This is a genomic window from Telluria sp. AIW5, from assembly GCF_056680575.1.
This window is the reverse complement of sequence record NZ_CM155289.1, coordinates 1769918-1827588: the sequence shown is the minus strand read 5'-3', so window position 1 is coordinate 1827588 and position 57671 is coordinate 1769918. Positions and strand designations below refer to the sequence as shown.

Genomic DNA, 57671 nt, shown 5'->3' with positions numbered 1-57671 from the left:
ATAGATAAATGCTTAGGGAAAATTTGGAATGGGTCCCAACGCCGCGTTGCAAAATAGAAACCCGCTTTAGGTAATATGCGAGTGAGCTCAGTCATCGGCTGATTTTGCATAAGCGCTATTGCCCTCGTCAGGGTGCAATGCGCAGCCAATCGTTCGGCAGCGGGCTACTCAGGGAATCGTCCTAGGGCGGGACGGTTTCTATACTAGTGCTCCATCCTTTACTGGTCTCGGCCTATCTTCTTGGTCTTTGAGGTGCTTATATATGCAGCCCGAACCGATCGCTCTGGCGTGTGGACCTACCATGAAGCGACACCGGTCGCCTGTCTTAGGTGCGCCCGAGCCACACTCGAAACCCGCAAAGCTGTAGACCTTCGACAGAAAGGCGCCTATGGCGCAGCTTACAAGGCACTGGGGAAAGTCAGAAGCTAGCTCGCTGGATTCGCGAGAATGGACAAACGATGGTTGAGTAGGCTTTTGCTGTTCTGGCAGAGCATCCAGCTGAGTTGGCTTTGGTCAGTTCATGAAGTCGTATTTTTCGGATGCTATGTCCGCTCTGGGTCGTAAGCGGACCTTAGCGAACGTCCGAATCGGTTGCCGACGTTCCAGCCAGCGGGAACCCCATCAGAACGAACGGCGGGACAAAATGGTGAAAATGATTCGCCCGAACGAGTTGTCCGCCGGTTAAAAGCGACGAGCGGCAGCCTGGAAGAAACCAACTCCCTTCACCGGCGCCAGAAGCCGGCCCCACGCAAAGTTCGGACGACGCTGGTCGACACGATTGATCGTCCCGAATGACTGAATAACGGGGGCACCCGTTTGACGGTTTGGAAGGCGCCTACTCGTCCGCAGTCGGCCAGTGATCCGGATCCTGCAGCAGCTGGTACATGACGTAGGCATCGACATACCCTAGCCGCTTGTGGCGAAACGCCTTCGGCAGCGTCCCGACAATCGAAAACCCCAGCTTCTTCCACAGCATGACGGCCGCCGCATTGGTGCTGACGACGTAATTGAACTGCATCGCCAGGTAGCCCTGTCCGCGCGCTTCGACCAGGCTGTGCTCGCCGAGCAGGCGTCCTACGCCCACGCCCTGCGCCGCCGGGCTGACCATGTAGGAGGCGTTGGCGACGTGGCGTCCGCGTCCGAGCTGGTTCGGCACCACGCGGTACATGCCGAGCACGCGCTCGCCGAGCGTGGCCACGCGGCTGGTCACGCCGTTACCGAGCCAGTAGACCTGCGCAACTTCGCGCGTGACCTCGGGACCGAACGGGTAGGTCTCGCCAGCCGTCACGTGGGCGCTGAAGATATGCCACATCGCGTCGAAGTCGGCGCTTGTGGCGGGGCGGATGTGGATGTCTTTCACGGCTCGGCAATACTTGGTATTTACTAAATGAACGGGCGATTCTAGCACCGGCCTGATGGATGTCAGCGCCTGATTCGGAAATCGACCTGGGCCGGCCGTCCAGCCAGCTGCAGGGTCGAGGCCGCACGCGGGGCTTCGGCGACGATCGCCCCGCGGCGCACGACGGCGCGGCGCGCGGCGCGCAGCCGGATCGCCTCGACGGGATTTGCTGCGTCGAGCAGCACGAAGTCGGCGTGGCAGCCGGGCGCAATCCCGTAGCCCTCCAGCCCGAGGATGCGCGCCGGCGTCTCGGTGACGGCGAGGAAGCACTGGCGCATGGCCGCCTGTCCCGTCATCTGGGCCACGTGCAGGCCCATGTGCGCCACTTCCAGCATGTCGCCCGAACCGAGCCCGTACCACGGATCCATCACGCAGTCGTGGCCGAAGGCGACGTCGATGCCGGCCGCCAGCAGCTCGGGCACGCGCGTCATGCCGCGCCGCTTCGGGTAGCTGTCGTGGCGGCCCTGCAGGGTGATGTTGATGAGCGGGTTCGCGATCGCCGCGACGCCGGACTCCTTCATCAAGGGCAGCAGTTTGCTCACATAATAATTGTCCATCGAGTGCATCGAGGTGAGATGGGAGCCGGTCACCCTGCCCTGCAGCCCGAGGCGCCAGGTTTCATGGGCCAGGGTCTCGATGTGGCGCGACAGCGGGTCGTCGGTCTCGTCGCAATGCATGTCCACGCGCAGGCCCTTGTCGGCCGCGAATTCGCACAGCAGGCGCACCGACTCGGCGCCTTGCGCCATCGTGCGTTCGAAATGCGGGATGCCGCCGACCACGTCCACGCCCATGGCGATCGCCCGCTTCAGGTTGTCGAAGGCGGTGGGACTGCGCAGCAGGCCGTCCTGCGGGAAGGCGACCAGCTGCAGGTCGATATACGGCGCCACCCGCCGCTTCACTTCAAGTAAAGCCTCCACCGCCAGCAGGCGGTCGTCGCAGATGTCGACGTGGGTGCGGATCGCCAGCAGGCCGCGCGCCACGGCCCAGTCGCAATAATGCAACGCCCGTTCGACCAGCGCTTCCTGCTCCAGTTGCGGTTTCAACTCACCCCAGAGTGCGATGCCTTCGAGCAAGGTTCCGGATTCGTTGACGCGCGGCAGGCCGTAGCTGAGCGTCGCATCCATGTGGAAATGGGCGTCGACAAAGGGCGGCGTGACCAGGTCGCCGGCCGCATCGATTTCGCGTACGCCCTGTACTGACAGGCCCGGTTCGACGGCGGCGATGCGCGTGCCGAGCACGCCGATATCGAGCCCGCTGCGGCCGTCGGCCAGGGTGGCATTGCGGATGACTAGGTCCATGGACGCTCCTGTTCAGATGGGAAGATTGTAGCGATTTCCCATCGCTTTCGACGGATTTCCGGTGAGTGATCGTAACGATGCTGCGCTGCAAGATTGCACCCATGACACAGTGACAAATTTCGCTTTGCGTCGTTCAGCATCGAGGCTACACTAGTTATGTTGCAGTGCGCCATAACCGACTCATATGCCGAACGATCAGCCGAACGATAAGGGAAACACGATGACTTCACTTCCAGAACAGTTCTCCGCAGCTCGCCTCACCCAGCTCGACAATGGATTCAACCTGGTGCGCAATTTCAGCGACCAGGCACTCGACCGTACCAGCCGCGTCCTCGCGCTCCAGCTCGACGCTTCGCGCACCGCCATCGAACAGTCGACGGCCGCCCTGCGCCAGTTGCTGGAAGTGCGCGACCCGCGCGACCTGCTCGCCTTCGGTGCGCAGTCCCAGCAGCAACTGAAAACGATGTTCGACTTCGGCCGCGAGTTCTTCAGCATCGCCGCCGGCGCCAGCTTCACGCCGCTGCGCCGCTACAGCGCCGACGCCCTGAATGCGATCACGACGGCAAGTACCGCTGCGACGCAGCAAACGGTGCAGGCGACCGCCGCGGCGTTCACGCCGGCGCCGGTCCAGGAAGCCGCGCCTGAAGCGGAAGCCGAGGCCAAGGCCGAGGCCAAGGCCAAGAGCATCACCATCGTCACATCGAGCGTCGAGCCGAGCGTGGAGCCGACTGCCATCGCCAGGGCCGCCAGCGAAGTGCTCGACGTGCCGGTCGCGCCGCCGCACCCGGTCGCCGCCAGCGTGCCGGTCGAGGTTGCGGTCGAGATCGAGCTGCCGAAAGTCGAGCCGGTCGATGCCACCCCGCCGGTGGTGATTCCTGCGACGACCAAGGTCACGGAAATCCGCGGCAGCAAGGGCCGCCGGAAGCAGAACTGATCCGGGTGCACAAGGCGGGCAACGCCCGACGATTAAAGAAAGTAAACTAGCGGGCTTCGGCCCGCTTTTCTTTTTGGGGCTGCGTCCGTGCATTCGTGCATTCGTGTGTTTACGGCCGCGGCCCGATTGCGTCACGCGGGCGCCAACGCAAGGAATGTCATGAGTTTAGCGAGCCTGGTAGGCGGCTTCGTGCTGCGCCACTGGAAAGCCTATGCCTCGTCGGGGGTGATGCTGGCCGGCGTCGCCGTGTGCACGGTCTGGGTGCCGCGCAAGGTCGGCTTCATGATCGACGGCCTGGCCGCGCACCGTTTATCCAGCCACGACCTCACGCTGCAGATCATGCAGCTGCTGGCCCTCGGCGTGGCCATCTACGTGCTGCGCGTGAGCTGGCGCATCCGCCTGTACGGCGCCGCCTACCGCCTCGGCGTCGAACTGCGCACGCGCCTGTACGCGCGCCTGTCGAACCAGGGCCCGGCCTTTTATCAAAAGCAGCGCACCGGCGACCTGATGGCGCTGGCGACGAACGACATCGACGCCATCGAGATGGCCGCGGGAGAGGCGATGCTGGCCGGCTTCGACGGCACCCTTACCCTGGTGATGGTGCTGGGCGTGATGCTGCTCGGCGTCGACTGGCGCCTTGCGCTGATCGCGCTGCTGCCCTTCCCCCTCATGGGCCTCGCCTTCTGGTACATCTCGCGCCACATCCACGCGGCCGAAACGGATTCTTTAAAACGCTTCTCGGCGCTGAACGACCATGTGCAGGAGTCGCTCTCGGGCGTGCGCACCGTGCGTGCCCTCGGCCTGGAAGCGCGCAGCAGCCAGCAGTTCTCTGAACTGGCCCGCCAGGCCTCCGCCGCCAGCCTGAGCGCCAAGAAATGGGAAGCGGCCTACGAGCCGGCGGTCGGCCTGACGCTCACCGCAGCGAGCACGCTGACGCTCGGCCTGGGCGGCTACCTGGTCTGGAACAACCAATTGACCATCGGCGCGCTGACCAGTTTCACGATGTATCTCGGGCAGCTGATCTGGCCGATGTTCGCCGCCGGCTGGGTGCTGTCCCTGATCGAACGGGGACGCGCGGGCCTGGCGCGCCTGCAGCCGATGCTCGATGCGCCGCTCACCGTGGAAGACGAAGGCGATCTGACACGCATCGCGGACGGACCGCTGGCCCTGCGCGAGGTGCGTTTCACGTATGGCGGAGCCGAGCATCCGGCGCTTGATGGCGTCTCGGTCGCGCTGCAGCCGGGCATGACGCTCGGCCTGGTCGGCCCGACCGGTGCCGGCAAGTCGACGCTGCTGCGCGTGCTGCTGCGCCAGGCCACGCCGCAGGCGGGATTGGTGAGCTGGGGCGGCCATCCCCTAAGCAGCTACAAGCTCGACGCCTTGCGCGCGGCGACCAGCTGGGTGCCGCAGGAATCCTTCCTGTTATCGGCCAGCATCGCCGAGAACATCGCCCTCGCCCGCCCCGGCGCCAGCCGCGCCGAGATCGAGCGGGCGGCCGACATGGCGGCCATCCACGACGACATCCTGCGCTTCCCGCAGGGTTACGACACGCCGGTCGGCGAAAAGGGCATCACGCTCTCGGGCGGCCAGCGCCAGCGCGTGGCGATCGCGCGTTCGCTGCTGGCGCAAAGCTCGCTGCTGCTGCTGGACGACGCCCTGTCGGCGGTCGATACGGGCACCGAGACGCGCATCCTCGAGCACCTGGCCGAGCTGCGCGCGGCGCGGCCCGAACTGACCGCGATCATCGCCAGCCACCGCCTGTCGGCCGTCGTGAACGCCGACCTGATCGTGGTGCTGAAGGAGGGCCGCATCGTCGAATCGGGCGACCACGAGACCCTGCTTGCGCTGGACGGCTGGTACGCCAGCCAGTGGCGCTACCAACAACTGGAGGCCAGCCTTGACGCAGCCTGACAAGATCGACAAAGCCGGCCGCGCCCAACTGGCGCAGGCGGCATCGCTGCTGCGCCGCGCAGCCTGGCCGGACCGGCGCCACCTGATGCTGGCGACGCTGTGGCTGATGCTGTCGGCCGGCCTGGAAGTAATCGGCCCGATCCTGGGTAAAGCCCTGATCGACGACCACCTGCTGCCGCGCCACGCGGACTGGCCGCGCATGGCGCTGCTGCTGGGCGGCATGCTGCTCTCCGGCTGGGCCGCATCCTGGCTGCGCTTCCTGCAGCTGATCCGCCTGTCGGGCATGGCGATGCGCTCGGTGCAGCGCCTGCGCGAATGGGTGTACGGCCACGTGATGCGCCTGCCGATGGCCTTCTTCGACCGCGCCATCACCGGCCAGCTGGTGAGCCGCGTGACGAACGACACCGAGGCCGTCAAAACCCTGTACATCCAGGTGCTGTTCGTGCTGCTCGATTCGAGCATCGTCCTGGTCGGCACCATGATCGCGATGGCCTGGCTCGACTGGCGCCTGATGCTGATCGTCCTCGCCTTGCTGCCGGCGGTGCTGGTCATCGTCTGGCTGTACCAGCGCTTGTCGGCACCGGCGGTGACGCGCGCGCGCAGCCTGAGGAGCGACATCAACGGCCAGATGGCCGAATCGATCGGCGGCATGACGGTGCTCCAGTCGAGCAATGCGGCAAGCCGTTTCGGCGAACGCTTCGCCCTCACCAACGACCGCCACTACCACGCGCGCCTGGCCGAACTGAAGGCCAACGCCTTCCTGCTGCGCCCCGCGCTCGACCTGCTCAACGTGATCCTGCTGGCGGTGGTCATCTTCAGCTTCGGCCAGAGGGAGATCGGCGCCGTCGAAGTCGGCGTCCTGTACGCCTTCATCAGCTACATCGCGCGCGTGGTCGAGCCGCTCATCCAGATCACGATGCAGTTCAGCGGCCTGCAGCAGGCGGTCGTCGCGACCGCGCGCGTGGCCAGCCTGCTGGACGAAGCCGGCGCCGCCGAACACGCAGTGGGCCGCGCCGCCGGCTCGCGCCTCGAAGCCCAGCCCGACGCGCCGGCCGTGCGCGTGCGCGACCTGAGTTTCGCCTACGTGCCGGGCCAGAACGTCCTGCACGACATCACGCTCGACATCCCGCAGGGCGCCTTCTTCGGCATCGTCGGCCATACCGGCAGCGGCAAGTCGACCTTGCTGTCGCTGCTGCTGCGCTACTACCCGGCCGAGAACGGCCGCATCGAGATCTGCGGCGAGCCGATCGCCGGCATCGACAACGAACGCTTCCGCAACGAAGTTGGCCTGGTGCCGCAGGACCCGTTCATCCTGGCGGCGTCCGCGCGCGAGAACATCGACATGGGGCGCGGGCTGTCCTTCGACCGTATCGAGGCGGCGGCACGCGCGGCACACGCGCACGACTTCATCGCGGCGCTGGAACAGGGTTACGACACCTCGCTCGGCGAAGGCGGCTCGCGCCTGTCCTCGGGCCAGAAGCAGCTGATCGCGATCGCCCGCGCGCTGGCGGGCGAGCCGCGCATCCTGCTGCTCGACGAAGCTACGTCGCGCATCGACAGCGCGACCGAGCAGATCGTGCAGGAAGCGCTGGACGAGCTGCGCGGGCATGTGACGATCATCGCGATTGCGCACCGGCTGTCGACGATCCGCGATGCGGACCGGATCGTGGTGCTTAATCACGGGCGCATCACGGAGGCGGGTGCGCACGAGGAGCTGATGCGGATCGAGGGTGGCTTGTATCAGCGGCTGTATTTGCTGCAGCAGCTGGCGGTGTGAGCGTGCCGCACAAACCGGTTGTCCGGCTTCAGGCAGGTTCTCCGCATCGATAAAATCTAGTATACGGGAAATATAAATCCTATATACTGGACGAATGGATATCAACGAGCTGATCGCTTCACGCTTGCGTGAACTGCGCGCTGTGCAAGGCATGACCCTGGCTGCCCTGGCCGAGCGGAGCGGTGTCAGCCGCTCGAACATTTCGCTCATCGAGCGTGGCGAAAGCAGCGCGACCGCGACGGTGCTCGACAAGCTGAGCGCCGCCCTTGGCGTCACGCTGGCGTCGCTGTTCGAGCAGCCGGCGCCGCCGGAACCGCCGCCCCCCGTCTCGCGGCGCGGCGACCAGCCGGTGTGGACCGATCCGGATTCCGGCTACGTGCGCCGCAACCTGTCGCCGCCCGCCTATTCGCCGATCCAGCTGGTGGAAGTCGATTTCCCCGCACAGGGCCGCGTGGCCTACGAAACGGCCGCGCGCAACGTCGACATTTATCAGCAGGTATGGATGATCGACGGGACGATGGACCTGACCGTGGGCGCGACCTGCTGGCGCCTTGCGGCCGGCGACTGTCTCGGCATGCGGCTGGACCAGCCCATTACTTACCATAACCCGGCCGACAAGCCGGCGCGCTACCTGGTTGCGCTGGTCTCGCAAGCCCACAAGCCACCCAGGAGAGAAGAATGACGAACCCCTATCCGGTGCGCCGGCTGGACGCTGGCCAGGCGGCCGCCGCGACGGCGCAACTGGCCGACGTGCTGCTCGACTGTGTCGAGGGCGGCGCATCCGTGAGCTTCATGCTGCCGCTGGCGCGCGAGCGCGCCGAGCGCTTCTGGCAGGACGTGGCCGATCGCGTCGCGCGCGGCGAGCGCACGCTGCTCGTGGCCGAGGACGAGCACGGCATCGCCGGCACCGTCCAGCTGATCACCTGCATGCCCGACAACCAGCCGCACCGCGCCGACGTCGCCAAGCTGCTGGTCCATCGGCGCGCGCGCAATGCCGGTATCGGCCTGCGCCTGATGCAGGCGGTGGAAGATGCCGCACGCGAGCAGCGCAGGAACCTGCTGGTGCTCGACACGGCGAATGCGGGCGCCGAGCGCCTGTACGAACGCCTCGGCTGGCAGCGCGTCGGTGTGGTGCCGAACTACGCATTGATGCCTGACGGCGAGTTGTGCGGGACGACCTTCTTCTACAAGCAGGTCTGAAAAACCTGGGGTCAGGTCTGACATTCCCCCTGTGTCACGCTAGTTGTCGCCTCACATTTAGGAGACAACATGAGCAAACTGTATTCCGACGCCTTCATCGAACAAGCCTTGGTGAAGGTGTATTCTCGCGGCAAGCGCACCATACAGGACGTTGCCGACGACCTGCACGTCAATGTGTACACGGTCAAGAACTGGATTCGCAGAAAGAATTTATATATGTTGAAAGCGTCCTCTGACAGGGAAAAGCGGCCGCAGGACTGGAGCCGAAGCGAGCAGCTGGTGGCGCTGCACGAAACGCACGCCCTGGATGAGGAAGCGCTGCAGGCCTGGTGCCGCGAGCGTGGGCTGTTCGTGCACCATCTTGAAGCCTGGCGTACCGGGTTCTGCCTGGATGCAAAGCCGACCGCCCCCGTCGATACACGCGAGATGCGCAGCCTGCAGCAAGAGATAGACAAATTGCGCCGGGATTTGGATCGTAAAGATAAAGCACTCGCGGAGGCCGCAGCGCTGCTCTTATTGCAAAAAAAGTTCAATGCGCTGTGGGAGGACGAGGTCAAATGACCTTGCCCGCAGCGCGGGCCGATATCGTCGCGATGGTCGCCCAAGCCGTTTCCTCGGGAGCGCGCCATACCAAAGCATGTGAAATCATCGGCTTGAGCTTGCGCACATTGCAGCGCTGGAAGCTAGTCGGTGCTGCGCCCGATGGGCGTACGACGCGCGTCCAACAACCAGTTCATGCGTTGACGGCGCGAGAGCGTGAAGAGATTCTCGCTATCGCCAACTCGGCCGAGTTTGGCCAGATGCCGCCTAGCCAGATCGTGCCGCGCCTGGCCGACCAGGGCACTTACCTGGCCTCCGAATCGACGTTCTATCGGGTGTTGCGAAGCGCTGGCCTGGTCAAGCATCGGCAGGCGGCGCGGCCGGTTCAAGAGCGCAGCAAACCGCGCGCCATCTGTGCCACGGCGCCTAACCAGCTCTACAGTTGGGACATTACCTATTTGCCGAGCGGGGTAAAGGGAATCTATTTTTACCTGTACATGTTCATCGATATCTACAGCCGAAAGGTCGTTGGCTGGCAGGTTTATCGGGACGAGCATAGCAACCTTGCGGCCGAGGTCATGCGCGACATCTGTGCACGTGAAAAAATCCAGCCCAACCAGGTGATTCTACATTCCGACAATGGCAGCCCGATGAAGGGCGCGACCATGCTGGCGACCTTGCAGGCACTGGGCGTGATGCCTTCGTTCAGCCGGCCGGCCGTCAGCAATGACAACCCATATTCGGAATCCTTGTTCAAGACCTTGAAGTACCGCCCCGACTATCCCGGTAAAGCATTTACGGACCTCGCACACGCACGCAACTGGGTGGCCAGATTCGTGCGCTGGTATAACAACGAGCACCGTCACAGCACCATCAACTTCGTGACGCCGACCCAACGTCACGCGGGCCTCCACCACGTGTTGCTGGCAGCCCGCACAGCCGTCTACAACGCCGCACGTGAGGCCAATCCGCTGCGTTGGACCGGGTCCATACGCAACTGGTCGCCGATCAGGGAAGTGCATCTCAACCCCGACCACGCGATCAGCGAAACCACAGCGCCGGCGACCAATATGCCGGCTTTTAGAAGAACAGCTTAACGGCTGCTCACGCGACAACTAGCTTGACAACCACCGCATTTAGACACGACCTCGACTGTTCGATTGTCGCGAGGCCTGGTCTGACAATCAGGTCACGTTGCCTTTGAGAAGGCGAGGGCTAGGGACTACGGTAGAGGCCGTGTCCAAATGTCAGACCTGACCCCGGCAGTACAGCGTGGACGGCTGCGCAATCTCAGCGCCAACGAGCAGTCATACAGTACCGTTACCGGTATGACCCGACCACTTCGACTTGAATTTCCCGGCGCCCTCTACCACGTCACTTCGCGCGGCAACCGGCGTAACCCGATCTACCGGGACGATGCCGATCGCCGTGCCTGGCTGAAGGTACTTGGGCTGGTGTGCGAACGCCACCGCTTCGTCATCCATAGTTTTTGCCAGATGACCAATCACTACCATCTGCTGATCGAGACCGCGGAGGCGAATCTTTCGAGCGGCATGCGCCAACTCAACGGGCAGTACACCCAGCATTTCAATTGGCGACACAGTCTCGTCGGGCATCTGTTTCAAGGACGCTTGAATCGCCACGACTATCGTAGACACTCCTGAGCCATAATGTCGAGCACAAGGAGAAGGTATGAGTGGAAAGCGGTACACAGATGAATTCAAGATTGCAGCGGTCAAGCAGGTGGCGCAGGGCGGCCACCCGGCGAGCGAAGTAGCGGCACGGCTCGGGATAAGCATCCACAGTCTGTACGCCTGGACGAAGCGCTATGGCGTACCCGAGGCGGAGCGCAAGGTCGTCGATGCCCAGTCCGACGAGATGCGGCGCCTGAAGGCCGAGCTCAAGCGCGTCACGGAGGAGCGTGACATCTTGAAAAAGGCCGCGGTGTACTTTGCCAAGACGTCCGGGTAAGGTACACCTTAATTGCTCAGTTACAGGACCAATTCCCGGTGCGCCGGCTGTGCAAAGTGCTCGAGGTGCACCCAAGCGGCTACTATGCCTGGCGCCTGAACCCCGAAAGCAAGCGCGCCAAGGAAGACAAGCGCCTTCTGGTTCCCATCAAGGAATCGTGGCTCGAAAGCGGCAGCGTCTACGGCTACCGCAAGGTCAGCGACGATCTGCGCGAGCTCGGTGAACAATGCGGTATCAATCGCGTCCATCGTCTTATGAGGTCGGCCGGAATTCGCTCGCAAACCGGCTACGCCAAGCGGAAATATAAACGCGGCGGTGCCCCTTCGCTGGTGGCGCCTAATCATCTGCAGCGCCAATTCGACGTGCAGGAACCGAATCGGGTCTGGGTGACGGACATCACGTACATTCGCACTTACGAAGGCTGGCTTTATCTGGCCGTTGTACTGGATCTGTTTTCGCGTCAGGTGGTCGGCTGGTCGATGAGTTCTCGAATCGATCGCGAGCTAGCGATGAATGCGCTCTTGATGGCCGTCTGGCGTCGGCAACCCAAGAATACGGTGATGGTGCATTCTGATCAAGGCAGTCAGTTCAGCAGCTACGACTGGCGCGACTTCCTGGACCAGCACAATCTGCAGCAAAGCATGAGCCGACGAGGAAACTGCCACGATAACGCCGTGGCCGAGAGCTTCTTCCAGCTCCTGAAACGGGAACGGATCCGACGCAAGACCTACGGCACTCGGGAACAAGCAAGGCAGGATGTCTTCGATTACATCGAGATGTTTTACAATCCAAAGCGCCGGCACAGCTTCAGCAATGACTTGTCGCCGGTCGAATATGAAAAGCAGTATTTCCAGCGGCTCGCGAGTGTCTAGAAAACTCGTGGCGATTCAGCTACAAAGCCATCTTGGTGCAGAAAGAAAGTTATCTTTTAGAATTATCCCGCTACATTATCCTGAATCCATTACGCGCGAAAATCGTGTCTTCCCTGGATGATTGGAAATGGAGTAGCCATCGTTATTTTGTCTCCCAGGACCTCCCGCCGAGCTGGCTCGAGCGCGATTGGCTACTGAACCGGTTCGGCAATAACCCGACGGCGGCCGTGCCTGGGTATCGGGCGTTTGTCCTGGCAGGCGTTAACGAAGCCAGTCCGCTCACCGCTACCCGTCACCAACTCCTCCTGGGCGACGACGCATTTGTGTCGGAGCACCAGCAGTTGCAAGGCGCCGACGGACTGGCAGAAAATTCCAGGGAAGAGCGACGTGCCGTGGCGCTGCCCCTGACCGAATATCGAATTCGGTATGCCGACAGAGATGAAGCGATGGCGCGCGCTTACCTGTCGACTGCTTTCACCATGCCGCGGATAGCAACTGCCTTCGGCGTATCGACCAAGACAGTCAGCCGGGCGGTGGCTGTTTTCGAGGAGGCGAAGCTGGGGGCTAAGGAAGAGCTCGCGCCAAGGCGGGAGTCCAAATGTCAGACCTGACCCCAGCTCTTGTCCGGTAGCCGGACCGCAAACGTCGCGCCCTGCCCCCGCCCCGCGCTGCTGACGCTCAGCGTCCCGCCGTGCAGTTCGACGATGCGGCGCGCGATGTACAGGCCCAGTCCCAATCCCGTTGCGTTGTCATGCTGCTGCAGCGTGAAGGCGCCGAACACGTGCGGCAGGTCCTCGGGCTCGATGCCCTGGCCGGAGTCGGCGATGTCGATCGACACCATGCTTTCGCTGCGCCCGATCGTAATGCGGATCACGCCGCCCTCCGGCGTAAACTTGGTCGCGTTGGTCAGCAGGTTCCAGAACACCTGCTGCAAACGGCCGCCGTCCGCGTCGAGGCGGATACCGTCGCCGTAATCGGCGGGGGTGACGCGCAGCGAGATGTCCTTGGTGTGTGCGAAGGTTTCCACGGTCGAGATGGCGTCGCGCAGCACCTGCCCGAGCACGATCGGGACCCGCGTGACCGACATCTGGCCGGTCAGCGTGCGCGCGGCGTCGATCAGGTCGTCGACCATGCCGGCCTCCTGGCGCACGTGCATGCGCATCGATTCGAGTCCGGTAATGGCTTTCGGCGGCAGGTCGGGAATCGTGCGCAGCATCAGTTCGATGCGCATCGACAGGGCCGACAGCGGCGTGCGCATTTCATGCGATACGGTCGCCAGGAACAGTTCGCGCGTGCGGTTCACGCGCGTCAGGTCGTCGATCGTTTCGCGCTGGCGATCGAGCGTGCTTGCCAGCGTGCCGAGCAGCGCTGCATAAGTGCCCATGCGCTGTTCGGACACGGGCGCATCGAGCCGCACCTCGTTCCACAGCACATGGCCGGGCAGGCCGATCTGGCGGGCGATGCGCTCGCACCCGAGGGCCGAACTGAAGTCGGCGAAGCGCCAGCCGAACACCAGTACGCCGTACACCTCGCCATGCAGCACCAGCGGCAGCGAACACACGCGCAAGCCCTCGAACTGCGCCGATGCAGGCTGCCCCTCGGCGCAGCTTGCGTCCACCAGCGTGCGCTCGAGCTTTGTACCGGGGCCGTCGCCGGCCCACAGGCTGGACCGCTCGAGCAAGCGTCCCAGGCGCGAAGCGGTCTTGGGCCCGATGCGGCGCACGCCGCTCGTATCGAAGGCGGACGTCACCAGGCCCGTCGCCTCCGCAAACTGCGTCAGCGGGGTATCCCAGTCGTCCCAGTCGACTGGCGCACTGCCCGGCAGGCCGACCGTGATCACCGCGGCTTTTCGATCGGCAGGTCCGACGATTCGGGCAGCGGCGCGCCCTTGGCGACGGCTTCCTCGATCAGCGGACTCTGGCGCGACGGTGAGCGCGACAGCAAGCCGTAATACGAGGAGAACGGCAATTGCGGCACGGCGCCGGATTCGCTGTCGCTCTCGTCGATCAAGAGCAGGCCGCCGATGCCGATCGTGTACTCGCGCGTGATTTGCAGGTTGCGGCTGCCGCGCACTTTCGGCACCGCGATCGCGCGGCGCAGGACGGTGGAGACTTCGACGTAGTTCAGCAGGATGATGTTGTCGACCAGGTGCGAGCCCTTGAGCTCTTCGCTGATCTGCGACACGCCCAGCAGTTCCGGGCTCTCGTAGTTGAACAGGGTCGTGGCCAGGCGGTTCTTGAAGAAGGTCGCCAGCGCGTACAGGTAATCGGCCACCTCGCTGCGGCTGGTCATCTCGTACACCGCGATCGAATCGAAGACCACGCAGTCGATCCCGTGCGCGTCGACCAGCTTGACGATGCGGTCGAAGTGGACATCGAGTTCCAGTTCCAGCGGCGACTCGTAGTAGATGAACATGTCGCCTGCATCGACCATCGCCTGCAGGTCGAAGCCGAGCGACCTGGCGTTGCGCATCAGCTGGGCCGGGTGCTCGTCCAGGCTCACCAGCAAGGTCTTGTGGCCAGCCTTGATCGCGTTGGCCAGGAACTGGACGCTCAGGACCGTCTTGCCGGTGCCGGAAATGCCGCCCACCAGCGTGACGGAACCTTTATACAGGCCGCCGTCCATCATCTTGTCGATGGCCGGCGAACCGGTCGACAGGCGCTCTTCCGAGGTCGGCTGCTCCACCGCGCCAAGCGGGCGTGACTGCGCGCGCCGGTACACGTGCACGCCCCTGCCCGCCTCGATGCGCATCGTATGGCTGCCGCCGATGAAGTCCTGGCCGCGCGATTTCACGACCGCCAGGCGGCGGTGCACGCGGCGCCGGGTTTCTTCGCGCGTGAGCGAGATGATGGTATCGAACACGAAGCGCTCGTGCGCGAACACGCCGCCCGGCGACTCGTCCCTTTCGGCGGTGACCATGGTGGTCACGCCCAGGCGCGCCAGGCCTTCGACCAGCAGGTGCACGTCCTGGCGGAACGGCATGTCGTTCGCCTCCGCATGCAGGCGCAGCGGCGTCAGGCCGTCGATCAGGAGGCGCTTCGCACCCATGTCCTTCAGCGAGGCCGCAAAGGCGCCGTCTTCGCTGCGGAATTCGCTCAGCAGCACGGCGGGACTGGTCTGGATGATCCTGATTTTGCCCTGGTCGACCAGGCCTTGCAGGTCCCAGTCGAAGCCGGCCGCGTCGCGCAGCAGCTTGGCCGGGTCGAGTTCGAACGAGACGATGGCGCCCGGCTCGTCGTCGTCGCGCGCGCCGTGGTAGATGAAGCCCAGGCCCAGCGTGGTCTTGCCCGAGCCCGGAGGGCCCTCGACCACCAGGTTGTTATTGCGCGGAATACCGCCGTGCAGTATGTCGTCGAGGCCGGTAACCCCGGTCTTCACCAATCCAGTCATTGCCTTGCCCTTTTTGTATGGACACTCAGCTTAACACGCGGGGAGGCAGCGGTTGGGGGAGCCTCGGGGAGGAGCTACCGAGGAATAATTGAACGCCAACATTGCCCTTTCTGCGTCGCTTTTTTGACATAGGTCGGCAAAAAAAAACGACGTTTCTGTCTTGCAACAAGAATATAATGACAGATGGGCGCGCGAGAATTTGCGATACCGACCATCCCATCGAGAGATCATCTATGCCGGCAGCACGCAAGTCCAGACAGCCACGCCGTCGCTCCGCGACGCTGCTGGTTTCGTTATTGCTGGCCTCGTCTTTTGCATCCTCCTGCGCCTGGGGCCAGGCCGCCGCGCCGCTGGCCGCGCGCCTTGCCGAGATCCGCGAAATCAACCGTTTTACGCCCGAACGCGCCTTGCCGATGCTGCTCGCGATCGAGCCCGAGGCGCGCGCTGCGTCGGTCGAGGAGACCGGCGAAATGCTGGCGCAGTTGTGCGTGGCCTACCAGAAGGTGGGCAAGCAGGTGCTGGCACTGGCGACCTGCGACGAACTGATCGCATTCGGCCGCGCGCGCCGGGACAACGGCGCCCTCGCCAAAGGCCTGGTACGCAAGGGCTATATCAAATATGCCCAGAACGAGCTGGCGACTTCGCATGAACTGATCTGGGAGGCCGAGCGCCTGGCGAACACGACGAACGATGTCGAACTGCGTGTGCGCGTCGGCGTGTCGGCCGCCGAGTCCTTCGCCGAGGACGGCAATTTTCCGCGTGCGCTGGAAAAAATGCAGGTGACGCTGGCCTATACGCGCCAGTATGGCGGTCCGGTGCACCTGGTGATCGTACTCAATTCGCTGGCGTGGCTGTACCGCCAGATGCACGAGTACGACAAGGGTTTCGAGGCGCTGGCCGAGGCCATGCTTGCGGCCGCAAAGACCAACTCCCCGGGTCGCGTGGCGACCCTGAAAGCGACCGAATACGCCCTTGCGATCGACTCGGGGCAATACCCCCGCGCGCTGAAGGCGCAGATGGCGGGGCTGGCGATCGAGCGCCAGATCGGCGCGCATTCGATGGCAGTGAACTCGCTGGTGAACCTGTCCGATTGCTACCTGAAGATGCGCGACTACGCGCATGCAGTGGCGTACGCGAACCAGGCGATCACGGCTGCAACGGCAGTCCATGACGAAAACAGCGTGGCCACCGCCCGCATCAACCTGGGCCAGGCCTACCTGGCCACGGGCCGCCTGGCCGAGGGCAAGCGCAACTTCGAAGCGGGCCTTGCCTCCTACGAAAAAGCCGGCAACAAGCCCGAACTGCAGACCGTGCTGTCCGAATACGGTCAGGCGCTGGAACGCGCGGACGACTATGCCGGCGCGGTCCAGGCGTATCACCGCGAACGCACGCTGTCGAACGAATTGTTCGAGAAGCGCCGCCAGAAGGCCATGCTCGAGCTGCAGGAAAAATACGACGCCGACAAGAAGCAGCGGCAAATCGAGCTGCTCGAGCGCGAGAACCAGGTCAAGTCGGTCGAGATCGACAACCGCCGCCTGCAGCAGCGCGTCTGGTGGCTGCTGGCCGTTGTCTTCGCGCTGGCCTCGGTCGTGGTCGGCCTCCTGTACCGCAAGGTGCGCCACGCGAATGCGCAGCTGTACCTGAAGAACCAGGAACTGAAGCAGCAGAGCGTGCGCGATCCGCTCACGGGCCTGTACAACCGCCGCCACTTCCAGGACTTCATGCGCGGTCACCGCGCCGATGAAAAACGCGGCGCCGGGACGTCGGGCGAAGAGATGGTCAGCGCGCTGTTCCTGATGGACGTCGACCACTTCAAGCACATCAACGATACCTGGGGCCATGGCGCCGGCGACGCGGTGCTGATCAGGCTTGCCGAGAGCCTGCGCGAGATCCTGCGCGAGACCGACATGATCGTGCGCTGGGGCGGCGAGGAATTCCTCGCCTTCCTGCCGGCGATCCCGCTGAGCGGCCTGGACGAAGTGGCGCGCCGCCTGCTGAACGGCATCAGCGCGACCAGCATCGAATTCCAGGGCACGGCGCTTTCCGTGAACGTGTCGATCGGCTACGCGCCCTACCCGCTGGCGCCGGGCGGCACGCCGCTGCCGTGGGAGCGCGCCGTCAACCTGGTCGACATGGCGCTGTACATGGCCAAGGGCCATGGGCGCAACCGCGCGTATGGCGTGCTCGGGTTTGCGAATTTTGGGCGGACTTCGATGGAAGAGGTCGAGCAGAACCTGGAGCAGGCCTGGCGCGCGGGATTCGTGGATATGGCGATCGTGACGGGTGGGTATCCGGATTTAAGGGCGAGCGCGTAAGCTTGTTTCGCGGTCGTCCGTGCCTTTAGCCGTAGGGTGGGCGCCCCGTGCCCACGCGGACCGTTGCGTCAACGGATCATCACGTCATCCGCCGGTGATTTAATATCGCGCAGGCGCTGCGGCTCGCCCTTCCACGCCACGACGGCCATGAACAGCGCGGCCAGCAGGCAGCTGTAGCCGACGCTGACAAGTTCGCCGAAGGGCGCCAGCCGCACCAGGCCGCCGATGAGGGCGGCGAAGAAGACAGCGTAGGTCGCCCAGCCCTGCCAGACGAGGGGCAGTCCCCAGCCCCATCCGCGCGAGGCGGGGCGCACGGGGAACCAGTACTTTTGTGGCGTCATTGCGCGCTCCCTCCTGAAAAGTCCGCAGTCTTCAGCGTGCCGCGTCCTGCATCTTTTCGCCGGCCTGCTCGACCTTTTCGCCGACCTTGCCGGTCGCCTTCTGCAGTCCACGCCCGGCTTGCGCCGTCGCGTCCTTGATCTTCTCGCGCGCTTCGCCGGTGCGTTCGGCGATCTGGCGCCGCTCTTCCTCGGCGCGCTCGGCCAGCTGCTTCGCCGCCTCGTTCGCCTTTTCGAGCGGTGCGCGCAGTTCGCGCGCGACCTTGTCGCCGGCTTCGTCGACCGCCTTGCCGGCCTTTTGCGCCGGGCCCATCGCGTCGTCGTGGCGCGAGCAGCCGGCAGCCATGGCCAGGACCAGCAATGCACCCAACATGGTCGTCGTCTTCATGCTTCGCTCCTGTGATCGTGTTTCCGAAAGCATACACCAGCGCGTCCTCGCGGGCGTATTACCTTCCGCCTTCTACCTCGTCGGCGCGCCGGTGTTCCGGCTCGCGGGCGTCGATCTCCTCCTTCATCGCACGGGTGGCGTCATCCTCGCCCCAGCGTTTGGTAAAGGCGCGCAGGCGCTGGCGGGCGCGGTCGACCATGGATGCGGACAGCGCCGACTCGACCCCGGTCTTCGCCTCGCGCCAGGCCTTGTCGCGCTGGCGCTTGCGGGTGCAATTCGCGCTCGCCTCGTTGAGCGCCTTCTGCACGCGCTGCAGCTGTTCGGGCGTCGCTTTCGTGCCGCGCAGCGCGATCAGTTCGCTCTGGGCCTCGCGCGGCTTGCAGTCGGTGGCGAGCGCGATCGCCTTGTCCATCTGCGCTTCGATACGCCGGCTCGAGGGTTTCGCGATCAGCCAGATCGCCCACAGGGCCGCCAGCGCCAGCAACCACCAGCGCAGCCGTACCGGTTCGCGCCTTGGCGGCAGGGCCCCGGCCGCAGGGGCGCCACGCGGCGATGGCGGGGGCGAGCCCGGCGCTGCGGGCGGCAGGCGCGGGCCGGCGGCCGATGGCGGCGGCACGGCCGCTGGCCGGGCTGGCGTCTGTGCGCTAGCAGCCGGCGCCGCGGTTTCCGCACGCGCGGCGGGCGCGGCATCCGGCCTGGCCGCATGCACGTCGGGCGCGGCGGCCGGCGCGTTCGCACGGTTCGCCGCAGCGGCCGCAGCGGCCGCTTCGGCCCGCAGCGGCCTGTCCAGCACCACGCGGTATGCCTGCCCCGTCCCTGCGACCGGCTGGCCAGGCGCCGCAACCGGATGCACCCGCGCGGGCCCGGCCTCCCCTTGTGCGGTCCCGCAATACGGACAAAAATTCACGCGCCGAGGCAGCGCATGCCCGCATGCGGCCTGGATACAGCGGACCATCGAATCGTCTTGCACAACCCTCCCCTGTCATTGCGGATCCGGGACGCCGTCGTCCGGATCGGGAATAGCGGGCGCAGCGTGCGCGAGGCCGGGAATGTCCGCCACCGTCTGCCATTTGCCGGACTTCGGGTCCTGCGCCATGTTCCAGGCGCGCGTGCCGGGGTCGATCTCGCCGCGCGCCAGCTGCTGCGCCACTTCGTCGAGCGCGAACGGCCCGCGCTGCGCACCCGCCACGAACAGTTTATAACGCGCGCCGTGCAGCGAAGGCACGGGCGCCGGGTCGGGAATCGGCGCGGCCGCCAGCCCTGGGCTTGAACCCAGCCCCCGCACTTCCAGCGCCGCCGCGGCGCGCGCTTCGCTGGCCAGGATCTCTGGCTTGATCACGCGCTTGTCGATCGGGCGTTCGACTTCCCAGCTGTAGGCATCCAGCGCGGAATCGGGGACGGGTTCGGTCCAGGCGGCGATCGCGGCGAGTGCCGCATCCACTGCGGCGTTCGACAGCGTCGGCTCCGCCGCCAGCGCGCGCCGCAGCCAGGCCTCGTACAACCGGCGCGCCGTGATGTTCGGTAGCGACGGCGACGGCAGCTGGGCACCAGTTTCGTCGACCTCGAGGCGCGGCTCGTACACGCGCAGCTGGTAGTGGCGCATCAGGGTGGCCAGCAGCAGCAACTGGTGCGGCCCGAGACCGGCCTGGCGGTTGCGTACGGCCGCGATCACCTGCTCGCGGTAATACGGCGGCAAACCGTTCGAGCGGATCGCGTACTCGTTCCCGATTTGCAGCCATTCGCCGGAGCCCGGCTCGACTTCGAACAGGTACTGCCCGCGCGGCTGGAAGGCCGCTTCGCGGTCGCCCGCGTCCAGCTTGCGCCGCACGACGCCCAGCGCGATCGCCTGCAGGAACCACTCGAAATCGTCCGCCAGGCGATTCAGTTCATCCATCGAGGGCGAGATCGGATGGCGGAAGCGCGTCGAATCGAAGTGCAGGTGGGTCGGGATCTTCGGGTTCTCGATCTGGTACGAAGCGCGCCAGGTGGGCAGGCCGCGCAGGATCGTCATCGGGAAGCCCGACAGCTCGATATAGCAGACCGCGCGCCCCGGGATGCCGGTATTCACGACCGAGACCAGGTCGCCATGAAAATACCCGGTCGGCACCGCGGCGCGGATCTCCGCTTCCATCTTGCGCCAGGCGGCCACGTCGCCGACTCCGATAAAACATTTGAATTGGTCCGAATTCGGAGTGAACTCGGCGGAGAAGCGCGCGTTCACCCAGGGCATGGCGCTGCGTATCCATTCGGCGAAGACGCGCTGGCGTTCCTGCGGCGTCATCGCATTCAAGCGTTCCAGCAGCGGATCGACCGGTTCCTCCAGCAGCTCGCCGGTTGAGAGCTGGGTCTGCGCGCGGCGGAACAATTTGAGCAGCAAATCCGCCCGGGTGCGCTCGTCGCCCAGCTGCGGGAACAGCCTGGCGGAGCCGCCGAATTCGAGCAGCACCTCTTCGCTCCAGGCGCTTACGTCCCCGGTCAGGCGCACCGGCGCAGGCATCACGTCACCGGCCAGCTTGATATAGGTGGCGTGCTCCTGGCGCGCGTCCGCGCGCAGCTGGCGGATGCGGCCATCGACCGCGCCCAGGATGTCCTGCACGTGGCGGCGTCCCTCCTGGAATTCGCCGGCGATGCCGCTCCACTGCGCATGGCCCTGCTCGTCCGTCGACTGCGGCTCGCCCAGCCAGGCCGACATGCCGCGCATGACCTCGATCGACTGGCCGGCCGCCACCGCCAGCAGGTGGAAGCGCAGGTAGTCGGCAATGTCGCGTTTTAAATGCGCCATCACTTCGCGCGCCTGGGCGTCCTTGCCGAACAGGCGGCCGGCCGCCTGCGACAGGTTGTTCAGCGACTCCTCGACCTGGCGCGTGCGCAGCGCGTCGCGGATGTCGCGGTAGCGGCGGCCATTGCGCTCGGCGTTCGCCAGGTCGCGCTGCAGCAGGCGCGCTTTCACCTGCTCCAGCAGCGACAGCACGAATTCCAATCCACCCTGCTTGCGGTCGTCGAGCAACGCGTACAGGCGCTCGCGCACCCGCGTTTTCAGGCGCCCGGTCAGTTCGATCGTGTGGCGCTTGATGCGGTCTTCGCTGGTCTCGGCGCTGGCGCCGGCTTCGCGGATGGCGTCGCGTTCGAGGTTCGGCAAGAGCTCGGCCACGCGTTCGCGCCACTGCGGCACGTCGAAGGCGGCCATGATGCGGTCCATCTCGAGCTGCACCTTGCTCTCGACGCGCTCGAGCAGCGAGCGCCCTTCCTTGTCGCGCAACAGCAAGCCGGTGAGCGCGTATTCCTGGAATGGCGTGACATCGACGGTTCCCTTTTTAAAATCAGGGAATTCGTCGAAGGGGAGCTCGCGCATGTCCATGTGCTCGCGCATGAAGCCGTCGCGCTCCTGGTCCCCCGCGCGCCGTGCCAGCGCACCGTCGCGCCCGACCAGGCCGAAGAATTCCTTGACCATCAGCGCCGCCAGCTCATAGGCGCGGATATCCTCGCGCAGGCTTTGCTGGGTGTCGAGCACCGACTGCCCGAAGGCCGAATACACTTTGGAATACGACAGGCGCATGTCGCCAAAACGCGCTTCCGGCACGCGCGGGTTATACGGCCCGAGCTTGTGCTGCTGCTGGTTGACCGCGACCGAGCGCTTGCGGTTGGCGAAATCGGCCGAGGCGAAATCCTCGAACAGGGTATCGGCCACCATCTGGTACACGTCCTTCACGTCCTGGGTCGCCTTGTTGGCCAGGTTCGCGGTGTCGACGAAATACACGTCGTCGAAGGGAGCGCCACGGCCGGTGATGCTGTCCGGGTCCATCCACTTTACCTGCGCGTTCATGTCGCGCATCGTGGTCTCGAGTTCCATCATCGTCGCGTAGGCATTCGCCTCGGTGCGCTCCTTGTTCGCCTTGGCGAAACCCGAAGGCATGAACATGACGAGATCGACCTGGCTGTCGGCCACTTCCTGGCGCGCGATCGCTTTCGCCATCCAGCCGAGATCGATCGCGCTGCCGGCGCCGGTGCCGCCCGCGTTCGAGGCGATGACGACGATGCGGAATTTCGAGGTGTCGACCTGCAGGCCGAGCCGCTGGTAATTCTCCTTGCGCTCGATGCCGGCGTTGCTGCCCAGGTAGTTCAGCGCGCCCTTGATGCGGCCGCGCAGCTTCGGGTATTTGTCGAATAAGTACAGCCGTGCCACGGCGCGGATCTGGCCCGCCCCTTTCGACGGGTCGATGCCGAGCGAGCGCAGTTTTTTCGGGCGCAGCGGCATCCACTTTTCGATCAGGGGGAAGCGCGCCAGGCTGTCGTCGGACTCGTGATACTGGGGAAGATCGAGCGGCTCTACCAGCCGTTCTTCGTCGGTCAGCTTGACCAGCTCATACCAGGGATCGGTGCGCTGCGACTTGCCTTCGTCGATGACCGCATTCGAATCGAGGTCGAAGTGCAGGAAGCGCGCGACCGGGAAGTCCGCAATCGATTCGACGCGGGTCGGATTGTGGCGGTTCCAGACGGCCGACAGGATGCGCCGCCGGATGCGCATCATGACTTCCATGCCGGTGCCGCCGGCGCCGATGAACAGCGTCGGGCGCAGGTCGACCTTCAGTTCGGACTTGCGCTTGACCTGGGCCTGGGTGGGGATATCTGCCATGGTGTTCTTCCTTCCTTTAGCGGCGGCCGATGACGAGCGCCGCGATCAGCGCGACGAGGCCCACCACCACCAAGGGCGCGGTGACGCCGAAGCTCAGGTATTTGCTCGCATTGACGATCGCCAGCACCACCGCCGCCGACAGGAAGGCCAGGCCGACGAACAGCATCCAGCCGGCGCTGCCCGCGGTCGATGGCGCCACGCGGCGCACGACCATGTGGTGCACATAGGCGTTGCGGACGAAGAAGTACACGACCAGCAGCACGATAAAAATGGCGCCGCCGATGGCGACGTCGCGGGTGGAGGTGTCGGTCAGCGGCGCCTTTGCGCCGGGCACCACTTCCACCGGAGCGGTCGCGGTGTCGGGCATGGTTTTGGCCTGCGGATCGTCGGGTTTGGTCTTGTCGGCGGGGAGCTTGAAGCCGGGGTCGCTCTGGTTGTTCTGGGCTTGCATCTTTTTTTCCTTAGGGGTCAGCGGCCAAGACGAACCTGGGCGCCTTCGCGCAGGTCAATCAACTGGTGGCCGAACAGGGTGGTCTTCAGGCGCGCGACTTCGTTGCCCGCCTTGTCGTAAATCGGTTGTATCGTGCCGGTGCGCGCATGCATGCTGCGCTGCTCGTCGTCGACGGTGACGAGCGCGCGGCGCGGGCGCATCCAGCCATAGGCCGCGGCGGCGGCCGCCGCCAATAAGGCGAGCAAGCCGCCGCCCGCGGCCAGCAGCGGAGCGCTGCCGTAATGGACGCGCACTTCGATCGGCAACACGGCGGTCGATGCCTGTACCTGGGCCGGCGGCGTAAAAATGTCGGGCAGCGGGTCGCCCGGGAACAGCTCCGTCATGCGTTCCCTGAAACCCGTCGACAAGGCCAGCTTCTGGTCCGCCAAATGGACTTCGATGGTCCCCGGCAGCACATAGGCCGAGCCGGCGGATTTAAAAGCCGCCATCGACCATTTGCCCGGCAGTTGCGCCACCGGCAGCTGCAAAGTCGAACCCAGCGGCTGCGGCTTGCCCGGCGCCAGTGCGGCGACGCGGGTGCTGCCGAGGGTGACGGCGCGGTCCTCGCCGCCCAGCTTCGAGCGCGCGCTCAGGGTGGCGCTGACGATGGTGTACGGGTACATCGTGTTCTCGAGGTGCCAGGCGATCTTCGCGTTGGGCGCGGTCGCATCCGGCGCCACATCGGCGCGCAGCACGCCGTCCTGGCCCATGGCGAAGCTGACGCCGGGCGCATTTTCCACCTTGCGCGGCACCAGGCGCACGGTGCCGCGGTCGAGCGGTTTCAGGCGCGCCGGCGGCTCGGTGATGATATTGCGGATCGCGCCGCTTGCTATCAGGCCGTCGAGCGCACGCGCTCCGCCTTCGCCGATGGCGAACGCGTACACCATCAGCCCGTTGGCGGTGTAGTGCGCGCCCTTGACCGGCATGCGCAGCGGGAAAGCGAGCGCCGTGCGGATCTTGCCGCCCTGGTGAATGAGCTGGTAGAACTCGCGGTTGCGCTGGGCAGTGGCCTGGTCGTTGTTCGGGCTGTTGCGGTTATTCGTGACGAGCCAGACGATGCCATCCCTGCCGCCCAGCGCCTGCGTCAAGGCCGCGCCCACCGCTTCGCCGAGATCGGTGTCGGCCAGCGCGCCGCCGGCTTTATGGGCCGTGTCCAGCCCTGCCAGTGCACGCGTGACGGCCCCGCGCGTGCCCTTGTCGACCGTCGTGGACAGCAGCGCGCGCGGCGACGGCGCGTTCGGCTGCGATTGATTGAAGGCGGCCAGCACCAGCGCATCGCCCGGCTGCGCGACGGCCAGCGCCAGCTCGGTCACCAGCGGCTTGAAAGGCGATGCAGGATCGCTGTAGAACGGCTCCATCCATCCCGAGTTCTGCACCAAAACGACGTGCGGCGTGGCCCATGCCGACCCAGCGCCGCACAGCAGGGCGAGGATGGTCAGAACGCGCATGAAGGCCGCCCTCACGACAGGGCTTCCAGGCGCCAGCCGCGCACCGTGTTCCAGTCCGGGTGGTGCAGCCACAGCGCGCCGGCATACACGAAGGGCACGCAGTCGAGCGGGCGCGCCATGCGCGCCACCTCGTCGAGGATCAGGTTGCGCTTGCCGATCCATTCGATGGTCGTGCGCGCGATCGTGCGGCCGGCCAGCGCTTCCTCGGCGCGGCCGGTATAGGTGTGAAAGCGCAGCACCAGGCCGCTCGGCTGGCTGCGGTTGTTATTAAAGCTGCGCAGCAGCGGCAGCACGAGCGAGTCGTCCTGCCCCACGTCTTCGATGTGCTCGGCCGACCAGGGTTGATCCAGCACCGGATGGCCGCGCCGGAACAGGAAGTTGGCGAAGCCGAGGCGCGCGCCGTCGATCGGTTCGACCTGGGGATTTTCGGCACCCAGTTCGAGGAAGGAATAAGCCTGGCCATCGTGCCCGATGTGCCACAGGCGGCCGTCGCGGCTTTGGGTCGGGCCGCCGAAATCGAGCTTCGGGGTCCAGCCGCGCGGCCACGGCGTCCAGCGCGGCTCCTCGCCCGGACGCCAGACCAACTGGCCCTGGGCGTGCAGCCAGAACAGGCGGTTGTCGTAGCCGATCGGACGCATCCAGCCGGAGGTGGGCGCACCTGCGCAGTCCCAGGTGGTGCCGTTCACGAAATCGGCATTCGCATCGAGCAGCTGCAGCACGCCGTCCTCGACGAACAGGCAGCCGACCTGGCGCCGCATGAGGCCGGGACTCGACACCAGGCGTCCGGCGAACAGCACTTCCAGGCGATAGCTCTCGTTGACCGGATTGATCCACAGGCGAGAGAGGCCCGTATCGAGCGGCACGATGCCGACTTCTCCGCGTGCGGGATTGAGGCTCGGGAGCCAGTTGTAGACGCCCACCGAGCCTCCCGCGGAAAAGCGCAGCTCGCTGCCGGCCTCCTCGGCGCCCATCACATGCCACAGCTGCGCCAGCGGATCCCAGTACTGCAGCACGCCGCGCGCCGGGGCCAGCGCCAGCAGGCGCTGCTCGGGGAAACCGTAGCTGCCCGCGATGAAGACGCAATGCGCGTTCGGCGGCGCCGGCATCGCCAGTTCGGCGCGATTGATGATGGGCGCCGCGGGCCGCCCTTCGAGGCGGTCGCCCAGCGCCAGCGAGGTGACCGGCAAGCCGTGCGGAACGTGGCGCGGCAAGGCCTGGTCGCTGGGCGCACCCCACCAGTCGGGCTGGTGCTGCACCTGGCCCGCCAGGCGCTCGAGCGGCGCGCCGCAGGTCGGGCAGAATGAGAAACCTTCAGGGTAGATGCCCGCGCAGGCGCAGGCCGTCGGCAGCGAGGCGCCGAGCAGATGGGCGACGTCCGGCAGCCGGCCGCGCGCATGCGCCTGCCAGTCGACCGGCCCCAGGCCAGCGCTGGCCTGCAGCGCGAACTGTCCGCTCGTCTCGTCTTCCAGCCAGGTGCTGGTTGGCGTGTCCCATCGTATTGCCATTGTTCTGCGCCGTTCCCGAATGAATAAGATATGCATGCCACCGCTGTGATGCGCATGGTCATTGCTGTCTAAATCATAACTGCCCCGGCCCTTGCACGGCGCGCCGTTCGCCCGGTAGCGCCCGGCGGCACCTTGAGGCCCGGAATACGCGCCGTCGCAGGGAAATTCGTATAATGCCGGGTCCATCCGCGCCCTCTCCTGCCATGACCGTTCCCGCCCTCGCATCTGCCCTCGCCCCCACGCCCGACCTGCCTGCGCACGCCGTCGATGCCGCCGCCGCGCACCTTCATGCAGTCCTCGAGATCGCGATCGAACATGGCCCGGCCCAGCGCGCGCTGGTCGTCCACGACACGCGCACCGGCCTGGCGCGCGCCCTGGTCGAGGCTTACCGGCGCAATTTGCCGCAGGCCGAGTTCCTCGACTTCGACAGCGTGGACCCGGCCGAGGTGCTGGCGCGCTTCCGCCAGCTGGCGCCGAAAGACCTGGTGGTGCTGGTGCAGTCGACCAATTTTCGCCTGGAGGCTTTCCGGATTCGCGTCGAACTGTTCAAACTCGGGCTGAAAGTGGTCGAGCACGTGCACCTGTCGCGCATGCCGGGTGTGCAGGGCGAGCACTACATCGAAGCGCTGGCCTACGATCCGGCCTATTTCCGCGGCGTGGGCCGGGAGCTCAAGGCGCGCATCGATGCAGCGCCGGACGCGCGCGTCTGCGGCGGCGGCGAAGAACTGGTGTTCGGATCGAAGCTGGAGCCGGCCAAGCTGAATATCGGCGACTACAGCGAGATGCACAACGTCGGCGGCCAGTTCCCGATCGGCGAAGTGTTTACGGAAGCCCTCGACCTGGAAGCGGTGAACGGGCGCGCGCAGATCCACGTGTTCGGCGATACCTCCTACCTGTCGAACCGGCCGGCGACGCCGGTGACGATCATCGTCGAGCGCGGGCGCGTGGTCGGCACCGAGAATGCGACGCCGGAGTTCCAGCGCGTGCTCGACATCATCCGTGCCGACGAAGGCGAAGTCTGGGTGCGCGAACTGGGCTTCGGCATGAACCGCGCCTTTACCCGCGAGCGCCGCGTCGACGACATCGGCACCTATGAACGCATGTGCGGCATCCACCTGTCGCTCGGCGCAAAACACGGCGTGTATCCGAAACCGGGCTTCAAGAGGAAGGATGCGCGCTACCACATCGACGTGTTCGCGGTGACGGATGCCGTGTATCTCGGCGAAGACAAAATCTATGCGGACGGCGCCTGGCGGGTGTGATTTACTGAATTTGACGACTAAAACTGGTAACATTGCACTATTAGCTGTCAAAACTATAGAAATTTGTCGGGAACGGGATGAAAGAGGAGCTCTCCAAACGCGTAGCCGAGATCCAGGCAATCAGCGCGGTGCCGAAGATCCTGGAAACGGTGGCGGCGATGACGGGCCTGCGCTTCGTCTGCATCGCCCACGTCACCGACGATTCCTGGACCGCCTGCGCCGTACTCGACGGACTCGACTTCGGCCTCGCGCCCGGCGGCCAGCTCGATGTGACGACGACCCTGTGCGAGGAAGTGCGCGACAGCGGACGCGCCGTCATCATCGACAGCGTCGCCGCCAGCGACCAGTACCGCGCGCACCACACGCCGCGCATGTACGGCTTCCAGAGCTATTTTTCGATCCCGATCTTCCGCGCTGACGGCTGCTATTTCGGCACCCTGTGCGGCCTCGATCCGGAGCCCGCGCGCCTGACCGGCAGCGTCACCGTCTCGACGCTGCACCTGTTCGCCGAGCTGGTCTCGAAACAGCTCGAGGCCGGCAAGGAGCTGGTCGCCGCGCGCGCTGACCTGCTGAGCGAACGCGAAACGGCCGAATTGCGCGAGCAGTTCATCGCCGTCCTCGGCCACGACCTGCGCACCCCGCTCGGCTCGATCCTGCTGGGCACTGAAGTACTCAGCCTGAAGCATCCCGATCCCGCGTCCAGACCCGTGGTCGAGCGCATCCGCCGCAGCGCCGTGCGCATGGCCGCGCTGGTGGACGACGTCGTCGATTTCACGCGCGGGCGCATGGGCAGCGGCATGACGATGAAGCTGCGCGACGCCCCCATCGGCGCCACGCTCGAACAGGTGGTCGACGAAATGCGCGGCCTCTACCCGCTGCGCGCGATCACGGCCACAATATCTCCCGGCCTGCGCCTGCGCTGCGACCCCGAACGCATCGCCCAGCTGCTGTCGAATTTGCTGAAGAACGCGTTGGTGCATGGCAGCGAACAGGCGCCGGTGGCCGTCGGCGCAGGACTCGACGGCGATGAATTCGTACTGTCGGTCGCCAACCTCGGCCGCGAACTGTCTCAGTCAGTGATCGACAGCCTGTTCAAGCCCTACTGGCGCGCGGCCTCGCGCCCCGGCAGCGAAGGCCTGGGGCTGGGCCTGTACATCGTCGACCAGATCGCGCGCGCCCATGGCGGCACGATCGAGGTCAGCTCGCGCGGGGGCGCCACGGCCTTCGTGTTCCGCCTGCCTGGCGCGGCCCTGGCGGCCGATCCTTCGACGGCCTGGCTGGCGCACGCCGACTGCTGAACAGCGTCATCGGGTTTGATTGAACGGTCGTTGCCGGCTGTGGAGCGCGTGGACCCTGTGCTATACAAGGACTCCACCCTGGATGCATCGTCCGAATTCCGTGCCCCTCAGGCAAACCCGAACTGCGCCAGCGCCCGCGTCAAATCCGTCTGAAAAACCGAGTAATCGATCGCCTTCTCCACGAAGTCGCCCGCGCCCAGCATGCGCGTGCGCACGCGGTCCGCTTCGTTGCGCGAGCTCGAGAGCACGATCACGGGCAGGTCGGACAGGAAGGGTTTCGAGGAGATTTCTTTGAGCACCTCGAAGCCGTCGACCTTCGGCAGCTTCAGGTCGAGCAGGACGATATCGAAGTTCGGCTCCCTGTTCAGCTCGCGCAGCGCTTCTTCGCCGTCGGACACCACGACGACTTCATGCTGTGCGCAGCAGCTGCGCAAGACGCGGCGCGTCAGTTCCACGTCGAAGGGCAAGTCATCGACAATCAGGGCTTTTTTTACCATCGCCCCATCCTACAGCACATACATTGTGTCGCGACTTAACATTGTGAAAATTTGTGACCGGCAGTGTGCTCGCCGCCCTTTTCCTCGGCTACCACTCACTTAAATCAGCCTGACCCAGGCCCCCTTGTAGAGCACCGGCCCGCTCGGCCCGTCCGGATTGCGCGAGCCGCCTTTCGGCTCGAGGCTGACCGCCAGCACGGCCACGTCGGCGCCGATGGCATTGGCCGGCAGCGGCAGGGTCAGTTCGCGGTTCGCACCAAGCACGCCCAGCGAACGCGGTTTGCCGTCGCGCGGCACCGCCCATAATTGCAGCACCTGCTGCGCGGTCAGCGGCACGCTTGTCACCACCTTCACCGTCATCAGCCCCCGTGCGCGGTCGGCCGTCACCACCAGCGCCGGACGGGACTGTTCGTCGAGCAGGCTGGCGATGTCACTCATGCGCGTGGTGGCGGGACGGTCGTGCAGCACCGTCACCAGCAGCAGCGCGGCCAGCGCGGACGAAGCCAGTCCCAGCGTGCGCCACAGCGCCAGCGAGCCGTGGCGCCAGAACTGCCAGCGCGGCGCGGCCGCGCGCAGTCCCAGCCGGCTTTCGATCGCACGCCAGACACGCCCGTCCGGCGCCACCGGCGGCGCGAATTCGGCCATCGCGCCGAGACGCTCGTTCCATTCGCGGGTCGTGCGGCGCAAGGCAGCATCGCCGTGCATCAGGCCTTCGAAGCGGCGCCGCGCGCGGCCGCGCAGGGTACCCAGCACATATTCGGCGGCCAGGCGCTCGCGCAAGGGTTCGTTATCACGCAGCTTCATGCGGCACCCCGCGCGCTGAGGCAGGCGTGCAGGCGCGCCAGGCTGCGCCGGATCCAGGTCTTGACGGTGCCGAGCGGCAGGGTCAGTTTTTCGGCGACGTCGCTGTGCGAGAGGTCGTGGAAGAAGGCCATGCCGACGACCTCGCGGTGCCTGTCTTCGAGCGCGGCCATGCAGTCGGCCAGCGCCTGGGCTTCGCTGCTCATCTGCATGCGCTCGGCGGGCGTGGCGGACAGGTCGGCCAGCGACTCCAGCTCGTGGCGCTCGGTGGCATCGGCCTCGCCTTCGCTGCGGCTGCGGCGCAGCACGTCGAAGGCGCGGTTACGGACGATCGTCGTCATCCAGGTCATCGGCGCCGACAGCGCGCTTTCGTAATCGGCCGCGTGGTGCCAGATCGCGACAAAACTCTCCTGCAGCACCTCTTCCGCCAGTTCGCGCCGCCCGAGGATGCGCAGCGCCAGGCCGTACAGCCTGGGCGCACTGGCCTCGTAGAGCGCGCGGAAGGCGCTGCGGTCGCGGCGCGCGGCGCCCTGCAGCCAGGCGCGCAATTGCGCCGGATCGGATGGTGCCGCTGCGGTGCTCAAGCTGCACCCTTCAATGGAAACATGGTCATGGCCGGTGTGGTGGTGCCAGGAAAAATACCATATTCATGGCCCTGCCTTGCAAAAAAATAAATTGAATCCGACAAGCCGCCGGCTGCGTATATGCCCACATGGACCGTCTGCGCGAGGAAAATTTCCTTATTTAGACAATCGTGCGCCGGGCCTGCATGATAATCAATATCATCAAATTTGCAAGATGACCAATAATTAAACACCCCTATTAACCGGAGAGCGAGATGAGACAAGTGCAGAAGAAATCCCTATGGACAGCGGCCGTTTTGACAGGAGCGGCGCTTGCTGCGCTGTCCGGCCCGGCCAGTGCCTCGAGTCACCGCGAAGCGCCATTTTTGACGAATTCACCAAAAGTCGACGGCACCGACTTCTACATGTTCCGCAGTTACGCGCCCGGCCGCAGCGGCTTCGTGACGATGATTGCGAACTTCATCCCCTTCCAGGACCCGCAGGGCGGCCCGAATTTTTACCAGTTCGACCAGAACGCCCTGTACGAGATTCACGTCGACAACAACGGCGACGCCAAGGAAGACATCACCTTCCAGATCCGCTTCAAGAACACCTCGAAGCGCACGGCCCTGAACATCGGCGGCAAGCAGGTGCTGATCCCGCTGATCAATTCGTCGACCATCAGCGGCGTGAATCCGGCCTCGCTCAATGTGCGCGAAACCTACACCATCGACATGGTCAAGGGCGACCGCCGCGGCGGTACGCGCACGCGCCTGGCGGCGGCGAACGGCGCCACGGAATTCGACAAGCCGGTCGACAACATCGGCGACAAGACCTTCGGCGGCGCCGGTGGCTATGAAACCTACGCCAACCAGCACATCTACGACATCAACGTGCCCGGCTGCGGCACCGGCCGCGTGTTCGTCGGCCAGCGCAAGGAGCCCTTCTACATCGCGGTCGGGAAGATCTTCGACCTGTTCAACATGAACCCGCTCGGCGCCGAATCGGGCGGCAACAAGAACGACCTGGAGAACAAGAACGTCAGCGCAATCGCGCTCGAACTGCCGGTCGGCTGCCTGGCAACCGCCGCCGACCCGGTGATCGGCGCCTATGCCACCGCCAGCATGCGCCAGGCGCGCCTGATCAACCCGAACCCGGCATCGGGCATCAACAACGCCGTCAAGGAAGGCGCCGCCTGGGCCCAGGTCTCGCGCGTCGGCATGCCCCTGGTGAACGAAGTCATCATCGGCATGGACGACAAGGACCGCTTCAATACCTCGAAGCCGAAGGACGACGCCCAGTTCGCCACCTATGTCACCAATCCGGTGCTGCCGACGGTCGTCGAGACCCTGTTCCCGTCGGCCAAGGCGCCGACGAACTTCCCGCGTACCGACCTGGTGACCGCCTTCCTGAAGGGGATTCCAGGCGTGAACCAGCCGAAGAATGTCGTGGCTTCCGAAATGCTGCGCCTGAACACGTCGATCGAACCGACTGCCCAGGCCTCGCAGAACCCGCTCGGCGTGGCCGCGGGCGACAATGCCGGCTTCCCGAACGGACGCCGTCCGGGCGACGACATCGTCGACGTCTCGCTGCGCGTGGCGATGGGCGCGCTGTGCGTGCTGACCGGCGCCAACGACGCGCTCGGCGTCGGCTGCAAACCGAGCGACGCACCGGCCGGCGCCCTGCCGCTGACCGATGGCGTGCGCAAGGACGCGAACAGCTTCAAGGCGGCCTTCCCCTACCTGAACACGCCGCTGCCGGGCAACCAGTAAAGGAGAGCGATCATGCCTACCTCTCTCCTTCCCCGCCTGGCGGCGGCCCTGTGCACGGCGCTTGCATTAACGGCCTGCGGCGGCGGCCACCACCACGATTCGCAGGCCGATATGCCGCCGCCGACTGGCGGCACGCCGCCGGTGGCGGCGGCGAACGACTCGTTCTTCGACTACGTGATGGCACGCGTGACCGCCCTGGTCGATAACGAGGAACCGGCCGCGATCGACGACGTGACCGCGACCAGGCCAGAGGACACCGAGCCGAAACCGGTCGGTTGATCCTTGTCCGCGCGGGACGGTGCGCCGTCCCGCGCTACGCTATCCGGAGTATCCATGCTCGGCAAGATCATCGTTTCACTCGCCTGCGCCTGTGCCAGCTTGAGCGCAGGCGCGGCGCCCTATATCCCGGCCAGCGGCGCCCAGGTGCTCGAGCGCCTGCCCGGCGGCCTCGATCCCGCGCGGCGCGAGCTGCAGCGCCTGCGCTCGGCGCTCGGCGCCAGCCCGCACAACCTGGACCTCGCGACGAGGCTGGCCCAGCGCTATATCGAACAAAGCCGGCGCGACGGCGACCCGCGCTATCTCGGCTATGCCCAGGCGGCGCTGGCGCCCTGGTGGAGCCAGCCGCAGCCTCCATCCTCCGTGCTGGTGCTGCGCGCGACGCTGCGCCAGAGCACCCACCAGTTCGCACCCGCGCTGACCGATCTCGAGGCCGTGTTGAAACGCGACAGCGGCAACAGCCAGGCCTGGCTGACGCGCGCCACGGTGCAGCTGATCACCGGCGATTTCACGGGCGCGCGCAGCAGCTGCATGCGCCTGTATTCGCGCGCGCCGGAACTGGTGGTGCAGGCCTGCCTCTCGAACGTGGGCAATGTCAGCGGCCAGGCCGCGGCCAGTTACGAACGCCTGCGCCAGGCGTATGTCGCGCGTGCCGACAGCCCGCCGGCGCTGCGCGCCTGGGTCGCAACCCTGCTCGGCGAAATGGCCGCGCGCCTGGGCCGGCCCGATGCGGCCGAAGCGCATTTCCGCGAGGCGCTCGCGTTTGATGCAGAGGACAGCTACCTGCTGGGCGCTTACGCCGATTTCCTGCTCGACCGCGGCCGTGCACCGGAAGTGATCACACTCCTGAAGGACAAGACGCAAGCGGACGCACTCCTGCTGCGCTACGCCATCGCCCTGAAAAACGCGGGCCGGCCGGCAGCAACCGGCGCAACGGCTGAACTGGCGGCGCGTTTTGATGCCGCCATGCGCCGCCGCGACAGCGTGCACCAGCGCGAGCAGGCCCGTTTCGAGCTGGCCCTGCGCGGCGACGCGCTGGCCGCCGTACGCCTGGCCAAACTGAACTGGGCGGTGCAGAAGGAACCTGCGGACTTGCGCATCCTCGCGCAGACCGCCGTTGCCAGCAAGGACCCGGAAGCGCGCGCGATCGTGCAGGCCTGGCTGAGCAGCAGCCACATCGAAGACGCGACGATCGCGTCCACCGTGGCGGCAATCGGGAGCAAGGCATGATGGCGCGCTGCATGCTGATCGTGGCGCTGCTCTTTGCCTGCGTCCTGCCCGCGCAGGCGCACAAGGCAAGCGACAGTTACCTCAGCCTCGCCGTGCAGGACGAGCGCATCGACGGCCAGTGGGATATCGCCCTGCGCGACCTCGAGATGGCGGTCGGCCTCGACGCGAACAACGATGCCGCCATCACCTGGGACGAAGTGCGCGCGCGCCACGAGGCGATCGCCGCCTACGCGCTGGCGCGTTTGACACTGTCCAGCGGCGGCGAGGCCTGCCCTCTACGCGTGACGCAGCACCTGGTCGACACCCATACCGACGGCGCCTATGCGGTGCTGCGCCTGCAGGGCGCCTGCCCGCGACCGATTACCACCTTGAGCGTCGACTACAGCCTGCTCTTCGATATCGATCCGCAGCACAAAGGGCTGTTAAGGCTGACGCACGGCGCCGCGACCAGTGCTGCGATCTTTGCGCCGGACGCCCGGCGCCAGGACTTGCAGGTGGCGGCGCCGTCGCGCTGGCGCCAGTTCAGCGACTATGTGCGCCACGGCGTCTGGCATATCTGGATCGGCTTCGACCACATCCTGTTCCTGGTCTCGCTGCTGCTGCCGGCGGTGCTGGTGCGCCACGAAGGCCGCTGGCAGGGCCGCGACACGCTGCGGGCCTCGGTGATCGACGTACTGAAAATCGTGACGGCATTCACGCTGGCGCACTCGCTCACGTTGACGCTGGCCGCGCTCGGCGCGCTGTCGCTGCCTTCGCGCCTGGTCGAATCGGCGATCGCCGCCTCCGTCGTCCTCGCTGCCCTGAACAACCTGTGGCCGCTGGTGCACCGCTGGCGCGCAGCGGTCGCCTTCGCATTTGGCCTGATCCACGGCTTCGGCTTTGCCAGCGTGCTGGCCGACCTCGGGCTGCCGCAGCGCGCACTGGTGCTGTCGCTGGTCGGTTTCAATGTCGGCGTCGAACTGGGCCAGCTGGCGATCGTCGCCGCCTTCCTGCCGCTGGCGTATGCATTGCGGCGCGGCCTGTTCTACCGGCGCGTGGTGCTGACCGGCGGCTCGGCGCTCATCGCGCTCATTGCGATGGTGTGGCTGGCCGAGCGCGCGCTCGACCTGAAACTGCTGGCGTGACGAGGCGCGCAGAGCAGTCGCCTGTCGCGCCATACTGCAGCTCGTCGCAAGGCAGGGGACCTGCGGTAGAGCCGATGTCACTATTGGTTTTTTGAACAATAGTCTGCCGACCATGTCCATTGCATCCATCCGCGCCGCCGTACACGCCTTGCCTGTCCTCGTTCTCGCCGCCCTGCCCGCCTTTGCCGCCCCCAATACCACTCACGATGCCGAGATTGCCCGCGTCGAGCGCGGCCTGCTCACGTCCGTGGTGGTGGCCGGCGAGCCGGTTGCCACGCGTACCCTGCTTGACGAGATGCGCCGCCTGCACGTGCCCGGCATAAGCATTGCCCTGATCCGCGACGGCAAAATCGCCTGGTCGCGCGGCTACGGCGTCACTTACGAAGGCGGGCCTGCGGTCACGCCCGACACCCTGTTCCAGGCTGCCTCGATCAGCAAGCCGGTGACGGCAGTGGCGGCGCTGCGCCTGGCCGAGCGCGGCGAACTGGATCTCGATGCCGACATCAATACGGTGCTCACCAGCTGGAAGCTGCCGCCCGGCCCCGGCTCGGGCAACACAACCGCCACGGTACGCCAGCTGCTGTCGCACACGGCGGGGACGAGCGTTTCGGGCTTTCCCGGCTATGCGGCCGACAAGCCGGTGCCGACCCTGGTGCAGGTGCTCGACGGCGCGCCGCCGGCGAACACGAAACCAGTGCGCATCGTCACGGTGCCGGGCAGCGCCTGGCGCTATTCCGGCGGCGGCTACGGCGTCGTGCAGCAGGCGCTGGTCGACCGCACGCGCCAGCCTTTCGATGCCCTCCTCGCGACGACGGTGCTGGCCCCGGCCGGCATGAAGGACAGCCGCTTCGCCCAGCCGCTGCCGGCGAATCTGCTGGCGCGCGCGGCCCTGCCGCACGACGAACAAGGCAAGCCGGTCGCCGGCGGCCCGTATACTTATCCGGAGCTGGCCGCAGCCGGCCTGTGGACCACGCCCGCCGACCTGGCGCGCTTTGCGCTCGACCTGCAGCGCAGTTTAAAAGGCGGCAAGGGCGTGCTGTCGCCCCGGATGGCGCGCACCATGATCGCACCGGTGGACAACCGCTATGGCCTCGGCCTGCAAATCGAGGGCGAGGGACAGGCCCTGAGCTTTGCCCACGGCGGCAGCAACATGGGCTACCAGAACACCCTGTTCGCGTACGCAAACCACGGTGATGGCGCGGTGGTCATGACGAATGGCGCCAACGGTGCGGAGTTGGCCAACAGCGTGTTGCGTGCGCTGGCGGCGGAATACAAATGGCCGAGCCAGCAGCCGGCTGTGCGCAAGGCGATCGCCCTGGACGCCGCCGCGCAGGACAGGCTCGCCGGCCGCTACGTGGTGCCGGGCCTGGGCGACTTCACGATCGCCCGCCGCGACGGCAGGCTGATGGTGACCCTGCGCGGCGGCGCCTGGGAGCCCCTGTACGCGGCGGCGCCGGACGTGCTGTTCGTCCTGTCGCGCGAACTCGAACTGCGCATGGGAGACCATGGCGGCCGCTTGCTGTCCGGGTCCTTCGACGTCCCCTTCAAGCGGGCCGACTGATGCGTGTTGCATATGCATCATGTATCAGCTTTTTTACAAATCCGCCGAAGGCTTGCCTGAAAGATACCCTTAGAATAGTTTCTCCAATTTTCATCATAAAATCAGGGGAAACATGATTCGTTTGCCAATCGCCTTGGCTGCGCTATGCCTCAGCGCGTCCGCTTTCGCGGCCGATCAATTCGACGACAAGTTCCGCCAGCTCGACGAACTGCTGCCGACGCCGTCGACCATCCGCACCGCTTCGGGCGCGCCGGGCCATGCGTACTGGCAGCAGCGCGCGGACTATTCGATCCGCGCCACGCTCGACGAAGCGAACCGCTCGATCCGCGGCGCCGAGACGATCACGTATCACAACAATTCCCCCGACACCCTGAACTACCTGTGGGTGCAGCTCGACCAGAACATCTACAAGCCGAATTCGGACGCCCGCATGTCGGCGACGTCCGTCTCGCGCGAGGCCTGGGCCAAGCCGCGCAGCCCGGAAGAAGGCATGAAGTTCGACGCCCTGCGCACGACCTTCGAAGGGCTCGCGTTCGACGGCGGCTTCAACATCACCGGTGTGAATGCGGGCAGCCGCAAGCTGGCCTACACCATCAACCGCACGATGATGCGCATCGACCTGCCGCAGCCGTTGAAACCGGGCCAGCGCTTCAGTTTTGACGTCGAGTGGAACTACAAGATCAACGAGCAGAAGGTGCTCGGCGGCCGTTCGGGCTACGAGAAGTTCGACGACGACAAGAACGACCTGTTCGAAATCGCCCAGTGGTTCCCGCGCATGGCGGCCTACTACGACACCTACGGCTGGCAGCACAAGCAGTTCCTCGGCGCCGGCGAATTCACGCTCGAATTCGGCGACTACGATGTCGAGATCACGGTGCCAAGCGACCACGTCGTCGCCTCGACCGGCGTGTTGCAGAACCCGGGCTCGGTATTGACCGCCGCCCAGCGCGACCGCCTGGCGAAAGCCCGTACGTCGAAGACGCCGGTGATCATCGTCACCCAGGCGGAAGCGGAAGCGGCCGAAAAGGCCCATGCCACGACGAACAAGACCTGGCACTTCAAGGCGAAGAACGTGCGCGACTTCGCGTTCGCCTCGAGCCGCAAGTTCATCTGGGACGCGCAAGGCATCAAGAGCGGCGACAACGACGTGATGGCCATGTCCTACTATCCGAAGGAAGGCAACCCGCTGTGGGAGAAGTATTCCACGCAGGCGGTGGTCCACACCATCGAGCAGTACAGCAAATACTCCTTCGACTATCCGTACCCGACCGCGATTTCCGTGAACGGTCCGGTGGGCGGCATGGAGTATCCGATGATCTCGTTTAACGGCCCGCGTCCGACGAAGGACAAGAAGACCGGCGAACTGACCTATGGGAAGCGTACGAAATATGGCCTGATCGGCGTGATCATCCACGAAGTGGGCCACAACTACTTCCCGATGATCGTCAACTCGGACGAGCGCCAGTGGACCTGGATGGACGAGGGCATCAATTCCTTCGTGCAGACGCTCGCGCAAGAGGCATGGGAAGAGAACTGGCCGGAGATGCGCGGCGAGCCGCGCCTGATCACCGACTACATGAAGAGCCGCAACCAGGTGCCGATCATGACCAACTCGGAGTCCCTCCTCCAGTTCGGCAACAACGCCTACGCCAAGCCGGCCGCCGCGCTGACCGTGCTGCGCGAGACGGTGCTGGGCCGCGAGCTGTTCGACTTCGCCTTCAAGGAATACGCGCAGCGCTGGAAGTTCAAGCGCCCGACCCCATCGGACTTCTTCCGCACGATGGAAGACGCGTCGGGCACGGACCTCGACTGGTTCTGGCGCGGCTGGTTCTACACGACCGATTTCGTGGACGTGAGCGTCGACGACATCAGCGAATACACCATCAGTTCGCAGAATCCGGAAACGGAGAAGGCATGGCGCAAGAAGCTGAAGGACGCCGAGCCGATGTCGATGACCGACCAGCGCAACAAGGGCACGCCGCGCCGCGTCGATGCGCATCCTGAACTCAAGGACTTCTACAACGAGCACGATGACTTCACCGTCACCAATGCGGACCGCAACAAGTTCAACGAGTCGCAGGAAAAGCTGGAAGACTGGGAAAAGGCGCTGCTCTCCTCGGGCAAGCATTTGTACCTGGTCGATTTCACGAACATCGGTGGCCTGGTGACGCCGCTGGTCCTCGAGATCCAGCTTGCCAGCGGCAAGAAGTACATCGAACGCATTCCGGCCGAAGTGTGGCGCTACTCGTCGAAGAAGATCACGAAGCTGATCGTCACCGACGAGCCGATGGTCAGCCTGACCCAGGATCCGTTCTGGGAAACCGCCGACGTCGACCAGAACAACAATGCCTGGCCGCGCAAGCTGACCCCATCGCGCCTGGAGCTGTTCAAGTCGAAGCGTGAGCAGCCGGACATGATGAAGGACTTCAATGCCAAGCTGAAGACCAAGGACGAGAAGGCGGCTGAAGAGCCGAAGAAGGAGACCGTGCCGACGGTGCAATAATGTTTTCGTAGGGTGGGCGCCCTGTGCCCACGCGTAAGGCATGCGTCACGTTGACGCCCGTCGCGCGTCCCGTCTGCTCATCGTTCCGCGTGAGCACGGGGCGCCCACCCTACGTTTCAGCCGGCGGCCACGTTAAAAGCGCGGCTGCCGGTTTCGTTTTTCAGGACAGATTACCCAGACATTGATGATGAAGCACCTCGCCCGTCTCGCCGCCCTCACATTCGCCCTGTCCACCGCCGCCCACGCCGCCGACAAATTCGACGACAAGTTCCGCCAGCTCGACGAGCTGCTGCCGACGCCATCGACCACCCGCACCGCCTCCGGCGCGCCGGGCCACGCCTACTGGCAGCAGCGCGCCGACTACAAACTGCGGGCCACGCTCGACGAAACCAGGCGCGCGATCACGGGTTCCGGCACCATCACCTACCACAACAACTCGCCCGACACCCTCTCCTACCTGTGGGTGCAGCTGGACCAGAACATGTTCCGCGGCGACTCCGACAACCGCAGCATTTCGACCATCCCCTCGCGCGAAGCCTGGCAAAAGGGCGGACCCGAAGGCGTGAAGTTCGATGCGATCCGCTTCGCCTTCGAGAGCCGGACCTTCGAAGGCGGCTTCCAGGTCGCCAGCGTCAAGGATGCAAGTGGCCGTCCGCTGCACCACGTCATCAACAAGACGATGATGCGCGTCGACCTGCCGCAGCCGATGAAGCCAGGCAGCAGCTTCAGCTTCGCGCTCGAATGGCGCTTCAACATTCCCGAGGCCAGCGTGCTGGGACGCCGCATGGGGTACGAGCGCTTCAAGGATGAGAAGAACAGGGAAGACAAGAACGACCTGTTCGAAGTCGCCCAGTGGTTCCCGCGCATGGCGGCCTATTACGACGCCGCCGGCTGGCAGAACAAGCAGTACCTGGGCGACGGCGAATTCACGCTCGAATTCGGCGACTACGATGTCGCGATTACGGTCCCGGCCGACCACATCGTCGCCGCCACCGGCGAGCTGCAGAATCCCGGCGAGGTCTTGAGCGCCGCCCAGCGCGAGCGCCTCGCGCGCGCGCGCACGGCGAGCAAGCCGGTGGTCATCGTCACCCAGGCAGAGGCCGAAGCCGCCGAGAAGCAGCGCGCGACGACCCTGAAAACCTGGCGCTTCAAGGCGAAGAACGTACGCGATTTCGCGTTCGCCTCGAGCCGCAAATTCATCTGGGATGCGCAGGGCCTGAAAAGCGGCGATAACAAGGTGATGGCGATGTCCTTCTATCCGAAGGAAGGCAATCCGCTGTGGGAGAAGTACTCGACCCAGGCCGTCATCCACACGATCGAGCAGTACAGCAAATACTCCTTCGACTATCCCTACCCGACCGCGATCTCCGTGAACGGCCCGATCGGCGGCATGGAATACCCGATGATCTCCTTCAACGGCGGGCGTCCGACGAAGGACAAGAAGACCGGCGAGCGCACGTACTCGAAGTCGACCAAATATGGCCTAATCAGCGTGATCATCCACGAGGTCGGCCACAACTACTATCCGATGATCGTCAACTCGGACGAGCGCCAGTGGACCTGGATGGACGAGGGGCTGAACTCCTTCCTCGAATTCCTCGCCGAAGAAGCATGGGAAGAACACTATCCGGCGCGCCGCGGCGAGCCGCGCGACATCACCGACTACATGCGCAGTAAAAACCAGACGCCGATCATGACCAATTCCGAGTCGGTCCTGCAGCGCGGCCCGAACGCCTACGGCAAACCGGCAACGGCCCTGAACATCCTGCGCGAGACGGTGCTCGGGCGCGAGCTGTTCGACTTTGCTTTTAAAGAGTACGGCCGCCGCTGGAAGTTCAAGCGCCCGACTCCCGCGGACCTGTTCCGCACGATGGAAGACGCCTCCGGAACGGACCTCGACTGGTTCTGGCGCGGCTGGTTCTACACGACGGACGCGGTGGACGTCAGCGTGGACGGCATCAGCGAATACACCGTCAGCACCCAGGACCCGGACATCGAAAAAGCCTGGCGCCGCAAGCTGAAGGAAGCCGAGCCGATGTCGATGACCGACCAGCGCAACAAGGGCACGCCGCGCCGCGTCGACGCCCATCCCGAGCTGAAGGATTTCTATAACGAGCACGACGACTTCACCGTCACCAATGCCGACCGCAACACCTACCGGGAAACGCAGGACAAGCTGGAAGACTGGGAAAAGGCGCTGCTCGCATCGAACAAGCACCTGTACCTGGTCGACTTCTCGAACGTCGGCGGCCTGGTGACGCCGCTGGTGCTCGAGATCACGCTGGCCAGCGGCAAAAAGTATGTGGAGCGCATCCCCGCCGAAGTCTGGCGCCATTCGCCGGCGAAGATCACGAAGCTGATCGTGACCGACGAGCCGATGGTCGGCCTGACGCAAGACCCGTACTGGGAAACGGCCGACATCAACGTCGACAACAACGCCTGGCCGCGCAAGCTGGCGCCATCGCGCCTGGAGCTGTTCAAGAGCGGGCGCGAACCGGGCGACATGATGAAGGACTTCAATGCGAAGCTGAAGGCCAAAGACGACAAGGCGCAGTAATGATTTTGTAGGGTGGGCGCCCCGTGCCCACGCGTTACGTGCGCATGTTCGCGTACCCGGTGGGCACGGGGTCCGATCGCGGCCCGGCCCACCCTACGTTGAAAGCGCGGCCACCGCCATGTTTTGTTTAAAACGATCGAATAGATATGAACATGAAGCACCTCGCCTCCCTCGCCGCCCTGACCCTGGCCTTGTTCAGTGCGCCGGCGTCCGCCCACCTCTTCCACGTCGGGATCACCGACATCTCGTTCAACGCCCGCACCGGCAATACCGAGATCGTCCACACCTACATGGCGCACGATGTCGAGGCCTTGCTGGCGAACCTGTACGGGCGCCAGTTCGACCTGACCGACCCGGACGACCAGGAGGTGCTGCGCAAGTATGTGGAAGGCCGCTTCTGGATCGCGGGCCAGGACAAGGCGCGCCTGAACCTGCGCTGGGTCGGCATGACGGCCGACGCCGAGCGGGTCACCGTGTTCCAGGAAATCGAACAGACCCCGCTGTGGAAGGCCGGCGCCATCCACGACAACGTGCTGGTCGATTTTATCCCCGGGCAGGTCAATACCGTCAACCTGAACGAAGGCAATGCCGTGCGCACGCTGACGTTCGATCAAAATAACCAGGAACAGCCGGCGCGCTGACGATGACCATGATATCGATTCGTCCCATTCCCTGCGCCCTGGCCGCGCTGTTTGCCGCCTCCCCGGTCCTGGCCGACGACCTGGTACTCCAGCGCGTGCTGGTCGAAGGCTCGCGCCTGAGTCAACTCGGCATCGCCGATTCGGCCAACGCCGGCAGCGTGGGTCAGAAGGAACTGGCGGCACGCACCACGTATCGTCCGGGCGAGATGCTGGAAGCGATGCCGGGCCTGATCGTCAGCCAGCACAGCGGCGAGGGCAAGGCCAACCAGTTCTACCTGCGCGGCTTCAATCTCGACCACGGCACCGACCTGGCCACCTGGGTCGACGGCATGCCGGTCAACCAGCGCAGCCATGCCCACGGCCAGGGCTGGACCGACGTGAACTTCCTGATCCCGGAACTGGTCGGCCGCCTCGACTACCGCAAGGGCCCGTATTCGGCGCGCGACGCCGACTTCGCCTCGGCCGGCAGCGCCGAGATCAGCTACGCGAACCGCCTGACGAAGGACATCGCCAGCGTCACCCTCGGCCAGGACGGTTTTGCGCGCGCGATGCTGGCCGGTTCGCCCGAGCTGCTGGGCGGCACCCTGCTCTATGCGCTGGAGGCGCTGGAGAACGAAGGTCCGTGGACGCGCCCCGACGACTACCGCAAGCGCAACGGCATGCTGCGCTACAGCCGCGGCTATGCCAACAACGGCTGGAGCGTCACCGCCATGGCCTACCGCGGCAAATGGAATGCGACCGACCAGATCCCGCTGCGCGCCGTCGAGGATGGGACGCTCGGGCGCTTCGACGCGGTCGACGGCACCGATGGCGGCAATGCGCGCCGCTACAGCCTGTCGGGCATCTGGCGCCGGACGGGAATGGAGTCCGCCTCCAAGCTGAGCGCCTACGTGATCCGCAACCAGCTCGACCTGTACTCGAATTTCACTTACTTCATGAACGACCCGGTCAACGGCGACCAGTTCGCCCAGCCGGACCGGCGCGTCACGGGCGGGTTGGACGCCACCCATACCTGGCACGTGCACCGCGGTGACAGCATGGCGTCCGACCTGACCGTCGGCGCGCGCCTCCAGAACGACAACATCTTCAACGGCCTGTACGCCACCCGGGCGCGCCAGAAGATCGCGACAACGCGCGAAGACCATATCGTCGAGACCAGCGGCGGCATGTTCATCGAAAGTGCCACGCGCTGGAACGAGGCCTTGCGCACGGTGCTTGGGGTGCGCGCGGACCACTACCGCTTCGACGTGGCGAGCGACCTCGCCGCCAATTCCGGCCGCGCGAACGACACGCAAGTGAGCCCGTCGTTCGGCCTGGTCCTCGCACCCTTCGCCTCGACCGAGTTCTACCTGAACTATGGCCATGGCTTCCACAGCAACGACGCGCGCGGCACGGTCGCGGCCTTCGATCCGAAGACGCTCGAGGCGATGGAACGCGCACCGGGCCTGGTGCGCTCGCGCGGCATGGAGCTGGGCCTGCGCAGCGAGGCGATCCCGAAGATGCAGACCGCCGTCTCGCTGTACCGGCTCGACTTCGACTCCGAGCTGACCTATATCGGCGACGCCGGCATGACCGAAGCGGGCGACGCCAGCCGCCGCGTCGGCATCGAGTTCTCGAACTACTGGCGGCCCCTGAAATGGCTGTCGGTGGACTTCGATGCTGCGTTTGCGCGGGCGCGTTCAAACAACGGGGACAGGATTCCGGGTGCAGTCGAAGGCGTCGGTCAGCTCGCGCTGACGGTCGACAAACTGGGACCGTGGTCGGGCGCACTGCGCATGCGCTACTTCGGTCCGCGTCCGCTCATCGAGGACAACAGCGTGCGTTCGCAGGCCAGCACCACGCTCAACGGGCGCGTCGGCTACAAGATCAACAAGGGCTTGCAGCTCGAGCTGGAAGCCTTCAACCTCACCAAGCGCCGCGATTCGGCCATCGATTACTACTATGCGTCGCAGCTGGCGGGGGAGTTGTCGCCACGCGACGATATCCACTTCCATCCGATCGAACCGCGCTCGCTGCGTGTGACGCTGACCAAGACCTGGTGAGCCGGGGGGGCGGTCCTCCACCGACCTCCGTCAAAAATGCTACGCTACCGGGCATGAACCTATCTGACCTGCCCTACAGCGATCCTTCCCGCCTGGCCGAGGCTCTCGTCGGCGATGGCTATGCCCTGCTGCGTCCCCAGGACGTCGCGCGCCTTGCCGGCTGCACGCTGGCCGAACTCGACGCGCTGGCGCCGAGCTGGGACCACCTGGAACTGGACAACTACCTCAAGGACGGCGGCCGCTATCGGCGCCGCCGCCATTCCTGCTTCGTCGACGACGGCAAGGCGCTGGTGCTGACGCCGCACCGCGCGCACTGGCAGCCGGTCGAATACAACGCCCTGCACGGCGGCATGCACCGCCTGTTCGAACCAATGGACCCGGCCACCGTCGCGCAGCCGGCCTGGCAGCAGCTCGTGCGTTCGCTCGGCGCGGTCTGTTCGCAAGTGAAGGCCGCGCAGCCCTGGTATGTGGAAGCGCACCAGTTCCGCATCGATACCGCAGACGGCATCGGCCGCCCGACGCCCGAAGGCGCGCACCGCGACGGCGTCGATTTCGTCGCCGTGATTTTGGTCAAGCGCACCGGCATCAAGGGTGGCGAGACGCGCGTCTTCGACGCCCATGGGCCGCGCGGCCAACGCTTCACGATGACGGAACCGTGGACCCTGCTGCTGCTCGACGATGCGGCCGTGATCCACGAGTCGACGCCGATCCAGCCGCTGGGCGAGCATGGGTACCGGGATACGCTGGTGCTGACCTGGCGCGCGGGGGCCTTCCAGGGCGAGGATGTTTGATGGCTCGAAACGCACGACCTCTGTCTGAAACGTTCGCTCTACCGTAGAGTGGGCGCCCCGCGCCCACGCGATACGTGCGTATCGTTTTGACGTGGGCCGTGACTGGTCGCTCGTAAAATTGGAGCGTAGCCTCGCCGGTGCTGACCGCGGATACGTGCGTAACGCGTGGGCACCCTACGGTACGCATAGGGTAGGTGCAGGCTTGCAGTCAACGGCCTGCCGAGCGAAAGCCGGCCAAAAAAAACGCCCGCGTACCTGACGGTAGCGGGCGGCAATCCAGAATTTCGGAGAAACCTGGAGGAGACAGTTCCAATATAGCGCGATTTATTGTGCGTCGCAATACAGTAAAACTACCGCATTGATGGGACTACTTCCTCTGTGTGCGTAAGACTTTTCTGACGATCCGCAGAAGCGCCACAGCTTTATGACGCACCGCACCATGGGCGTGCATGGGGCGCCCTGGCCGCACCAGCGTGGTGCAATCAATCCTTCCGTTCGCGCTGTTGCGCCCTCCGCCCGGTGCCTGGCGGTGCACACTCCCTGCCCGCGCTTGCCGGCGCATCGGCCGCACGCCCCGCCTCGCGGGCACTCGCCGCCTGCATCGCACGCAGCGAGGGCGTGTCGGTATGCGAGGGTACCCGTGTATTTGGCGCCACAGTGCCCAGTTGGGGTTCCGGCCTGGTGCTGGCGCGGGCCGGCAAGGCGCCCAATGCCGGCGGCAGCTCCGCGCCGGCGGCGCAGTCGCGCTGCAGCGAGGGGATGGCCGGCCCGGCTTCCTGCGCAAGCGCGCAGGCCGGCAGCGCGGCAGCCAGCGCCGCCAACAGTACAGGCTTGTTCATCGTTTGCCTCCTTCGCCAGGTCCATTCTAGCCACACCCGCGATGACGTGGCGCCGCGACGCCACTATTGAATTCCCATCAACTTTTCGGGCGGTTTGATAAACTGCTTCATTGCCGCCCACGTCGCGCCACCTTACGTCACCGCTTGCTCACCGAACGGAATAACGCCCATGGCCCCAATCACACCACGCATCGCTTTGGTCGGCTCGGCCGCCCTGCTCGCCCTCACCCTGGCCGGCTGCGGCAAGGGCGAGGACAAGAAGAAGGACGCACCGGCCACGCCGGCCCTGACCGTCACCACGGGGCGCCCGTCCACGGCCAGCCTGCCGCTCAAGCTCGGCGCCAACGGCAATGTCGCGGCCTGGCAGGAAGCGGTCATCGGCAGCGAGTCGGGCGGGCTGCGCCTGCTGGAAGTGCGCGTGAACGTGGGCGACGTCGTCAAGAAGGGAGAGATCCTGGCCGTGTTCTCGGCCGATACGGTCAATGCCGATGTCGAGCAGGCGCGCGCCGCGCTGCAGGAAGCGCAGGCGAATGCGGCCGAGGCGGCGGCGAATGCGCGCCGCGGCCAGTCCCTCAAAAGTTCCGGCGCGATGAGCGAGCAGCAGGTCACGCAATACCTGACCGCTGCGCGCACGGCCACGGCGCGCGTCGCGGCGGCCAGGGCCACGCTCACCCAGCAGCAGCTGCGCCTGAAATACACGCAGGTGCTGGCGCCCGACAGCGGCGTCATCTCGGCGCGCAGCGCCACCGTCGGCGCCGTGGTCGGCGTCGGCACGGAACTCTTCCGCCTGATCCGCCAGGGCCGCCTCGAGTGGCGCGCCGAGCTGCCGGCGTCCGATATCGGCCGCGTCAAGCCGGGCGCCCGCGTGCGCGTCAAAGGGGCGAACGGCAGCGAGGTCGTGGGCAAGGTGCGCACCATCGCGCCGACGGTCGATGCGCAAACGCGCACCACGCTGGTCTACGTCGACTTGCCGCCGGCCTTGTCGTCGAACGCGCCGCTCAAGGCCGGGATGTTCGCCGGCGGCGAATTCGAACTCGGCGCCTCGAATGCGCTCACCGTCCCGCAGCAGGCGATCGCCGTGCGCGACGGCTTCAGCTACGTGTTCCGGCTCAATCCCGACAGCCGCGTCAGCCAGGTGAAGATCAGCACCGGACGCCGCCTGGGCGAACGGATCGAAGTCGTCGCCGGCCTGGCGCCGGAAGCGCAGATCGTCGTCAACGGCGCCGGTTTCCTGAACGACGGCGACCTCGTGCGCAACGTTCCGGCACAGGCGCCGCCGGCGGCCGCGCCGGCCAAAGTCGCGGCGCGTTGAGGACGTCATCATGAATTTTTCCGCCCTGTCGATTCGCAATCCGATCCCCGCGATCCTGCTGTTCGCCCTGCTGACGCTGGCGGGCCTGCTCGCCTTCAAGGTCAATAAAGTCCAGTTCTTCCCCGATATCGAGCTGCCGATCGTGACCGTCACCGCCACGCTCGACGGCGCCGCGCCGGCCCAGCTGGAAACCGAGGTCGCACGCAAGATCGAGGATTCGGTCGCCACGCTGCAGGGCGTCAAAAACATCTATACCAAGGTGCTCGACGGCGTGGCGACCGTCACCGTCGAATTCATCCTCGACAAGAACCTGTCGGACGCGGAGAACGACGTGCGCGGCGCCGTCTCCCAGGTGCGCGCCGACTTGCCGGGCGAGATGCGCGAGCCGAGCGTGACCAAGGCCGCCACCGCCGGGCGCTCCATCCTCACCTTCACGGCCTCCGCAAAGCCGGGCGCCGCCGGCCTCGACGACCAGGAACTGTCCTGGTTCGTCGACAATGCGGCCTCCAGGCGCCTGCTCAGCGTGCCGGGACTGGGCGCGATCAAGCGCGTGGGCGGCGTCGACCGCGAAGTGCGGGTCGAACTGAACGATGCGCGCATGGCAGCGTTGCGGGTATCGGCGCTGGACGTATCGCGCCAGCTGCGCAACGTGCAGCGCGAGGCCCCCGGAGGACGCGGCGACGTCAGCGGCGCCGAGCAGTCGGTGCGCACGCTGGCCACCGTCGCCAGCGCCCAGGAGCTGGCGCGCATGGACATTCCGCTGCCGGACGGGCGCCGCGTGCGGTTGGACGAAGTCGCGACCGTGATCGATACGGTTTCCGAGCCGCGCTCGCTGGCCGAGCAGGACGGACGCAAGGTGGTCGGCTTCGAAGTGTTCCGCACGCGAGGCGCCAGCGAAACCGAAGTGGCGAACGGCGCGCGCGCCGCCGTGGCCGAACTGCAGAAGGCGCATCCGAACGTGGTGCTGAAAGAAGTTGTCGACAACGCCGAGCCGGTGCAGGAAAACTTCGACGCCTCGATGGAGATGCTCTACGAAGGCGCGATACTGGCCGTGCTGGTGGTCTGGTGGTTCCTGCGCGACTGGCGCGCCACCATTGTCGCCGCGGCTGCCCTGCCGATGTCGGTGATTCCCGCCTTCCTCGGCCAGTACCTGTTCGGCTACACGCTGAACATGGTGACCCTGCTGTCGCTGGCACTCGTCGTCGGCGTGCTGGTGGACGACGCCATCGTCGAGATCGAGAACATCGCGCGCCACCTGCACATGGGGAAAAGCCCGATGCAGGCGGCCCTGGAGGCGGCCGACGAAATCGGCATGGCGGTGATCGCGACCACCTTCTCGCTGGTGGCGGTATTCCTGCCGACGGCCTTCATGGGCGGCATTCCGGGGCGCTTCTTCAAGCAGTTCGGCTGGACCGCGGTGCTGGCCATCCTCGCCTCGCTGGTGGTGGCGCGCCTGCTGACGCCGATGATGGCGGCCTACATCATGAAACCGGCCAGGCCCCAGGTCGAACAGGATGGCGCGATCATGCGGCGCTACATGACGACGATGCAGTGGTGCCTGCGCCACCGCCGCATCACCGCGATCGCCTCGATGCTGTTCTTCGCTGCCTCGATTGCGCTGGTGCCGCTGCTGCCGACCGGTTTCATACCGGCGGCCGACCGCGGGCAGACCATCATCAATGTCGAACTGCCGCCCGGCTCGAGGCTGAACCAGACCCAGGCCGTGGCCGAACAGGCGCGCCTGGCGGCGATGCGCGTACCCGGCGTGAAAAGCGTGTTCAGCTCGATCGGCGGGGGTTCGAGCGGCGACGCCTTTGCGCCGGGCGCCTCGGCCGAAGCGCGGCGCGCGGTGCTGACGGTGACGACCTCGCACCGCAGCGACCGGGCCGAAAAGCTGTCCGACCTCGAGCGCCAGATCCGGACGGAGTTGTCCGCTATTCCGGGCGCGCGCTTCCTGGTCGGCCAGGCCGACACGGGCGGCAAGCTGCAGCTGGTCCTGCGCAGCGAAGACCCGCTGGCGCTGGCCGCCGCGGCCCGGCGCGCCGAGCGCGAACTGCGCGGCTTGCACGGCATCGGCAACGTCAGCTCGAGCGCGTCGCTGGTACGTCCCGAAATCATCGTGCGGCCAGACTTCGCACGCGCGGCGGATCTCGGCGTGACGGCCGCCGCCATCGGCGAAACGGTGCGCGTGGCCACCGCCGGCGACTACGAACAGGCGCTGGCGAAGATGAACCTGTCGGATCGCCAGGTGCCGATCCGGGTAAAGCTGCCGGACACCGTGCGCGCCGACCTGGACGCGATCGGACGCCTGACGGTGCCGGGTACGAGGGGCCCGGTGCTGCTCTCGACGGTGGCCGACATCACGATGGAAAGCGGCCCGGCGCAAATCGACCGCCTGAACCGCAGCCGGAATGTCAGGCTCGACGTCGAGCTGGGCGGACGTTCGCTCGGCGAAGTGAACAAGGAAGCGCGGGCCCTGCCCGCCTTCACGGCGCTGCCGGCTTCGGTGCAGATCGCGGAACTGGGTGACGCCCAGGAGATGCAGGCGCTGTTCGCCAGCTACGGCGTGGCGATGTCGATCGGCGTGCTGTGCATCTACGGCGTGCTGGTGCTGCTGTTCCACGACTTCATGCAGCCGGTCACGATTCTCGCGGCGCTGCCGCTGTCGATCGGCGGCGCCTTCATCGCCCTGCTCATCACGGGCAGCGCGCTGTCGATGCCGTCCATGATCGGCCTGATCATGCTGATGGGGATCGTGACCAAGAACTCGATCCTGCTGGTGGATTACGCAATCCTCGCGCGCGCAGCCGGCATGAACCGTTTCGAGGCCCTGGTCGACGCCTGCCACAAGCGCAGCCGGCCGATCATCATGACCACGATCGCAATGGGCGCCGGCATGATGCCGCTGGCGCTGGGGTTGTCGGGCGACCCGAGCTTCAGGTCGCCGATGGCGATTTCGGTGATCGGGGGCTTGATTACCTCGACCTTGCTCAGCTTGCTGGTGGTGCCGGCGGTGTTTACGTATGTGGATGATTTCAAGGGGCTGCTCAATCGCGGCGTGCACAGGATGCGGCGGCATCCGAAGGAGCCGGTTCGCGAGACCGAGCCGTCAGCGATGAAATGAAGGGCCGGCGTGATCGATCGTTGCCTGATGTGCCACATCGCTCATGTTGAACGCGCGGGCATGCCCGCCCTGGGTTACGCGGCGGCAGTGGCGCATCGTAGGATGGGCATGCCCATGCGTTACGGCGCATCCACATCGTTATCACCCGCTCCAACCACCAGACCAAACAACAACGCCGGCATTTGCCGGCGTCTTCGTTTCTATCTGCCGATGCTTAACGTATCAGCGCGATCAAGATAATGATCGGAATCGGAATGCCGATGAGCCACAAAAGAATCGAACGCATGAGGTTCTCCTTGAATTAACGATGGGTCACGCCGGCAACGCCGTCGCGCAGTTTGCCGCCGAGGGTGGCGCACCAGCTGGCGACGAAGGCGCCGATCAGCAGGGCGACCGTCAGCCAGAGTGCCGTGGCGGCAGCGGCCTTGCGGGCGGTGTCGGCGGCTTCCTTGGCGGTGGCCTTGGCTTTTGCTGCTGCGGCAGCGCCGCGGGCATACACGTCGTCGACGCGCTTTTCGGCGGCGGCCTGGTCGAGACCGGTACGGGCTGCGACGCGGCTGGCGAGATAGGCGCGGTCGTCGGCGGCGAGGCTGCCGTTCTTGACGCTGTTGGCGAGGATGCGCATGGTTTCCTGGCGCAGGTCGCCGCTGCCGCCGGCCGCATCAGGCTTGTCGGTGCGCAGCATCATGTCCGAGAAATAGTCGAGCGGATTGCCGCCGGCGCTGTCGCCCCCATCTTTCGCTGCCGCAGCCGTTGCCGCAGCGCCGCTGGCCATTGTCGCCTTCGCCACGCCGGCGCCGGCGTCGACTGCCGCGCCGGTCATCTTGCTGATCACGCCCGAGAACAGGGCGGCGGCGAGCATCGTCGACACGGCCCAGGTCAGCAGGCCATGCGCGGTATCGCGGAAATAGACTTCATCGGTATGCACGCTTGCCCACTTGGTGCGCAGGCGGCCGGCCATGTAGCCGCCGATGGCCGACGCGGCCAGTTGGGTCAGCGTGAGCCAGAGGATTGCGCCGATGCCGAAGGCAACGCCGCTGTTGTCGGACCAGGGGGAAGCGGCGGAAAGGCCGAGTCCGGAACCGAGCAGGTACAGCACAAGCGAGAGTGCCGTGGCTGCTGCTGCGCCGGCGAGGATTGCGCCCCAGGAAACGCCTGAGCGCGAAGTTTCGACCGCCTCGCCCTGCGTAGAGGCGAGCGTCGTCGTACTCGTTGATTGAGCTTGCATGATAGTCCCTCGGATTTTTGTTATTCGTGGAACCGGGCACCCGGCCGAGCGTCATGTCGGCCGGGATGCGTCCGGTGGTGCGCTACCGATTAGTAGTCGCGGCGGCGGCTGCCGCCCAGCAGCTTGGCCAGGATGTAACCGGCGCCGAGGGCGATTGCCACGGCGGTACCCGGCTTGTTGCGCACGTATTCGCGACCCGAATCAGCCAGTTGCTGGTAGGTGTCGTTCATTTGTGCCGAACGGTTGCTGAACTGGGTCGATGCACCGCTGAGCAGGCCGCTCAGCTTGTCGACGCCGGCGTGGGCCGTGGAGACGACGCGCTCGACCACCGGCTGGGCTGCCTCGGCGGCCTTGTCGATCGTCTTGTGCATTTCTTCAGGTTTGATCGAGGCCATCATGCCCTCTTTCGACGACGAATCGCTGCCGCTGCTGGCGTTGGCGCCGGCCGAGCCGCCCTGCGCGCCCGACGACGAACCGCCGCTCGAACCCGACGAACCGGTAACGGACGAGCTGCCCAGGGCTCCGGTGCCCGACGACGAGCTGCCCATGGCGCCCGACGAACCGCTGCTGGACGAGCCCGACGGCGACGAACCGCTCGACGAGCCCGATGCCGACGAACCGGTCGACGACGAGCCGGACGAGCCGGACGAGCCGCTTGCGCCGCTCGACGAACCGCTCAGGCCACCGCTGCTGCCGGATGCACCAGAACCGCCGGTCGCGCCGGCATTGCCGGAACTGCTGGCGCCGCCCATGGCGCCGCTGCTCGAACCCGTTGCCGGGCTGGCGCTCGACGACGAGCCGCCGGACAGGCTGCCCGACGAGCCGGCGCTGGCCGACGAACCGCTGCTGCCCTTGCCCAGGCTGCTGGACTTGTCGTCCTTGCCCATGCTCGACTGGTCTTTGCCCATGCTGCTGCCGCTGGCTTGCTTGCTGGCATCAACGCCTTTTCCCTCGCTCGACTTCTGATTATCCATGACTTTTGTCCTTGTAAAATGTAGACCAACGCGGAGTAGACCGGTACCCGACCATCACCACATTCTTCCTCGATTCCGCTCGAAACAAAACGGAGGCGCGAAAATGAACTGCGCTACATCAATGGATCGTTTGGATCAATGCCCTTGGTCAGTGTTTTACATTGATGACCTCGGCCAAGCTCAAAAGTTCCCCTAATAAGCCACGTCACTTTCGCATCCTGTTTTGCAAGAGTACGCCACTGAGGCGCACCGCACGATTGCAGCTGTCGGGTTACCACGTCGCGATACAAAAAATATAACAAATGGGGTAGCCGGACCGTGCGTTGACTAACAAAGCTACCGGATCGTTGGCGTTCGAAGGAAAATAGATGCGAAAGACGGCAAATTGACCGGCGTTTCGATGAATAGAGGAAATTAAAGCGGCTGAAAGGAAAGAGAAATCAAAGAACGGCCGCGGAAAAAGAAAAAGCCCAGCAGAAGCCGGGCTTTTTCTTTGAATCTCTGGTGCCGCTGGCCGGAATCGAACTGGCGACCTTCGCATTACGAATGCGCTGCTCTACCAACTGAGCTACAGCGGCTCTAAGCGGGTCAAACCCGACGAAGAGCCGTATTCTAGCAAACAACCTGCCAAACTTGCTAGTCCGACTCTGCAATTTCTCGCCGCATTTGCTCGAAACCTTATTATTCCGCGTGGTAGCGGGTCACGATCTCGACTTCTTCCTTCGATCCGAGGAAGACCGGCACGCGCTGGTGCAGCTTGTGCGGCTGGATGTCCATGATGCGCCCGGTGCCGTCGGTGGCCGCGCCGCCGGCCTGCTCGACGATCATCGCCATCGGGTTCGCTTCGTACATCAGGCGCAGCTTGCCCGGCTGCGACGGATCGCGCATGTCGGCGGGGTACATGAAGACGCCGCCGCGGTTCAGGATACGGTGCACGTCGGCCACCATCGAGGCGATCCAGCGCATGTTGAAATCCTTGCCGCGTGCACCGGTTTTACCGGCCAGCATTTCGTCGACATAGCGCTGGACCGGCGGCTGCCAGTGGCGTTTGTTCGACATGTTGATGGCGAACTCCTTGGTCGCCGCCGGAATCTGGATGTTGCTTTGCGTGAGCACCCAGGAGCCCTGCTCGCGGTCGAGCGTGAAGCAGTGCACGCCCTGGCCGGTGGTCAGCACCAGCATGGTCTGCGGGCCATATACCGCGTAGCCGGCGGCAACCTGCGCCGTGCCCGGCTGCAGGAAGGCCTGTTCGGTCGGCTCGCCCATGCCTTCCGGCGCTTTCAGCACCGAGAAGATGGTGCCGATCGACACATTGACGTCGATGTTCGACGAGCCGTCGAGCGGATCGAACAGCAGCATGTATTCACCCTTCGGATAGCGGTTCGGGATCGGGTGGATGCTTTCCATCTCTTCCGACGCCATCGCCGCCAGGTGGCCGCCCCACTCGTTCGCTTCCAGCAGGATCTCGTTCGAGATCACGTCGAGCTTTTTCTGCACTTCGCCCTGGATGTTCTCGGTGTCGGCGCTGCCGAGGATGTCGCCCAGTGCGCCCTTGCTGACTTCATAGCTGATGCGCTTGCAGGCGCGGGCCACGACCTCGATCAGGAGGCGCAGCTCGGCCGGGATGGAGTTGTGGAGGCGTTGCTGCTCCACCAGGTGTTGCGTGAGACTGACGCGTTTCATGAACTTCCTTCTTGGATTAAAGCTGTAATTAATTTGCCAGGGCCTTGCCCACGACTTCGCGGACATCGTTCGACAAGCGTTGCTGTCCGGCGACCTGCTGCAGCGCCTTCTTCATGTGTTCCTGCAGCTCCGGGGTGTAACGGCGCCAGCGGTCCATGGCGCGGGCCAGGCGGCTCGCCACCTGCGGGTTCAGGCCGTCGAGCGTGATGACCTGCTCGGCCCAGAAGGCGTAGCCGCTGCCGTCCGGTGCGTGGAACTGGACCGGATTGCCGGCGCAGAAGGTGGAAATCAGGCTGCGCGCGCGGTTCGGGTTGCGCAGGTTGAAGGCCGGATGGCGCATCAGTGTGCGCACCGCCGCCACGTCGGTGATCGCGCTCGATGCCTGCATGGCGAACCATTTGTCGACGACCAGCGCTTCGCCCTCGAATTCGTCGTAGAAACGCTGCAGTGCCGCGTCCGCGCCGGGCGCCCGTGCATGGATCAGCGCGCTCAGCGCCGCGACGCGGTCGGTCATGTTGCCGGCCTCGTCGAACTGGCGTTGGGCCAGCGCCAGGCCCGCTTCGTCCTGGGCTGCGGTCAAATACGCCAGGCACAGGTTTTTCAGGGCACGCTTGCCGGCGGACAGCGCGTCCGGGCTGTACTCGCCCGGGGTCTGGTTCGCCTCGTATTGCGCCAGCAATTCCGTGCGCAGGCGGGCGCCGATGTTGGCGCGCATGAACTGGCGCGCCAGGTGGATCGACATCGGATTGACGACCTCGATCTGCTCGGCCACCATGCCCTCGGACGGCAGCAGCAGTGCCTGCTCGCGGAAGGCGGGGTCGAGCGTCTCATCAGTGAGCATCTTGCCCAGCGCCAGCAGGAAGGTATCGTCCAGCATCAGGGGGGCGCCGACGCCGGCTTCGCCCGTCAGTTTCAGCAGGCGGCCCATGGCCAGGCGCTGGCCGGCTTCCCAGCGGTTGACGGCATCGCTGTCGTGGCTGAACAGGTGCAACAGGTCGGCGTCGCCGTAGTTATAGTCGAGATTGACCGGTGCGGAAAAATCGCGCAGGATCGATGGCGTCGGCTGTTCCGGCACCTTGTCGAAGACGAAGGTCTGTTCGGACTCGGTCAATTCCAGCACGGCGGTGGTGCCGGCGTCCTTGCCGTTGATGGTCAGCGGCATGTCGCGCCCGTCCGCACCCAGCAGGCCGACGGCAACCGGGATGTGGAAGGGGAACTTGCTGGCCTGGCCAGGCGATGCCGGGCAGGACTGGAACATCGTGATCGTGTAGGTCTTTTCGATCTCGTCGTAGCGGGTCTCGGCGCGCACGACCGGCGTGCCGGCCTGGCTGTACCAGCGCTCGAACCGGGTCAGATCGCGGTCATTCGCGTCAGCCATGGCGCGGCGGAAATCGTCGCAGGTGACGGCCTGGCCGTCATGGCGCTCGAAATACAGGTCCATGCCCTTCCGGAAACCTTCGCGGCCCAGCAGGGTCTGGTACATGCGCACGACTTCGGCGCCCTTTTCGTAGACGGTGACCGTATAAAAATTATTGATCTCGACAAAGGAGTCGGGACGCACCGGGTGCGCCATCGGGCCGGCGTCTTCCGGAAACTGCGCCTGGCGCAAGGTGCGCACCTGGTCGATGCGGCCGACGGCGCGCCCGCTCTCGGTACCGATCATGTCGGCCGAGAATTCCTGGTCGCGAAATACCGTTAAACCTTCCTTCAGCGACAGCTGGAACCAGTCGCGGCAGGTGACGCGGTTGCCGGTCCAGTTGTGGAAGTATTCGTGCCCGACGACCGCTTCGATGCCCTGGAAGTCGATGTCGGTGGCGACCCGCGGATTGGCCAGCACGAACTTCGTGTTGAAAATGTTCAGGCCCTTGTTTTCCATCGCGCCCATGTTGAAGTCGCCGACGGCGACGATCATGAAGCGGTCCAGGTCGAGTTCGAGGTCCCAGCGCTCTTCGTCCCAGCGGATGCTGTTTTTGAGCGACTGCATCGCGTAATCGGTCTTGTCGAGGTTGCTCTCTTCGACCCAGACCTGCAGCAGGGCATCGCGACCATCCTTCAAGCGGAACGTTTCTTCCTGGCAGACCAGGCGGGCGGCGACCAGCGCGAACAGATACGACGGTTTCTTGAACGGGTCTTCCCATTTGGCGTAGTGGCGGCCGTCGCCAAGATCGCCTTCTTCGACCAGGTTACCGTTCGACAGCAGCACCGGGTATTTGTCCTTGTCGGCGCGCAGCATGACCGTAAACACGGCCATCACGTCCGGGCGGTCCGGGAAATACGTGATTGCGCGGAAACCCTCGGCTTCGCATTGCGTGTAGAAACTGCCGTTCGAGGTGTACAGGCCGCTCAGCGTGGTGTTCTGTTCCGGCACGCAGATCGTCTCGATCTCGAGCGTGACTTCCTCGGGGGTATTCGGAATCGTCAGCAGGCTGCCCTCGACCCGGTAATCCTTGTTGCCCAGGGTCTTGCCGTTCATGCGCAGCGCCACCAGTTCCAGGTTTTCGCCGTAGAGCTCGATTTCGCGCTGGGCGCTGTCGGGGTTGCGCCGCATCGTCATCCGGTTGGCGACGATGGTACGCGCGGGGTCGAGGTCGAAACCGAGTTCGACGGTATCCACGAGATAGCTGGGCGGGGTGTAGTCTTTCCGGTAAATCGTCTGGGGCGTATCGGTGCGCATGGGATGTCCGAAGAATACAGTCGAAGAAGCTCTTATTTTACCAACAAGGTTTCATTGGGCACGCGCGATTTCGTGGGGGCCGAATGTGTCCTCATGTGGCGTCGGTAACCATGTGTAAATTTATCTGCGAGAATATAGGGAAAAGCGCAGGCTAACAGTCGGCAAAGACCGTCTAAAAAATGGAGAGAACCAATGAAACGCTTGATCGCAGTAACCGTCGCGCTGACCGCGCTGCTGCTCGGCGGATGTGCCACCACCATCCGTTCGGATGTCACGACCTTCCACCAGTGGCCGGCCCAGGTCGAGGACAAGAGCTATGTCTTCGAAGCACCGCCGACCTTCGATAATACGCTCGAATACCAGAGCTACCAGAACCTGGTGCGCGGGCAATTGGCGCAGCTTGGTTTCCGCGAGGCGAATACCGGCGCGGCCGCGCTGAAGGTGGCGATGCGCTTCACGACCACGGACGTGCCGGTGCGCGTCGCCCAGCCGGCGGTGCCCTTGTTTTAC

The 57671-nt window shown here is 65.3% G+C and carries 44 protein-coding genes, 1 tRNA gene and 1 pseudogene (1 of these 46 cut by a window edge); 26 read left to right on the top strand and 20 right to left on the bottom strand.

Annotated elements, in window-relative coordinates; translation table 11 throughout:
• Positions 1 to 835: 835 nt before the first annotated feature.
• The gene (locus AC1MEM_RS08060) at positions 836 to 1360 is read right to left on the bottom strand and encodes a GNAT family N-acetyltransferase (RefSeq protein ID WP_499476493.1); all 525 of its coding nucleotides are present in this window, start codon (positions 1358 to 1360) and stop codon (positions 836 to 838) included.
• A 62-nt stretch (positions 1361 to 1422) separates the two neighbouring features.
• Positions 1423 to 2697 carry an amidohydrolase family protein gene (locus AC1MEM_RS08055; RefSeq protein ID WP_499476492.1) on the bottom strand — a complete coding sequence of 425 codons (1275 nt, stop codon included), beginning with the start codon at positions 2695 to 2697 and terminating at the stop codon, positions 1423 to 1425.
• Between the two features lie 220 nt (positions 2698 to 2917).
• Here AC1MEM_RS08055 and AC1MEM_RS08050 point away from each other — a divergent pair, with 220 nt between their 5' ends.
• The 9 genes and pseudogenes from AC1MEM_RS08050 to AC1MEM_RS08010 all read left to right on the top strand — a co-directional run bounded on the left by AC1MEM_RS08050 (position 2918) and on the right by AC1MEM_RS08010 (position 12513).
• On the top strand, positions 2918 to 3631 hold the full coding sequence (locus tag AC1MEM_RS08050) for a phasin family protein (protein WP_499476491.1): 714 nt from the start codon (positions 2918 to 2920) through the stop codon (positions 3629 to 3631).
• A 159-nt stretch (positions 3632 to 3790) separates the two neighbouring features.
• Entirely contained in the window at positions 3791 to 5542 is a 1752-nt protein-coding gene (locus AC1MEM_RS08045) for an ABC transporter ATP-binding protein (protein WP_499476490.1), read from the top strand.
• Between the two features lie 85 nt (positions 5543 to 5627).
• Positions 5628 to 7319: an ABC transporter ATP-binding protein gene (locus AC1MEM_RS08040; RefSeq protein WP_499477603.1), complete on the top strand. Its 1692-nt coding sequence runs from the start codon at positions 5628 to 5630 to the stop codon at positions 7317 to 7319.
• A gap of 94 nt (positions 7320 to 7413) precedes the next feature.
• Positions 7414 to 8001, top strand: coding sequence for a helix-turn-helix domain-containing protein (locus tag AC1MEM_RS08035; RefSeq protein ID WP_499476489.1), 588 nt, complete (start codon positions 7414 to 7416; stop codon positions 7999 to 8001).
• A complete protein-coding gene (locus AC1MEM_RS08030; RefSeq protein ID WP_499476488.1) occupies positions 7998 to 8519 on the top strand; it encodes a GNAT family N-acetyltransferase in 522 nt (173 codons plus the stop codon). Before AC1MEM_RS08035 ends, AC1MEM_RS08030 begins: the two co-directional genes overlap by 4 nt.
• Positions 8520 to 8588: 69 nt before the next feature.
• Positions 8589 to 10156, top strand: a pseudogene (locus tag AC1MEM_RS08025) (IS3 family transposase).
• Between the two features lie 147 nt (positions 10157 to 10303).
• Positions 10304 to 10723, top strand: coding sequence for a transposase (locus AC1MEM_RS08020; protein WP_499476487.1), 420 nt, complete (start codon positions 10304 to 10306; stop codon positions 10721 to 10723).
• A 28-nt stretch (positions 10724 to 10751) separates the two neighbouring features.
• Positions 10752 to 11902, top strand: a protein-coding gene (locus AC1MEM_RS08015) for an IS3 family transposase (protein WP_499476486.1) whose coding sequence is annotated in 2 segments (ribosomal slippage) — positions 10752 to 10992 and positions 10992 to 11902 — 1152 coding nt in all. Because the reading frame shifts where the segments join, the coding sequence is not laid out codon by codon here.
• 32 nt (positions 11903 to 11934) lie between these two features.
• Positions 11935 to 12513, top strand: a complete 579-nt coding sequence (locus AC1MEM_RS08010; protein ID WP_499476485.1) for a hypothetical protein — start codon at positions 11935 to 11937, stop codon at positions 12511 to 12513.
• Here the strand turns inward: AC1MEM_RS08010 and AC1MEM_RS08005 are convergent.
• Complete coding sequence (locus tag AC1MEM_RS08005) at positions 12504 to 13742, bottom strand: sensor histidine kinase (protein WP_499476483.1); 1239 nt, start codon at positions 13740 to 13742, stop codon at positions 12504 to 12506. The two genes, AC1MEM_RS08010 and AC1MEM_RS08005, sit on opposite strands and share 10 nt — an antisense overlap.
• A complete protein-coding gene (locus AC1MEM_RS08000) occupies positions 13739 to 15292 on the bottom strand; it encodes an ATPase domain-containing protein (protein WP_499476482.1) in 1554 nt (517 codons plus the stop codon). The genes AC1MEM_RS08005 and AC1MEM_RS08000 overlap by 4 nt, the downstream gene beginning before the upstream one ends.
• Positions 15293 to 15525: 233 nt before the next feature.
• Between AC1MEM_RS08000 and AC1MEM_RS07995 the strand changes: the two genes are divergently transcribed.
• Complete coding sequence (locus AC1MEM_RS07995; protein ID WP_499476481.1) at positions 15526 to 17607, top strand: GGDEF domain-containing protein; 2082 nt, start codon at positions 15526 to 15528, stop codon at positions 17605 to 17607.
• A 68-nt stretch (positions 17608 to 17675) separates the two neighbouring features.
• Here the strand turns inward: AC1MEM_RS07995 and AC1MEM_RS07990 are convergent, their stop codons facing one another.
• From AC1MEM_RS07990 to AC1MEM_RS07960, 7 genes are all read right to left on the bottom strand, one after another.
• On the bottom strand, positions 17676 to 17948 hold the full coding sequence (locus tag AC1MEM_RS07990) for a hypothetical protein (RefSeq protein ID WP_499476479.1): 273 nt from the start codon (positions 17946 to 17948) through the stop codon (positions 17676 to 17678).
• A gap of 31 nt (positions 17949 to 17979) precedes the next feature.
• Positions 17980 to 18333 (bottom strand): hypothetical protein, encoded by a 354-nt coding sequence (locus AC1MEM_RS07985; RefSeq protein WP_499476478.1) that lies wholly within the window; start codon positions 18331 to 18333, stop codon positions 17980 to 17982.
• A gap of 58 nt (positions 18334 to 18391) precedes the next feature.
• Positions 18392 to 19240 (bottom strand): hypothetical protein, encoded by an 849-nt coding sequence (locus AC1MEM_RS07980; protein WP_499476477.1) that lies wholly within the window; start codon positions 19238 to 19240, stop codon positions 18392 to 18394.
• Between the two features lie 75 nt (positions 19241 to 19315).
• Entirely contained in the window at positions 19316 to 22966 is a 3651-nt protein-coding gene (locus AC1MEM_RS07975) for a tubulin-like doman-containing protein (RefSeq protein ID WP_499476475.1), read from the bottom strand.
• Between the two features lie 16 nt (positions 22967 to 22982).
• Positions 22983 to 23417 (bottom strand): hypothetical protein, encoded by a 435-nt coding sequence (locus AC1MEM_RS07970; RefSeq protein ID WP_499476474.1) that lies wholly within the window; start codon positions 23415 to 23417, stop codon positions 22983 to 22985.
• A gap of 17 nt (positions 23418 to 23434) precedes the next feature.
• The gene (locus AC1MEM_RS07965; protein ID WP_499476472.1) at positions 23435 to 24904 is read right to left on the bottom strand and encodes a hypothetical protein; all 1470 of its coding nucleotides are present in this window, start codon (positions 24902 to 24904) and stop codon (positions 23435 to 23437) included.
• An 11-nt stretch (positions 24905 to 24915) separates the two neighbouring features.
• The gene (locus AC1MEM_RS07960; RefSeq protein ID WP_499476470.1) at positions 24916 to 26409 is read right to left on the bottom strand and encodes a hypothetical protein; all 1494 of its coding nucleotides are present in this window, start codon (positions 26407 to 26409) and stop codon (positions 24916 to 24918) included.
• A gap of 203 nt (positions 26410 to 26612) precedes the next feature.
• Here AC1MEM_RS07960 and AC1MEM_RS07955 point away from each other — a divergent pair, with 203 nt between their 5' ends.
• Positions 26613 to 27671, top strand: a complete 1059-nt coding sequence (locus tag AC1MEM_RS07955) for a M29 family metallopeptidase (protein ID WP_499477602.1) — start codon at positions 26613 to 26615, stop codon at positions 27669 to 27671.
• A gap of 77 nt (positions 27672 to 27748) precedes the next feature.
• Complete coding sequence (locus AC1MEM_RS07950) at positions 27749 to 28969, top strand: GAF domain-containing sensor histidine kinase (RefSeq protein WP_499476468.1); 1221 nt, start codon at positions 27749 to 27751, stop codon at positions 28967 to 28969.
• 107 nt (positions 28970 to 29076) lie between these two features.
• Here AC1MEM_RS07950 and AC1MEM_RS07945 read toward each other — a convergent pair whose 3' ends face one another.
• The 3 genes from AC1MEM_RS07945 to AC1MEM_RS07935 form a co-directional block, all read right to left on the bottom strand.
• Positions 29077 to 29466, bottom strand: a complete 390-nt coding sequence (locus tag AC1MEM_RS07945; protein ID WP_499476466.1) for a response regulator — start codon at positions 29464 to 29466, stop codon at positions 29077 to 29079.
• Between the two features lie 99 nt (positions 29467 to 29565).
• A complete protein-coding gene (locus tag AC1MEM_RS07940) occupies positions 29566 to 30270 on the bottom strand; it encodes an anti-sigma factor (protein WP_499476465.1) in 705 nt (234 codons plus the stop codon).
• Positions 30267 to 30851, bottom strand: a complete 585-nt coding sequence (locus tag AC1MEM_RS07935; RefSeq protein WP_499476463.1) for a sigma-70 family RNA polymerase sigma factor — start codon at positions 30849 to 30851, stop codon at positions 30267 to 30269. Before AC1MEM_RS07935 ends, AC1MEM_RS07940 begins: the two co-directional genes overlap by 4 nt.
• 254 nt (positions 30852 to 31105) lie before the next feature.
• Between AC1MEM_RS07935 and AC1MEM_RS07930 the strand changes: the two genes are divergently transcribed.
• The 10 genes from AC1MEM_RS07930 to AC1MEM_RS07885 all read left to right on the top strand — a co-directional run bounded on the left by AC1MEM_RS07930 (position 31106) and on the right by AC1MEM_RS07885 (position 45327).
• A complete protein-coding gene (locus AC1MEM_RS07930; protein WP_499476462.1) occupies positions 31106 to 32602 on the top strand; it encodes a DUF4331 domain-containing protein in 1497 nt (498 codons plus the stop codon).
• 12 nt (positions 32603 to 32614) lie between these two features.
• Positions 32615 to 32881 carry a hypothetical protein gene (locus tag AC1MEM_RS07925; RefSeq protein WP_499476460.1) on the top strand — a complete coding sequence of 89 codons (267 nt, stop codon included), beginning with the start codon at positions 32615 to 32617 and terminating at the stop codon, positions 32879 to 32881.
• A 54-nt stretch (positions 32882 to 32935) separates the two neighbouring features.
• The gene (locus AC1MEM_RS07920; protein WP_499476458.1) at positions 32936 to 34108 is read left to right on the top strand and encodes a tetratricopeptide repeat protein; all 1173 of its coding nucleotides are present in this window, start codon (positions 32936 to 32938) and stop codon (positions 34106 to 34108) included.
• Positions 34105 to 35232, top strand: a complete 1128-nt coding sequence (locus tag AC1MEM_RS07915) for a HupE/UreJ family protein (protein ID WP_499476457.1) — start codon at positions 34105 to 34107, stop codon at positions 35230 to 35232. Before AC1MEM_RS07920 ends, AC1MEM_RS07915 begins: the two co-directional genes overlap by 4 nt.
• 112 nt (positions 35233 to 35344) lie before the next feature.
• A complete protein-coding gene (locus AC1MEM_RS07910) occupies positions 35345 to 36793 on the top strand; it encodes a serine hydrolase (protein ID WP_499476456.1) in 1449 nt (482 codons plus the stop codon).
• A 112-nt stretch (positions 36794 to 36905) separates the two neighbouring features.
• The gene (locus tag AC1MEM_RS07905; RefSeq protein WP_499476455.1) at positions 36906 to 39296 is read left to right on the top strand and encodes a M1 family metallopeptidase; all 2391 of its coding nucleotides are present in this window, start codon (positions 36906 to 36908) and stop codon (positions 39294 to 39296) included.
• A gap of 187 nt (positions 39297 to 39483) precedes the next feature.
• The gene (locus AC1MEM_RS07900; protein ID WP_499477601.1) at positions 39484 to 41853 is read left to right on the top strand and encodes a M1 family metallopeptidase; all 2370 of its coding nucleotides are present in this window, start codon (positions 39484 to 39486) and stop codon (positions 41851 to 41853) included.
• A 152-nt stretch (positions 41854 to 42005) separates the two neighbouring features.
• A complete protein-coding gene (locus AC1MEM_RS07895) occupies positions 42006 to 42494 on the top strand; it encodes a DUF6702 family protein (RefSeq protein WP_499476453.1) in 489 nt (162 codons plus the stop codon).
• An 8-nt stretch (positions 42495 to 42502) separates the two neighbouring features.
• Positions 42503 to 44536 carry a TonB-dependent receptor gene (locus AC1MEM_RS07890; RefSeq protein WP_499476452.1) on the top strand — a complete coding sequence of 678 codons (2034 nt, stop codon included), beginning with the start codon at positions 42503 to 42505 and terminating at the stop codon, positions 44534 to 44536.
• 53 nt (positions 44537 to 44589) lie between these two features.
• Entirely contained in the window at positions 44590 to 45327 is a 738-nt protein-coding gene (locus AC1MEM_RS07885) for a 2OG-Fe dioxygenase family protein (protein WP_499476451.1), read from the top strand.
• A 482-nt stretch (positions 45328 to 45809) separates the two neighbouring features.
• Here AC1MEM_RS07885 and AC1MEM_RS07880 read toward each other — a convergent pair whose 3' ends face one another.
• Positions 45810 to 46166, bottom strand: a complete 357-nt coding sequence (locus tag AC1MEM_RS07880; RefSeq protein ID WP_499476450.1) for a hypothetical protein — start codon at positions 46164 to 46166, stop codon at positions 45810 to 45812.
• A gap of 169 nt (positions 46167 to 46335) precedes the next feature.
• Between AC1MEM_RS07880 and AC1MEM_RS07875 the strand changes: the two genes are divergently transcribed.
• Complete coding sequence (locus tag AC1MEM_RS07875; RefSeq protein ID WP_499476449.1) at positions 46336 to 47478, top strand: efflux RND transporter periplasmic adaptor subunit; 1143 nt, start codon at positions 46336 to 46338, stop codon at positions 47476 to 47478.
• A 10-nt stretch (positions 47479 to 47488) separates the two neighbouring features.
• A complete protein-coding gene (locus AC1MEM_RS07870) occupies positions 47489 to 50602 on the top strand; it encodes an efflux RND transporter permease subunit (RefSeq protein ID WP_499476448.1) in 3114 nt (1037 codons plus the stop codon).
• Positions 50603 to 50903: 301 nt separating this feature from the next.
• Here AC1MEM_RS07870 and AC1MEM_RS07865 read toward each other — a convergent pair whose 3' ends face one another.
• Together AC1MEM_RS07865 and AC1MEM_RS07860 are read right to left on the bottom strand one after the other, a co-directional pair.
• Entirely contained in the window at positions 50904 to 51830 is a 927-nt protein-coding gene (locus tag AC1MEM_RS07865) for a hypothetical protein (protein ID WP_499476446.1), read from the bottom strand.
• Positions 51831 to 51919: 89 nt separating this feature from the next.
• Complete coding sequence (locus AC1MEM_RS07860) at positions 51920 to 52228, bottom strand: ElaB/YgaM/YqjD family protein (RefSeq protein ID WP_499476445.1); 309 nt, start codon at positions 52226 to 52228, stop codon at positions 51920 to 51922.
• Between AC1MEM_RS07860 and AC1MEM_RS07855 the strand changes: the two genes are divergently transcribed.
• On the top strand, positions 52227 to 52796 hold the full coding sequence (locus AC1MEM_RS07855; RefSeq protein WP_499476444.1) for a hypothetical protein: 570 nt from the start codon (positions 52227 to 52229) through the stop codon (positions 52794 to 52796). The two genes, AC1MEM_RS07860 and AC1MEM_RS07855, sit on opposite strands and share 2 nt — an antisense overlap.
• A 510-nt stretch (positions 52797 to 53306) precedes the next feature.
• On the opposite strand, the gene AC1MEM_RS07850 is transcribed toward AC1MEM_RS07855, so the two are convergent.
• From AC1MEM_RS07850 to pepN, 3 genes are all read right to left on the bottom strand, one after another.
• Positions 53307 to 53382: transfer RNA gene (locus AC1MEM_RS07850), tRNA-Thr, on the bottom strand.
• A 103-nt stretch (positions 53383 to 53485) separates the two neighbouring features.
• A complete protein-coding gene (locus AC1MEM_RS07845; protein WP_499476443.1) occupies positions 53486 to 54487 on the bottom strand; it encodes a class 1 fructose-bisphosphatase in 1002 nt (333 codons plus the stop codon).
• Between the two features lie 28 nt (positions 54488 to 54515).
• Entirely contained in the window at positions 54516 to 57161 is a 2646-nt protein-coding gene (gene pepN / locus AC1MEM_RS07840) for an aminopeptidase N (protein WP_499476442.1), read from the bottom strand.
• 192 nt (positions 57162 to 57353) lie between these two features.
• Between pepN and AC1MEM_RS07835 the strand changes: the two genes are divergently transcribed.
• Positions 57354 to 57671, top strand: partial view of a DUF4136 domain-containing protein gene (locus AC1MEM_RS07835; protein ID WP_499476441.1) — the 5' portion only. Its footprint extends 306 nt past the window's final position; the window shows 318 of its 624 coding nt (coding positions 1–318); its start codon is at positions 57354 to 57356; the stop codon falls past the right edge of the window.

Bases quoted from the DNA above. Each gene is read 5' to 3' on its own strand.
- AC1MEM_RS08050 (WP_499476491.1), top strand. From the start codon at position 2,918: ATGACTTCACTTCCAGAACAGTTCTCCGCAGCTCGCCTCACCCAGCTC.
- AC1MEM_RS07920 (WP_499476458.1), top strand. From the start codon at position 32,936: ATGCTCGGCAAGATCATCGTTTCACTCGCCTGCGCCTGTGCCAGCTTG.
- AC1MEM_RS07965 (WP_499476472.1), bottom strand. From the start codon at position 24,904: ATGCGCGTTCTGACCATCCTCGCCCTGCTGTGCGGCGCTGGGTCGGCA.
- AC1MEM_RS07880 (WP_499476450.1), bottom strand. From the start codon at position 46,166: ATGAACAAGCCTGTACTGTTGGCGGCGCTGGCTGCCGCGCTGCCGGCC.
- AC1MEM_RS07940 (WP_499476465.1), bottom strand. From the start codon at position 30,270: ATGAAGCTGCGTGATAACGAACCCTTGCGCGAGCGCCTGGCCGCCGAA.
- AC1MEM_RS07885 (WP_499476451.1), top strand. From the start codon at position 44,590: ATGAACCTATCTGACCTGCCCTACAGCGATCCTTCCCGCCTGGCCGAG.
- AC1MEM_RS07975 (WP_499476475.1), bottom strand. From the start codon at position 22,966: ATGGCAGATATCCCCACCCAGGCCCAGGTCAAGCGCAAGTCCGAACTG.
- AC1MEM_RS08000 (WP_499476482.1), bottom strand. From the start codon at position 15,292: ATGACTGGATTGGTGAAGACCGGGGTTACCGGCCTCGACGACATACTG.
- AC1MEM_RS07930 (WP_499476462.1), top strand. From the start codon at position 31,106: ATGAGACAAGTGCAGAAGAAATCCCTATGGACAGCGGCCGTTTTGACA.
- AC1MEM_RS07985 (WP_499476478.1), bottom strand. From the start codon at position 18,333: ATGAAGACGACGACCATGTTGGGTGCATTGCTGGTCCTGGCCATGGCT.
- AC1MEM_RS08040 (WP_499477603.1), top strand. From the start codon at position 5,628: ATGCTGGCGACGCTGTGGCTGATGCTGTCGGCCGGCCTGGAAGTAATC.
- AC1MEM_RS08055 (WP_499476492.1), bottom strand. From the start codon at position 2,697: ATGGACCTAGTCATCCGCAATGCCACCCTGGCCGACGGCCGCAGCGGG.
- AC1MEM_RS07950 (WP_499476468.1), top strand. From the start codon at position 27,749: ATGAAAGAGGAGCTCTCCAAACGCGTAGCCGAGATCCAGGCAATCAGC.
- AC1MEM_RS07865 (WP_499476446.1), bottom strand. From the start codon at position 51,830: ATGCAAGCTCAATCAACGAGTACGACGACGCTCGCCTCTACGCAGGGC.
- AC1MEM_RS07845 (WP_499476443.1), bottom strand. From the start codon at position 54,487: ATGAAACGCGTCAGTCTCACGCAACACCTGGTGGAGCAGCAACGCCTC.
- AC1MEM_RS07945 (WP_499476466.1), bottom strand. From the start codon at position 29,466: ATGGTAAAAAAAGCCCTGATTGTCGATGACTTGCCCTTCGACGTGGAA.
- AC1MEM_RS08030 (WP_499476488.1), top strand. From the start codon at position 7,998: ATGACGAACCCCTATCCGGTGCGCCGGCTGGACGCTGGCCAGGCGGCC.
- AC1MEM_RS07890 (WP_499476452.1), top strand. From the start codon at position 42,503: ATGATATCGATTCGTCCCATTCCCTGCGCCCTGGCCGCGCTGTTTGCC.
- AC1MEM_RS08035 (WP_499476489.1), top strand. From the start codon at position 7,414: ATGGATATCAACGAGCTGATCGCTTCACGCTTGCGTGAACTGCGCGCT.
- AC1MEM_RS07875 (WP_499476449.1), top strand. From the start codon at position 46,336: ATGGCCCCAATCACACCACGCATCGCTTTGGTCGGCTCGGCCGCCCTG.
- AC1MEM_RS07995 (WP_499476481.1), top strand. From the start codon at position 15,526: ATGCCGGCAGCACGCAAGTCCAGACAGCCACGCCGTCGCTCCGCGACG.
- AC1MEM_RS07925 (WP_499476460.1), top strand. From the start codon at position 32,615: ATGCCTACCTCTCTCCTTCCCCGCCTGGCGGCGGCCCTGTGCACGGCG.
- AC1MEM_RS07905 (WP_499476455.1), top strand. From the start codon at position 36,906: ATGATTCGTTTGCCAATCGCCTTGGCTGCGCTATGCCTCAGCGCGTCC.
- AC1MEM_RS07970 (WP_499476474.1), bottom strand. From the start codon at position 23,417: ATGCAAGCCCAGAACAACCAGAGCGACCCCGGCTTCAAGCTCCCCGCC.
- AC1MEM_RS07870 (WP_499476448.1), top strand. From the start codon at position 47,489: ATGAATTTTTCCGCCCTGTCGATTCGCAATCCGATCCCCGCGATCCTG.
- AC1MEM_RS08020 (WP_499476487.1), top strand. From the start codon at position 10,304: ATGTCAGACCTGACCCCGGCAGTACAGCGTGGACGGCTGCGCAATCTC.
- AC1MEM_RS07860 (WP_499476445.1), bottom strand. From the start codon at position 52,228: ATGATGGCCTCGATCAAACCTGAAGAAATGCACAAGACGATCGACAAG.
- AC1MEM_RS08045 (WP_499476490.1), top strand. From the start codon at position 3,791: ATGAGTTTAGCGAGCCTGGTAGGCGGCTTCGTGCTGCGCCACTGGAAA.
- AC1MEM_RS07855 (WP_499476444.1), top strand. From the start codon at position 52,227: ATGCCCTCTTTCGACGACGAATCGCTGCCGCTGCTGGCGTTGGCGCCG.
- AC1MEM_RS07955 (WP_499477602.1), top strand. From the start codon at position 26,613: ATGACCGTTCCCGCCCTCGCATCTGCCCTCGCCCCCACGCCCGACCTG.
- pepN (WP_499476442.1), bottom strand. From the start codon at position 57,161: ATGCGCACCGATACGCCCCAGACGATTTACCGGAAAGACTACACCCCG.
- AC1MEM_RS07990 (WP_499476479.1), bottom strand. From the start codon at position 17,948: ATGACGCCACAAAAGTACTGGTTCCCCGTGCGCCCCGCCTCGCGCGGA.
- AC1MEM_RS07900 (WP_499477601.1), top strand. From the start codon at position 39,484: ATGAAGCACCTCGCCCGTCTCGCCGCCCTCACATTCGCCCTGTCCACC.
- AC1MEM_RS07910 (WP_499476456.1), top strand. From the start codon at position 35,345: ATGTCCATTGCATCCATCCGCGCCGCCGTACACGCCTTGCCTGTCCTC.
- AC1MEM_RS07895 (WP_499476453.1), top strand. From the start codon at position 42,006: ATGAAGCACCTCGCCTCCCTCGCCGCCCTGACCCTGGCCTTGTTCAGT.
- AC1MEM_RS07915 (WP_499476457.1), top strand. From the start codon at position 34,105: ATGATGGCGCGCTGCATGCTGATCGTGGCGCTGCTCTTTGCCTGCGTC.
- AC1MEM_RS07960 (WP_499476470.1), bottom strand. From the start codon at position 26,409: ATGGCAATACGATGGGACACGCCAACCAGCACCTGGCTGGAAGACGAG.